46 protein-coding genes and 2 pseudogenes are annotated in these 44,316 nt (G+C 69.6%); 12 read left to right on the top strand and 36 right to left on the bottom strand.

Translation table 11 applies throughout. The features are described from left to right. Both ACFDS6_RS10070 and ACFDS6_RS10065 read left to right on the top strand, forming a co-directional pair. Positions 1-587, top strand: a pseudogene (locus ACFDS6_RS10070) (DNA-directed RNA polymerase subunit beta'); the annotation flags it as partial. Positions 588-975: 388 nt separating this feature from the next. Continuing rightward, a pseudogene (locus tag ACFDS6_RS10065) lies at positions 976-3,380 on the top strand (TonB-dependent receptor). Positions 3,381-3,384: 4 nt separating this feature from the next. On the opposite strand, the gene ACFDS6_RS10060 reads toward ACFDS6_RS10065, so the two are convergent. Genes ACFDS6_RS10060 through ACFDS6_RS10050 form a run of 3 tightly spaced genes read right to left on the bottom strand, consistent with a single transcriptional unit; the run spans position 3,385 to position 6,671 of the window. Then, positions 3,385-3,765, bottom strand: coding sequence for a hypothetical protein (locus tag ACFDS6_RS10060; protein ID WP_375272029.1), 381 nt, complete (start codon positions 3,763-3,765; stop codon positions 3,385-3,387). Continuing rightward, positions 3,762-4,538, bottom strand: a complete 777-nt coding sequence (locus ACFDS6_RS10055; protein ID WP_375272028.1) for a metallophosphoesterase family protein — start codon at positions 4,536-4,538, stop codon at positions 3,762-3,764. The genes ACFDS6_RS10060 and ACFDS6_RS10055 overlap by 4 nt, the downstream gene beginning before the upstream one ends. A 48-nt stretch (positions 4,539-4,586) precedes the next feature. After that, complete coding sequence (locus ACFDS6_RS10050; RefSeq protein WP_375272027.1) at positions 4,587-6,671, bottom strand: prolyl oligopeptidase family protein; 2,085 nt, start codon at positions 6,669-6,671, stop codon at positions 4,587-4,589. A 60-nt stretch (positions 6,672-6,731) separates the two neighbouring features. On the opposite strand from ACFDS6_RS10050, the gene ACFDS6_RS10045 reads away from it, so the two are divergent. Continuing rightward, a complete protein-coding gene (locus ACFDS6_RS10045) occupies positions 6,732-7,481 on the top strand; it encodes a polyphosphate kinase 2 family protein (RefSeq protein WP_375272026.1) in 750 nt (249 codons plus the stop codon). Between the two features lie 123 nt (positions 7,482-7,604). Here the strand turns inward: ACFDS6_RS10045 and ACFDS6_RS10040 are convergent, their stop codons facing one another. From ACFDS6_RS10040 to ACFDS6_RS09950, 19 genes are all read right to left on the bottom strand, one after another. Beyond that, on the bottom strand, positions 7,605-7,883 hold the full coding sequence (locus ACFDS6_RS10040) for an excalibur calcium-binding domain-containing protein (protein ID WP_375272025.1): 279 nt from the start codon (positions 7,881-7,883) through the stop codon (positions 7,605-7,607). A gap of 227 nt (positions 7,884-8,110) precedes the next feature. Beyond that, the gene (gene nadA / locus ACFDS6_RS10035) at positions 8,111-9,109 is read right to left on the bottom strand and encodes a quinolinate synthase NadA (protein ID WP_375272024.1); all 999 of its coding nucleotides are present in this window, start codon (positions 9,107-9,109) and stop codon (positions 8,111-8,113) included. A 45-nt stretch (positions 9,110-9,154) separates the two neighbouring features. Beyond that, entirely contained in the window at positions 9,155-9,850 is a 696-nt protein-coding gene (locus tag ACFDS6_RS10030; protein WP_375272023.1) for a DUF4230 domain-containing protein, read from the bottom strand. Beyond that, entirely contained in the window at positions 9,847-10,746 is a 900-nt protein-coding gene (locus tag ACFDS6_RS10025; protein WP_375272022.1) for an MBL fold metallo-hydrolase, read from the bottom strand. The genes ACFDS6_RS10030 and ACFDS6_RS10025 overlap by 4 nt, the downstream gene beginning before the upstream one ends. Before the next feature lie 56 nt (positions 10,747-10,802). Beyond that, positions 10,803-12,371, bottom strand: a complete 1,569-nt coding sequence (locus ACFDS6_RS10020) for a M56 family metallopeptidase (protein WP_375272021.1) — start codon at positions 12,369-12,371, stop codon at positions 10,803-10,805. Further along, positions 12,368-12,736 (bottom strand): BlaI/MecI/CopY family transcriptional regulator, encoded by a 369-nt coding sequence (locus tag ACFDS6_RS10015; RefSeq protein ID WP_375272020.1) that lies wholly within the window; start codon positions 12,734-12,736, stop codon positions 12,368-12,370. The genes ACFDS6_RS10020 and ACFDS6_RS10015 overlap by 4 nt, the downstream gene beginning before the upstream one ends. Positions 12,737-13,086: 350 nt before the next feature. Further along, the gene (gene grxD, locus ACFDS6_RS10010; RefSeq protein ID WP_375272019.1) at positions 13,087-13,413 is read right to left on the bottom strand and encodes a Grx4 family monothiol glutaredoxin; all 327 of its coding nucleotides are present in this window, start codon (positions 13,411-13,413) and stop codon (positions 13,087-13,089) included. 60 nt (positions 13,414-13,473) lie between these two features. Continuing rightward, a complete protein-coding gene (locus ACFDS6_RS10005; protein WP_026325827.1) occupies positions 13,474-13,707 on the bottom strand; it encodes a BolA/IbaG family iron-sulfur metabolism protein in 234 nt (77 codons plus the stop codon). A 5-nt stretch (positions 13,708-13,712) separates the two neighbouring features. Further along, entirely contained in the window at positions 13,713-14,036 is a 324-nt protein-coding gene (locus ACFDS6_RS10000; protein ID WP_375272018.1) for a DUF1476 domain-containing protein, read from the bottom strand. Positions 14,037-14,105: 69 nt separating this feature from the next. After that, a complete protein-coding gene (locus ACFDS6_RS09995; RefSeq protein ID WP_375272017.1) occupies positions 14,106-15,107 on the bottom strand; it encodes an NADPH:quinone oxidoreductase family protein in 1,002 nt (333 codons plus the stop codon). Then, positions 15,070-15,699: a 3-isopropylmalate dehydratase small subunit gene (gene leuD / locus ACFDS6_RS09990; RefSeq protein WP_375272016.1), complete on the bottom strand. Its 630-nt coding sequence runs from the start codon at positions 15,697-15,699 to the stop codon at positions 15,070-15,072. Before leuD ends, ACFDS6_RS09995 begins: the two co-directional genes overlap by 38 nt. A gap of 4 nt (positions 15,700-15,703) precedes the next feature. Then, positions 15,704-15,826, bottom strand: a complete 123-nt coding sequence (locus ACFDS6_RS09985; RefSeq protein WP_375272015.1) for a hypothetical protein — start codon at positions 15,824-15,826, stop codon at positions 15,704-15,706. 22 nt (positions 15,827-15,848) lie between these two features. After that, positions 15,849-17,276: a 3-isopropylmalate dehydratase large subunit gene (gene leuC, locus ACFDS6_RS09980; protein WP_375272014.1), complete on the bottom strand. Its 1,428-nt coding sequence runs from the start codon at positions 17,274-17,276 to the stop codon at positions 15,849-15,851. Positions 17,277-17,473: 197 nt separating this feature from the next. Then, positions 17,474-18,247, bottom strand: a complete 774-nt coding sequence (locus tag ACFDS6_RS09975) for an alpha/beta hydrolase (protein ID WP_375272013.1) — start codon at positions 18,245-18,247, stop codon at positions 17,474-17,476. 16 nt (positions 18,248-18,263) lie between these two features. Continuing rightward, positions 18,264-18,926, bottom strand: a complete 663-nt coding sequence (locus tag ACFDS6_RS09970) for a CoA transferase subunit B (protein WP_375272012.1) — start codon at positions 18,924-18,926, stop codon at positions 18,264-18,266. Next, complete coding sequence (locus tag ACFDS6_RS09965; protein ID WP_375272031.1) at positions 18,926-19,753, bottom strand: HAD family acid phosphatase; 828 nt, start codon at positions 19,751-19,753, stop codon at positions 18,926-18,928. Before ACFDS6_RS09965 ends, ACFDS6_RS09970 begins: the two co-directional genes overlap by 1 nt. Before the next feature lie 136 nt (positions 19,754-19,889). Next, a complete protein-coding gene (locus tag ACFDS6_RS09960) occupies positions 19,890-20,624 on the bottom strand; it encodes a CoA transferase subunit A (protein ID WP_375272011.1) in 735 nt (244 codons plus the stop codon). Positions 20,625-20,701: 77 nt separating this feature from the next. Then, on the bottom strand, positions 20,702-21,397 hold the full coding sequence (locus ACFDS6_RS09955) for an HAD-IA family hydrolase (RefSeq protein WP_375272010.1): 696 nt from the start codon (positions 21,395-21,397) through the stop codon (positions 20,702-20,704). A gap of 32 nt (positions 21,398-21,429) precedes the next feature. Next, a complete protein-coding gene (locus ACFDS6_RS09950) occupies positions 21,430-22,350 on the bottom strand; it encodes an SMP-30/gluconolactonase/LRE family protein (protein ID WP_375272009.1) in 921 nt (306 codons plus the stop codon). A 99-nt stretch (positions 22,351-22,449) separates the two neighbouring features. Between ACFDS6_RS09950 and ACFDS6_RS09945 the strand changes: the two genes are divergently transcribed. Beyond that, positions 22,450-24,111, top strand: coding sequence for a thiamine pyrophosphate-binding protein (locus ACFDS6_RS09945; protein ID WP_375272008.1), 1,662 nt, complete (start codon positions 22,450-22,452; stop codon positions 24,109-24,111). A 22-nt stretch (positions 24,112-24,133) separates the two neighbouring features. Beyond that, the gene (locus ACFDS6_RS09940; protein WP_375272007.1) at positions 24,134-24,724 is read left to right on the top strand and encodes an exopolysaccharide biosynthesis protein; all 591 of its coding nucleotides are present in this window, start codon (positions 24,134-24,136) and stop codon (positions 24,722-24,724) included. A 53-nt stretch (positions 24,725-24,777) separates the two neighbouring features. Here the strand turns inward: ACFDS6_RS09940 and ACFDS6_RS09935 are convergent, their stop codons facing one another. Further along, a complete protein-coding gene (locus tag ACFDS6_RS09935; RefSeq protein ID WP_375272006.1) occupies positions 24,778-24,960 on the bottom strand; it encodes a CsbD family protein in 183 nt (60 codons plus the stop codon). An 84-nt stretch (positions 24,961-25,044) separates the two neighbouring features. Beyond that, positions 25,045-26,052 carry a sulfur carrier protein ThiS gene (gene thiS, locus ACFDS6_RS09930; RefSeq protein ID WP_375272005.1) on the bottom strand — a complete coding sequence of 336 codons (1,008 nt, stop codon included), beginning with the start codon at positions 26,050-26,052 and terminating at the stop codon, positions 25,045-25,047. A gap of 176 nt (positions 26,053-26,228) precedes the next feature. Between thiS and aroQ the strand changes: the two genes are divergently transcribed. The 7 genes from aroQ (at position 26,229) to ACFDS6_RS09895 (ending at position 34,123) form a co-directional block, all read left to right on the top strand. Continuing rightward, on the top strand, positions 26,229-26,675 hold the full coding sequence (aroQ, locus tag ACFDS6_RS09925; protein WP_375272004.1) for a type II 3-dehydroquinate dehydratase: 447 nt from the start codon (positions 26,229-26,231) through the stop codon (positions 26,673-26,675). 43 nt (positions 26,676-26,718) lie between these two features. Next, positions 26,719-27,204 (top strand): acetyl-CoA carboxylase biotin carboxyl carrier protein, encoded by a 486-nt coding sequence (gene accB, locus ACFDS6_RS09920; protein WP_375272030.1) that lies wholly within the window; start codon positions 26,719-26,721, stop codon positions 27,202-27,204. A gap of 6 nt (positions 27,205-27,210) precedes the next feature. Then, positions 27,211-28,563: an acetyl-CoA carboxylase biotin carboxylase subunit gene (gene accC, locus ACFDS6_RS09915; protein WP_375272003.1), complete on the top strand. Its 1,353-nt coding sequence runs from the start codon at positions 27,211-27,213 to the stop codon at positions 28,561-28,563. A gap of 140 nt (positions 28,564-28,703) precedes the next feature. Beyond that, the gene (locus ACFDS6_RS09910; RefSeq protein ID WP_375272002.1) at positions 28,704-29,024 is read left to right on the top strand and encodes an ArsC/Spx/MgsR family protein; all 321 of its coding nucleotides are present in this window, start codon (positions 28,704-28,706) and stop codon (positions 29,022-29,024) included. Then, complete coding sequence (locus ACFDS6_RS09905; protein ID WP_375272001.1) at positions 29,021-30,451, top strand: phospholipase D-like domain-containing protein; 1,431 nt, start codon at positions 29,021-29,023, stop codon at positions 30,449-30,451. The genes ACFDS6_RS09910 and ACFDS6_RS09905 overlap by 4 nt, the downstream gene beginning before the upstream one ends. A 217-nt stretch (positions 30,452-30,668) precedes the next feature. Then, positions 30,669-32,885 carry a phosphoribosylformylglycinamidine synthase subunit PurL gene (gene purL / locus ACFDS6_RS09900; protein WP_375272000.1) on the top strand — a complete coding sequence of 739 codons (2,217 nt, stop codon included), beginning with the start codon at positions 30,669-30,671 and terminating at the stop codon, positions 32,883-32,885. A gap of 62 nt (positions 32,886-32,947) precedes the next feature. Next, a complete protein-coding gene (locus tag ACFDS6_RS09895; protein WP_375271999.1) occupies positions 32,948-34,123 on the top strand; it encodes a DUF418 domain-containing protein in 1,176 nt (391 codons plus the stop codon). Here the strand turns inward: ACFDS6_RS09895 and ACFDS6_RS09890 are convergent. The 12 genes from ACFDS6_RS09890 to ACFDS6_RS09835 form a co-directional block, all read right to left on the bottom strand. Next, on the bottom strand, positions 34,120-34,530 hold the full coding sequence (locus ACFDS6_RS09890; protein WP_375271998.1) for an Hpt domain-containing protein: 411 nt from the start codon (positions 34,528-34,530) through the stop codon (positions 34,120-34,122). The genes ACFDS6_RS09895 and ACFDS6_RS09890 overlap by 4 nt on opposite strands. Positions 34,531-34,629: 99 nt before the next feature. Next, positions 34,630-35,997: a ribosome biogenesis GTPase Der gene (gene der / locus ACFDS6_RS09885; protein ID WP_375271997.1), complete on the bottom strand. Its 1,368-nt coding sequence runs from the start codon at positions 35,995-35,997 to the stop codon at positions 34,630-34,632. Positions 35,998-36,060: 63 nt separating this feature from the next. Beyond that, complete coding sequence (locus ACFDS6_RS09880; protein ID WP_375271996.1) at positions 36,061-37,383, bottom strand: PQQ-binding-like beta-propeller repeat protein; 1,323 nt, start codon at positions 37,381-37,383, stop codon at positions 36,061-36,063. After that, entirely contained in the window at positions 37,380-38,090 is a 711-nt protein-coding gene (locus ACFDS6_RS09875) for a tetratricopeptide repeat protein (RefSeq protein WP_375271995.1), read from the bottom strand. Before ACFDS6_RS09875 ends, ACFDS6_RS09880 begins: the two co-directional genes overlap by 4 nt. A 70-nt stretch (positions 38,091-38,160) precedes the next feature. Continuing rightward, a complete protein-coding gene (panB, locus tag ACFDS6_RS09870) occupies positions 38,161-39,039 on the bottom strand; it encodes a 3-methyl-2-oxobutanoate hydroxymethyltransferase (RefSeq protein WP_375271994.1) in 879 nt (292 codons plus the stop codon). A gap of 22 nt (positions 39,040-39,061) precedes the next feature. Beyond that, on the bottom strand, positions 39,062-39,496 hold the full coding sequence (locus tag ACFDS6_RS09865; protein WP_375271993.1) for a hypothetical protein: 435 nt from the start codon (positions 39,494-39,496) through the stop codon (positions 39,062-39,064). Positions 39,497-39,516: 20 nt separating this feature from the next. Next, positions 39,517-39,900: an ArsC family reductase gene (locus tag ACFDS6_RS09860; RefSeq protein WP_375271992.1), complete on the bottom strand. Its 384-nt coding sequence runs from the start codon at positions 39,898-39,900 to the stop codon at positions 39,517-39,519. After that, complete coding sequence (gene bla, locus ACFDS6_RS09855) at positions 39,897-40,775, bottom strand: subclass B3 metallo-beta-lactamase (RefSeq protein WP_375271991.1); 879 nt, start codon at positions 40,773-40,775, stop codon at positions 39,897-39,899. Before bla ends, ACFDS6_RS09860 begins: the two co-directional genes overlap by 4 nt. 80 nt (positions 40,776-40,855) lie before the next feature. Further along, on the bottom strand, positions 40,856-42,412 hold the full coding sequence (guaA, locus tag ACFDS6_RS09850) for a glutamine-hydrolyzing GMP synthase (RefSeq protein WP_375271990.1): 1,557 nt from the start codon (positions 42,410-42,412) through the stop codon (positions 40,856-40,858). A gap of 67 nt (positions 42,413-42,479) precedes the next feature. After that, positions 42,480-43,109, bottom strand: coding sequence for a LysE family translocator (locus ACFDS6_RS09845; protein WP_375271988.1), 630 nt, complete (start codon positions 43,107-43,109; stop codon positions 42,480-42,482). Positions 43,110-43,265: 156 nt separating this feature from the next. After that, positions 43,266-43,688, bottom strand: a complete 423-nt coding sequence (gene rplQ / locus ACFDS6_RS09840) for a 50S ribosomal protein L17 (RefSeq protein ID WP_375271987.1) — start codon at positions 43,686-43,688, stop codon at positions 43,266-43,268. A 215-nt stretch (positions 43,689-43,903) separates the two neighbouring features. Further along, positions 43,904-44,316 (bottom strand): DNA-directed RNA polymerase subunit alpha C-terminal domain-containing protein (locus ACFDS6_RS09835; protein WP_375271986.1); only part of this gene is annotated, 413 nt, incomplete at its 5' end.

The following is a 44,316-nucleotide window of genomic DNA, read 5'->3' as shown; positions in this document are numbered from 1 at the left end:
AGGGCGTGAAGATCAACGACAAGCACATCGAGACGATCGTTCGTCAGATGCTGCAGAAGGTCGAGATCACCGACGGCGGCGACACCACGCTGCTGGCGGGCGAGCAGGTCGATCGCGACGAGATGGACGAGGTGAACAGCAAGCTCGAGAAGGGCCAGAACCCGGCGCAGGGCAAGCCGGTCCTGCTCGGCATCACCAAGGCCAGCCTGCAGACGCGTTCGTTCATCTCGGCCGCGTCGTTCCAGGAGACCACCCGCGTCCTCACCGAGGCGGCGGTCCAGGGCAAGCAGGACACGCTCATGGGCTTGAAGGAGAACGTGATCGTCGGTCGCCTGATCCCGGCGGGCACGGGTGCGGGCATGAACCGCCTGCGCGTCGCCGCCTCGTCGCGCGACGCGGCGCTGCGGGTCCAGCAGCGCAAGTTGCAGGAGGCGATGATCGCCGCCGGCACCGCCGCGCAGGTCAAGGCCGCCGAGGACGCGCGCTCCGCCCGCGACGACACCGGCACCGGCAGCGATCCGCTCGCCGAGGTCGTGCCCTCGGGCACCGGCACCGACGCCGATGCGGGCGAGTACCTCAACGACTGATCGTTCGGGTAATCGCCGAGAACAAGGAACCGCCGTCCGGGCAACCGGGCGGCGGTTTCCGTTCGTGGGTGACGGAGACGGTGCTCGCTGGGGAATGGACCCACATGCGGCTGGGCTCCAGAACGTGAGAAGCGCGCCCTCCCTCTCTCGTCATCCCGGCCCCGCGCCGGGATCCCGCTTCTTCTTCCTTCGGAAAGCGAGACCTCGGAATCGAGTTCGGAACTAGGAGAGACACGCAGCTCGTCCCGCGCCGCAACTGCACGGCATCGGCTCCCCTCACTCCGCCATATCCCCTCAAATATCGCTGTTGTATTCACCCGAACATAGCGTCATGAGCACCCCGCCAGGAAGCGCAAAACCATCGCCGGCACGCCAGAGGGTCCACATCATGCCGATCGCCACCCTGCTGCCCCCGGTCGCGCTCGCCACGCTCGCCCTTCCAGCACAGGCGCAGACCGCCGGCCCGCCCCCCTCGCCGAGCAGCGCATCCGACGAGCAGACGGCGGACAGCTTCGACGGCCTCCCTACCGTCATCGTCACCGCGCGCCGCCGCGCCGAGGATGCGCAGCGTATCCCCACCTCGCTGTCGGTCGTCGGCGGCACCCTGCTCGACCAGGCGTACGCGGTGAACACGCAGGCGCTGACCACGCTGATCCCCAGCCTCAACTATGCCTCGGCCAACCCGCGCAACACCGCCTTCACGATCCGCGGGCTGGGCTCCAGCGTCGTCGCGGTCAGCCAGGCGAACGACGGGCTGGAATCGGGCGTCGGCTTCTACGTCGACCAGGTCTACCACGCGCGCCCCGCCACCGCCGCGTTCGACTTCGCCGACGTGGCGCAGGTCGAGGAGTTGCGCGGGCCGCAGGGCACGCTGTTCGGCAAGAACACCACCGCGGGCGCGATCAACATCACCACGCGCGCGCCCAGCTTCACGCCGGAAGCGTTCGCCGAACTGTCCTACGGCAGCTTCGACTTCGTCCAGGCGAAAGGCTGGGTGTCGGGCCCGATCAGCGACACGCTCGCCTATCGCCTGTCGGGCGTGTCGACGCGCCGCGACGGCGTGATCGCCAACGTGCGCACCGGCCGGGACGCCAACACGCTCGGCACGCAGGCGGTGCGCGGGCAATTGCTGTTCCGCCCCGACGACCGCGTCCAGCTGCGCCTCTCGGCCGACTTCACCAACTTCCAGGCCTATTGCTGCACCCAGGTGCCCTACGCGGTCGGCACCAGCCTGCGCGCCGCCAACCGCCAGTTCCCCGCGCTCGCACGCCAGTTCGGCTACGCGCTACCCGCGCTCGACTACCGCGACCGCGTCACCGACATCGACGGTCCGCTCGGCACCGACACCAACGAGGGCGGCGTGGCGGCGATCACCGACTGGAACGTCGGCGCGGCGACGCTCACCTCGGTTACCGCCTGGCGATTCTGGAATTGGGACGCGGAGAACGACCGCGATTACATCGGCCTGCCGATCCAGCTCAGCCAGCACATCCCCTCGCGCCAGGACCAGTGGAGCCAGGAACTGCGCCTCGCCTCCAACGGCGAGCATCGCCTCGGCTACGTCGTCGGCCTCTACGCCTTCTTGCAGACGATCACCGGTCGGCCGATCAGCATCTACGGCCCCGCGGGCGCGGGCTGGCTGATCGGGCAGAGCGTGCCGACCAGCACCACCGACGCGACGCCGGTCGCGGTGCCCGCCAACCTCCTCGACGGCTACGGGCAGGACGGTCGCACCGATTTTCGCAGCGCCAGCTACGCCGCCTTCGGCGAGGCGAACTGGCGCGTGGTCGACCGCATCACGCTGACCGCCGGCCTGCGCTACACGCACGAGAACAAGCGCGGTTCGTACGACACGACCGTCTCGGGCGGCCCCGCGACTACGGTCCCGGCGCTCGCCAATGCGCGGTTGAACATCCTGCGCCCGCAATCCTACGCCGCGCGCGACCGCGACGGCAGCCTGTCGGGTCGCGCCAACGTCGCGGTCGACCTCGCGCCCGGTGTGCTCGGCTACGCCAGCTACGCGCGCGGGTTCAAGTCGGGCGGGATCAACATGTCGGGGCTGCCGCTCGACGCCAACAATCGCCCGGTGCTCGCCACTGCCGTCGTCCGACCCGAGCGCAACGAGACTTACGAGGTCGGCCTCAAGACGCAGGCGTTCGACCGTCGCCTCGTCTTCAACGTCGATGGCTTCTACACGCAGGTGCGCGACTTCCAGGCGACCGTGGTGAGAACTCCCGCACGCAGACCGCGCAGCTGCGCGGCTATCTGTCCAACATACCGGAGGTCACCGTGAAGGGCGTCGAGGCGGACGCGACCGCGCTCGTCCTGCCGGGCGTGTCGCTGCGCGCCGGCCTCGCCTACGCCGACGGCGCGTACAGCGACTATCCCGCCGGCCCCTGCCCGCTCGAGCTACAGACCGCCGCGACGACGCGGTGCAGCCTGACCGGCCACCGCCTCGCCTCCCTGCCGCGCGTCACGCTGACCGCTGGCGCCGACGTCGAGCAGCCGCTCGGCAGCGGATCGGTCTTCCTCCACCTCGATAGCGCGTCGCGCAGCGGCTACAGCGGCGACCCCAGCCTGTCGCGCTTCACCTATATCCGCCACCACAATTTGACCAACGCCAACCTCGGCTACCGCTTCGCCGACGGGGTGGAGCTGGCGCTGTTCGCGCGCAACCTGTTCGACGAAGATTACGTGCAGAACGTGACCGTTCAGGCGGGCAATTCCGGGCTGATCCTGGCGACGCCCAGCGACCCGCGCACGATCGGCGCGACGCTGCGCCTGCGTCGTTGATTACTCAGCGCCGCGGCTTCTCGCGCGGCTCGATCGTGAAGTCGACGCCGCCGCGCCGCCCCGGCCACATCGCCACCGCGAAGCTGCGCCGCCGCCCGCACACGTTCGCGGACCACAGCTCCCAGTGCCCGCCGCGACGGTACACCGGCGACCCGCGGCGGAAGCGCGCCGGCAGCGACGCCGCCTGCACCGCGCGCAGCCGCGGACAGCGATACGCCGCCGCGACGTAGCGCTGCATCCCGCGCAGCACGTCGGCCTTCAGCCGCTTGTCCGCGCGCGACGGCCCCGCCTTGTCCGCGCGGTACGGCCTGGCCTGCTCAGCCGGCTCCGCGGCGATCAGCAGCAGCGGCACCAGCATCGCCGGGGCGAGCGAAAGCCGCGTCACACCGGCGCCTGCACCGGCGCGCCCACCGGCATCTCTCGGTCGCCCTCCATCGTGCGCACGATCGTGCGGATCGCGCCGTCCTCGACGCGCAGCTCGTTGAACGCGGGCGGCGACTGGCGCACCCGCTTCGACAGCGTGCCTGCGCCGATCAGCCGCACCGTCCGCCCGTCGTGAACGAACGGCACGTCGAACGGATCGTGGACGTGCCCCGAAAGCACCGCATTCGCGCCCGCCAGCGCCAGCGCGACCAGCGCCTCGTCGCCGTACTTCGTCTTGGCAGTCCCCTTGGTCGGCCCCTCGATCAGCGGGTGGTGCCCCGCGACGATGATCAGGTGATCCCGCGGCACCCCCGCGATCAGCGACAGCGCGCGGCGCAGCGACCCCGGACTGACCCGCCCCTTTGACCAGTTCCAGCGCCACTGCGCGCGCGCGGTGGTCTTGAGCGGGATCACCGCGATCCCCTGGATGTCGAGCGGCCGCTCGATCATCTTCTCGACCGCGGCGTAGCGCGAATAGGGCGAGAACAGCCGTCGGATCGGGTCCCAGTAATAAGGGATGTCGTGGTTCCCGACCTCCAGCGTCACCGGCACGCCGAGCGAGCGGAGCCAGTCGCCGCCCGCCTGGAACTCCTTGGGCTTGGCGCGCATCGTCAGGTCGCCGGTCATGATGACCGCGTCGGGCCTCTCCGCCGAAACGCGCTCGCCGAACCAGGCGATCGCCCGCGGGTCCTCGGCGCCGAAATGCACGTCGCTGACGTGGAACAGCTTGGTCATCTTGCCTCCCTCTGGCCGCTCACAACGCGCGAGCGGCGACCCGGCTGCCTATTTTCCCATCAGCTCGCGGCGCAGGAACGCGTCGAGCAGCGCCGCGCGCCGCGCGTCCTCGGCGTGATCGGCACCGACCGCGTGGCCGCCCTCCAGATATTCGTGGAAGTAGACGGTGTTGCCGTTCGCCTTCAGCAACGCGGCGAGCTTGCGCGCGTGGCCCGGATGGACACGGTCGTCCTTGGTCGATCCGTAGAACAGCACCGGCGGGTAGCGCACGCCGCTGCGCACGTTCTGGTACGGCGAGTAGCGGCTGATGAACGCCCAGTCCGCCGGCTTGTCGGGGTCGCCGTACTCGTCGATCCACGACGCGCCCGCCGACAGGTGCGAGTAGCGCCGCATGTCCTCCAGCGGCGACCCCGCGATCACCGCGCCGTACAGGTCGGGTCGCTGCTGCATCGCCACGCCGACCAGCAGACCGCCGTTCGACCGACCCGAGATCGCGATCTTCTTAGGGACGCTCACCCCCGTCTTGACCAGGTCCTCCGCGACCGCGTGCAGGTCGTCGAACACATTCTGCCGCTTCTCGCGCAACCCCGCCTGGTGCCAGCTCGGCCCGTACTCGCCGCCGCCGCGCAGATTGGCGAGCACGAATGCGTTGCCCTGCTCGACCCAGAACAGCCCCAGCGGCCCGGCACGATACGGCTGGTCGGTCAGGTAGGTCGGCGTCTGCGCGTTGCGGAAACCGCCGTAAGCGTGGATCAGCGCGGGCGCAGGGCTGGCCGCGCCCTTCTTGGTAACGAGGAAGTACGGCACGCGCGTGCCGTCCTTCGACGTCGCGAAATGCTGCGCGACCGCATATTGCCGCGCGTCGAACTTGGGCGGCAGCGACTGCACCGCGGCGACCTTGGCATCGCCGCCGACGGCGTAGAGCGTCGGCGGGGTCAGCATCCCCTCCACGGTCGCGAACGCCAGGTCGCGCGCGCCCGAGCTGCCGACGATGTGGATCGTGCTGTTGACGGCGAGCGGCATCGCCGTCTGCGCCCAGCGGCCGTCACCGCCGCGCCTTAGCGCCAGTAGCTTGCCCGACACATCGTCCAGCACCTTGACCCACAAGACGTGGTCGGTCGCGCTCACCTCCTCGACCGCCTGCGTCGCGCTCGGCGCCATCACCAGCTCGGGCGTGGTCGCGCGCCCCGTCGCCGCGTCGGCCAGCGAATAGGCGACCAGCACGCCGGCCGCGAAGCCGTTAGCGGGCTTGCTGTACGACACGATCGCGCGCCCATCGATCACGTCGCGCACGTCCGCGCCCTGCGGCAGGCGCAGCGGCACGAAGCGCCCGTCGGGCATGCGCACGATATAGTCGCTCTGGAAGAAGGTCGTGTTGACCGCGACGATCGGCCAGCGCTGCCGGTCGTCGACCGGCCCGCGCACTTCCAGCCCGACGATCGACTTCGGCGCCTCGTGCACCGTCTTCGCCGCGGTGATCGGCGTGCCGCGCGTCCACACCTTGGCGATCCGCGGATAACCCGACACGGTCAGCGACCCCGCACCCCAGTCGCTCGCCACCAGCAGGTGATCGCGGTCGACCCAGGTGTAGCGGCTCTTCGCCTCGGGCAGCACGAAGCCGCCGGGTACGAACTGGCCAGTCGCCAGGTCGAACTCGCGCACCACCTGCGCGTCGGTGCCGCCGGGGCTCAGCGCCACCATGCAGCGGGTATAATCGGGCTCCAGGCACTGCGCGCCGTGCCACACCCAGCTCTTGCCCTCGGCCTTGCCCAGCGCGTCGACGTCGATCAACGTGCGCCACTCCGGCTTGCCCGCGGTGTAGCTGGCGAGCGTCGCGACGCGCCACAGCCCGCGCGGATGCGCCGCGTCGCGCCACAGGTTCGTCACGCGGTCGCCCAGAATGCCCTCGGGCTCGGCGATCTGCGCCTCGTCGTCCAGGATCGCCTTGGCACGCGCGCGGTCCTGTTCGTAGCGCGGGTCGCGCGTCAGCACCCGCTCGGTCTCGGCATTCCACGCCTTCACCTGGTCCAGCGCGCGCTTGCCCTCGATGTCCTCCAGCCAGGCATAAGGATCGGGCGCGACCGGCGCGGCGGCGACAGCGAGGAGCGAGACGAGCGGAAGGAGCGATTTCATCCGCGAAGCGTAGCCTTCCCGACGCACCCGCTCAACCGGCGGCGGCAACAAGGAGGCGACGTGGGCAAGTCCAAGCACGATCATGAACTGCAACTCGGCCTCGTCCACATGCAGGCCGCGATGGCCGAGAGCGGGTCGCGCGCGGTCGTCGTGCTCGAAGGGCGCGACACCGCCGGCAAGGACGGCACGATCAAGGCGATCACCAAGCATCTGTCGGTCCGCAACACCCGCGTGGTCGCACTGCCCAAGCCGAACAACCGCGAACAGTCGCAATGGTACCTGCAGCGCTACGTCGCGCATCTGCCCGCCGCGGGCGAGCTCGTGATCTTCAACCGCAGTTGGTACAATCGCGCCGGGGTGGAGGTGGTGAACAACTTCTCCACCCACGCCGAGCAGGCGCAGTTTCTGCGCGACGTGCCCGACTTCGAGCGTATGCTGGTCGAGAACGGGATCAAGCTGGTCAAGCTGTGGCTCGACATCGACAAGGACGAGCAGGCGCACCGGCTCGAGAAGCGCCGCACCAATCCGCTCAAGGCATTGAAGGTATCCGCGCTCGACGCGGTCGCGCAGGACAAATGGTCCGACTATTCCGCTGCGCGCGACAATATGCTGGAACGCACGCACAGCGTGTGGGCGCCGTGGATCTGCGTCCGCGCCAACAGCAAGCCCAAGGCGCACAAGGCGGTCATCCGCCACCTGCTCCACGAAATCGCCGACGACGAGATCGCGCACGACATCAAGCAGCCCGACCCCGACATCCTGTTCCCATTCGCGCTAGACGCGCTGGAGGACGGACGCCTCGCCAAATAGCGTTTATCGGCCGCGCTGTCCTACAGCCCGCCGGCTGCGCTATCGCCCCGCGCGACGCTCCTTCTCATCCCCGAACCCGACTCGCGCCCGCCATCGCATCGCAGGTGGAACGGTCGCGCGCCGTCAGCGGATCGGCTCGCACGCGACGCCGTCACCGTCGCCGTCCATGTCCTCGCGGTAACCCGGTTCCCCGGCGTAGATCGGCGCGGTGCCCGCCGCGCGCGCGGCATGGCACCCGCCCCAATAGTCACCCGGCTGCGGAGCGCGGCGCCGCTGCACGCCGGTCGCCACCGCGGCATCTCGCGCGAGCGCTACTGCTGCGCCGCGCCCCTGCGACGTCGTCATCGTCGACCCGACCCCCACGAACGCCCCGACGACGCCCGCGCCGATCAGAACGGCCAACGCGCTAGTTCGATGATCGTACCCCATAGTCGCCGGCGTACCCCCGGCGCGTAAACGGCAGGTAAGCGGGCGCCACTACGCCCCACGCCGGCCGCGCGGCGACGGCACGCATTGGCCTCACCTTAGCCTCACCTTTCGCTGCCGAACGCCGGCTCGGTTCATCGCCGCCGCGCGCGCATCGGCACGCGTTGGCCTCACCTTCGCCTCACCTTCCGACCGCGGCCGCCTCAGTCGCCGGTGACCCGCACCGGGCCCAGGTCGCCCTGCCCGACCGACCCGCTCGCCATCGCCAACATCGCGTCGAGGCTCTTCTTCGCGCGCAGCCGCAGCCCTTCCTCGATCTCGATCCGGGGGCTGAGGTCGCGCAGCGCGACGTACAGCTTCTCCATCGTGTTGAGCGCCATGTACGGGCAGATGTTGCAGTTGCAGTTGCCGTCGGCGCCGGGCGCACCGATGAAGGTCTTGTCCGGCAGCGCCTTCTCCATCTGGTGGATGATGTGCGGCTCGGTCGCGACGATCAGCGTGTCGCCCGCCATCGCCATCGCGTAATCCAGGATGCCGCGCGTCGACCCGACGTAATCGGCGTGGTCCAGGATCACCGCCGGGCATTCGGGATGCGCCGCGACCGGCGCGCCGGGGTGCTGCGCCTTCAGCTTCAGCAGCTCGGTCTCGCTGAACGCCTCGTGGACGATGCACACGCCCGGCCACAGGATCAGCTCGCGCCCGGTCTTGCGCGCGAGGTATCCGCCCAGGTTGCGGTCTGGGCCGAAGATGATCGGCTGCGACGCCGGAATCTGGCTCAGGATCTTCTCGGCCGAACTGCTCGTCACGATGACGTCGGACAGGCCCTTCACCTCGGCCGAGCAGTTGATGTAGGTCAGCGCGATCGCGTCCGGATGCTGCCTGCGGAACGCCGCGAACTGATCGGGCGGGCAGCTGTCCTCCAGGCTGCACCCCGCGTCCATGTCGGGCAGCACCACCGTCTTCTGGGGGCTCAGGATCTTCGCGGTCTCGGCCATGAAGCGCACGCCGCAGAACGCGATCACGTCCGCGTCGGTGTCCGCCGCCTTGCGGCTGAGGTCCAGGCTGTCGCCGACGAAGTCCGCCAGATCCTGTATTTCTGGCTTCTGATAATAATGCGCCAGGATCACCGCGTTGCGCTCTTGGCGGAGGCGGTCGATCTCGGCGCGCAGGTCGAGGCCGGAGAGGTTGGTGGGCTGTTCCATGCGCGCGATGTGGCCCACCGCGCGCGCCCGATCAAGTTAAGCCCGTCACCCGGCGTTGCCGAGCACTTCCTCCAGGCTGCGCGTCAGGTCCCACCGGGTCGTGTCGCTGCCGCGCGCCTCGCCCGCGAAGCGCACCTCGACCGTGACCGGCAGCCCCGCCGCCGCCAGCGTCCCCGCGAACAGCCGCTCCAGCGCGACCCGCCCGTTCTCGCGCGCCTTCAGGATATTCTGCGGCTCGCGCGCCTTCGCCTCGACGACGCGCGTCGCGGTCCCGGAGGCGCGGCGCTGCAGCTCCGCCATCGCGTCGCGCGACACGAACACGCCGCTGGTCTGGTCGACCGTCACGTTACCCTCGTCGACGTTGGGTCGGCCGACCACCACGTCGGGCACCTCGACCAGCAACGTGCGCCGCTGCTCGTCGTAGCGGAAGTCGCCGGGGCCGAGCGGGCGCAGGTCGACGAAGTAGTCGACCTCGTACGGCGCCTTGACCACGCGCGAGGCGTTCAGCCAGCCCCACAGCCGGCTGGTCGCCGCGGTCGCCTGTACCGTGCCCGACAGTCGACTGACGCGCAGCTCGCTGCTGGCAAACAGCCGGCCCGCCACGACCCGTGCCACCGCCAAATCATTCTCGTCGGTCGCGACCGTATAGCTCTCGGTATAGCGGCGATAACCGATCAGCGACGCGACGACGATCGCCACCGCCAGCGCGAGCCCCAGCGCGGACTTCACGAGGTTGTTCACGCGCCCGCCCTCCACCTATCGCCGTCCGCGCGGACCTGCCCGCGCCGCTCGAGGTCGATCAGGTGCGCCAGCACCGACCGGCCCGCCGCCCCGACCAGCCTGGGGTCGAGCCCGGCGTACATGCGCGCGACCATCGCCGGGATCGTCCGCGCTTCCTCCGCAAGCAGCCGCAGGATCTGCCCTTCGCGCTGCTTGCGGTGCCCCAGCATCCCGCGCACCAACCGCTGCGGCCGCTCGATTTCCGGCCCGTGCCCGGGATAATAGACGCGGTCGTCGCGTGCGAGCAGCTTCTCCAGGCTCGCCATGTAATCGCCCATGTCGCCGTCGGGCGGCGAGACGACGCTGGTCGCCCATCCCATCACGTGGTCGCCGGAAAACAGCGCCTTCATCTCGCGCAGCGCGAAGGAAAGGTGGTTGCTGGTGTGGCCGGGCGTCGCGATCGCCTCCAGCGTCCAGCCGTCGCCGCGGACGCACTCGCCCTCCGCCAGCACGCGGTCGGGCGCGTAATCGTGATCGAAGGCGGCGTCGGCGCGCGGGCCGTCGTCGTCGGGTCCGAACGGCGCGGCGCCGACGATCGGCGCGCCGGTCTCCTGCGCCAGCCGACGCGCGCCGGGACTGTGATCGCGGTGATGGTGCGTGACGACGATCGCGCCGACCCGCCGACCCGCGACCACGCGCATCAGTGCGGCGTGGTGCTCGGCGTCCGCCGGGCCGGGATCGATGATCGCCAGGTCGGTCGTACCGACCAGATGCGTCTGCGTGCCCGTGTAGGTATAGGCCGACGCGTTGGGCGCCAGCACCCGCGTCACCAGCGGCTCCAGCACGATCGCGCGCCCGGTCGGTGGCGGGGTCGGCGACGGTGGGGGCAGCAGAGGTTGGGGCGGCACGGCGTCCATCGCCGACGCAGATGGCGGGTCGCGCGCGACGACGCAAGCGCGCTCGCCCGGACGGGTCAGTCGATCGCCGCCATCTGCGCCTTCACGTTGGCGAGCGCCGCGTCCACCTCGCGCAGCGCACCCGCGCGGTCGCTGCCCGACAGCGCGCGGTCTGCGGCCAGTTCCGCGCGCGTCGTCGCCAGGCTCGCCATCGCCGAGCGCAGCGACGCGTGCGCCTCGCGCATCGCCTCCTGTCGCGCGCGCTGCGCCTCGCGACTGGCCTCCATCGCGTCCTGCCGCCCTTCCCGCGCCGCTTCCATCGCCTCGCGCCGTGCCTCGCGCGCCGTCGCGGCCGCCTCCTGCCGCGCCTCTCGGCTCGCGGCTACAGCCTCCGCGTCACTCATGCTGAGCGACCGCGCCGGTACCGACGGAACCGCGGGCGGGATCGGCGGGGTAGGCGGGGTCGGTGGCGTGGGCGGCCAGTCGGCGCCGTCGGGTACGACCGGCATCGGCGGCACGGGCGGAGTCGGCACCGGGTGCGCCGCGATATAGGCCGCGGCGTCGCGGTCGCGCAGCACGATCGTGCGGCCGTTCTCGACGATCGTCACCTTTCGCGTCGTCCGCGTCCGCGCCGCGGGCGTCAGCCCGGCGGCGATGTCGTGGTCGAGCGTCGCCAGCCGTACGCCGGTCACCCGCTCGACGCTCGCGCGCACCCGCGCGACCGCCGGCATGCCCGATGCCGTCAGCACCAGTCCCGCGCAGGCCAGCAACGCCACCCCCGCGCCGCCCGCCGCGACGCGCTTGCCTGACACGCGTCCGCGCGCCAGCATCCGCAATCGTCCCTTCAGGTCGTTGACCGTATTCAGGTGACACGCCGGGGTCAGCGCGCGCCCGTGCGCCGCCTTGATGATCGCGCACCCGTAGGCGTGGCGCTGCCCCGCTCCGACGGCGGCTAGGACGCCGGCGTCGTTCGCCATCTCCTGATCCGCACGAAAGGCGCGAAATGCCAGCCAGGCCACCGGATTCAACCAGTGCAGCGACAGCATCGCCAGCGCCACCCAATTCGCCCACAGGTCCCCGCGGCGGTGGTGCCCGATCTCGTGCGCCAGTGCGAGTTCGCGCTCCTGCACGTCGTAGCATTCGGCGAAGTCGCGCGGGAACGCGACCACGCGGCGGATCAGCCCGAACGCGAGCGGCCCGCTCGCGCCCGCGCTCTCGACCACCGCGATCGAGCCGACCCGCGCGACCACGTCGGCCCCGCGCAGCACGCGCGCGCGAAAGCGAAGGTACTGCGCGAGCTGGACGCCCAGGATCGCCAGCGCGCCCGACGCCCAGGCCAGCGTCACCATTGTCGCGGCGTCGATCGGCACGCTCGCCGACGTTGCCGCGACCACGCCGACCGGCGCGATCGGGTCCGCCGGCGCGATCAGCGTCATCGCGCGCGCGCCCGCGCCCACCATTGGCGCCGCGCCGAACGGGCTCCACTCGCTCGGCAACGGCGGCAGCATCAGCCGCAGCACCGGCAGCGTCCAGAGCAGATAGGCGATCTCGGCCCCGAACGCGCGCCGCACCGGGCCGCGAGCGACCAGCACCAGCAGCATCAGCGCGGTCGATCCGGCCAGCGCCTCCAACAGGAGCGCGATCAATGCTTCAACGCCTTGAGCAGCGCCTCGATCTCGGCGATGTCCTGTCGCGACAATTCGTCGCGCTCGGCCAGATGAGCGACCAGCGGGGTCAGCCGGCCGCCGAACAGCCGGTCGATCAGCTTGCGCGACTCGCCCGCGACGTAATCCTCGCGCGCGACCGCGGGCGAGTAGAGGTAGCGGCGTCCGTCGACCTCGTGCCGCACCGCGCCCTTGCCGAGCAGGCGGCCGAGCAGCGTCTTGACGGTGGCGGCGCTCCACGCGCGACCGGGGTCGACGCGCTCGGTCACGTCCTGCGCGGTGAGCGGGCTTTCCTCCCACAACACCTCCATCACCGCGTGCTCGGCATCACTGATCCGCTCGGCCACCTGCACCATCCTTGTACCGCCAACAGATGTAGTCTCCCAGCGATTACAGACGTTGTCAATAGACGGTCTGAGGTGTCGGCAAGCTTTACACGCGAGCATCGCGTCAGACGCGGCTTAACCATTTCGGGTGAGTGTTTCAGCCGCTCGTGCGCTTTGGCACGACGGGTGCAGCTGTCATCAAGCTACCGAGCGCATCGACGCTTCAGCTGGACGGGCCGCCGCTTTCTCGATCTCGCGGCGCCCGTCCAACCCGGTTACCAGAAAGACAATAAAGCATCGAGGCGCCCGTTGTCCGAGCGCCCGACCGATTGTCCGCGAGCGCCGCAGCGGCGACGCCCGCCGACCTTGGTTTACTGCGCCGCGGTCTTGCCCGCGAACAACTCGGCCAGTTCGCCGCTCTCGTACATTTCCATCATGATATCGGAGCCGCCGACAAACTCACCGCCGACGTAGAGCTGCGGGATCGTCGGCCAGTCCGAGTAGGCCTTGATCCCCTGCCGGATGCCCTGGTCCTGCAGCACGTCGACGCTCTCGAACTCGACGCCCAGCCGCTCCAGGATCGCGATCGCGCGGCTGGAGAAGCCGCACTGCGGGAACAGCGGCGTGCCCTTCATGAACAGCACCACGGGGTTGTTCTTCACCACGGCATCGATGCGGGCGCTGGTGTCGTCGGTCATAGTTTCTGTGATCCTGTTCGAAGGGCGATCGGCCCGATGCCGTTTACTCTGGTACGCCGCCTACTTTGGTACGGCAGTGGTTAGCTGCAAGGCGTGGAGCACGCCGCCCATCCGCCCGCCGAGCGCGGCGTACACCGCCTGGTGCTGGCGCACGCGCGGCATGCCGGCGAACGACGCGCTGGTCACGCGCGCCGACCAATGATCCTTGTCGCCCGCCAGATCGGTCATCTCGACCTCCGCGTCGGGGATGCCGGCGCGGATCAGCGCGGCAATCTCGTCACCTTCCATCGGCATCGCGCCTACTCCGCCTTGAGGAGCTGTCGACGCGCCTCGATCATCTGCTGCACCAACGCCTGCCGCACCTGCGCCTCCTCGACTTCGGCGCCCGCCGCGGTCAGGTCGCCGAGCAGCTTGCGCACCACGTCCTCGTCGCCCGCTTCCTCGAAATCGGCCTGCACGACCGACTTGGCGTAAGCGTCGGTTTCCTCCGGCGTCAGCTTCATCAGCCCCGCCGCCCATTGCCCGACCAGCTTGTTGCGGCGCGCGGTGACACGGAACGCCATCTCCTCGTCGCGCGCAAATTTGTTCTCGAACCCGCGGTCGCGGTCGTCGAAGGCGGTCATGGCAGCTCCCGTTGCTATGCCCCCACGGATAGAACGCGCGGGACGCACAAGCAACGGGCTGCCCGGGCGCTAGTCGGCGACGCGCACCACCAGCTTACCGATCGCCGCGCGCGCCGCCATCTTGGCGATCGCCTGACCGCCCTGCTCGAACGGAAACACCTCCGTCACGCGCGGCGCGATCTTTTCCTGCTTCCACAGATCGAACAGCTGCTGGATGTTGGCGCGGTTCGCCTCCGGATCGCGCGCGGCGAACGCGCCCCAGAACACGCCGCACACGTCGCAGCTCTTCAGCAGCGTCAGGTTGAGCGGCAGCTTGGGGATACCCGCAGGAAAGCCGATCACCAGGTAGCGCCCTTCCCACCCGATCGAGCGCAGCGCGGGCTCGGCATAGTCGCCGCCGACCGCGTCGTAGATCAGCTGGTACCCGGCCTTGCCGCCCTTGTCCTTGAACTGCTCGGCCAGCGCCTTCGACTCGTCCTTCCCGAACGGCCCGCGACCGTAGATGATGACCTCGTCGGCGCCCGCGTCGCGCACCGCCTGCGCCTTCTCCTCGCTCGACACCGCACCCACGACGCGCGCGCCGAACGCCTTGCCCAGCTCCACCGCGGCGAGTCCAACCCCGCCCGCGGCGCCCAGCACCAGCAGATTGTCGCCCGGCTCGATGTGCCCACGGTCGACCAGCGCGTGGATCGTCGTGCCGTAGGTCAGCAGCAGCGCGGCCGCTTCCTCGAAACTGCGCTCCTCGGGTACCCGGTACAAGGCCGTGTCGCGGAACAGCGCCTTCTCGCTCAACCCGCCCATGCTGGTGTTGCCCATCACGCGGTCGCCGACCTTGTACCGGGTCACGCCCTCGCCAACCTGCTCGACCACGCCCGACACCTCGCCGCCCGGCGCGAACGGGCGCGGCGGGCGCATCTGATACTTGTCCTCGATGACGAGCACGTCGGGATAGTTGATCGCGCACGCCTTGATCGCGACCACGACCTCCCCTGCGCCGGGTGTGGGATCGGGCAGTTCGCCGATCTCCAAAGTTTCAGGTCCGCCCGGCGCCCTCGACAGCAATGCCCGCATTTCCGCTCCTTTGCTCGATCCAGGGGCGCTGCCGCTGCATCGCCTCCTCGAAATTCGAAATCACGGTATCCTTTGCCAGCGTCAGGCCGACCTCGTCCAGCCCTTCCATCAGGCAGCGTCGGCGAAACGGGTCGAGATCGAAGGCGAAGCGATCCTGGAACGGCGTGGTGACCGTCATCGTCTCCAGATCGACCGTGATCGGCTGATCCTCGGCGACCGCGAGCAGCCGGTCGACCGCGTCCTGCGGCAGCACCACCGTGACGATGCCGTTCTTGAACGCGTTGCCCGAGAAGATGTCGGAGAAACTCGGCGCGATCACCGCGCGCACGCCCATGTCGGCGAGCGCCCAGGCGGCGTGCTCGCGGCTCGACCCGCAGCCGAAATTGTCCCCCGCGATCAGGATCGGGCTGCCCGCGTAGCGGGGATCGTCGAAGATGTTGCCGGGCTGCTCGCGCACCGTCTCGAACGCGCCGCGCCCCAGCCCCGAGCGCTTGATCGTCTTGAGCCAGTGCGCGGGGATGATGACGTCGGTGTCGACGTTCTTCTGCCCCCAGGGGTAGGCGCCCCCCGCGACACGCGTCACCGGCTCCATCGCGTCAGCGCGCCGGCTTGGCGGGTCGCGCGGTGACGGGACCCGCCTGCGTCTTCGCCACCGCCGCATAGGCCGCGACGCCGCTCACCGCCGCACCCGCGACGAGGAATGCCAGAACCATCTTCATCACCAATCCCCGTTTATTTGTCTCAGATCAACTCGCGCACGTCGGTCAACCGACCACTGACCGCCGCCGCTGCCGCCATCGCGGGGCTTAGCAGATGCGTGCGCGCGCCGGGACCCTGCCGCCCGACGAAATTTCGGTTCGACGTGGACGCGCAGCGCTCGCCCGGCGGCACCTTGTCCGGGTTCATCGCCAGGCACATCGAGCAGCCCGGCTCGCGCCACTCGAACCCGGCCTGCGTGAAGATGCGGTCGAGCCCCTCGGCCTCGGCCTGCCGCTTGACCAGCCCCGACCCCGGCACGACCATCGCGCGCACGCCGTCCGCGACGCGGCGACCGGTCGCGACGTGCGCGGCGGCGCGCAAATCCTCGATCCGGCTGTTGGTGCAACTGCCGATGAAGACATGCTGCACCGCAACGTCCTGCATCCGCGTGCCAGGCGCGAGCCCCATATAGTCGAGCGACTTGCGCGCCGCCGCCTGCTTCGACGGATCGGCGAAGCTTTCGGGCGCGGGGACGACGCCGGTGATCGGTACCACGTCCTCCGGGCTGGTGCCCCAGGTGAGCGCGGGCGCGATGTCGCTCGCCGACAGCGTCACGACGCGGTCGTAGCGCGCGCCCGCGTCGCTCGGCAGCGTGCGCCACCACTCGACCGCGCGGTCCCACTCCGCACCCTTCGGCGCCATAGCGCGGCCCTTCAGGTAAGCAAAGGTCGTCTCGTCGGGCGCGATCATGCCCGCGCGCGCACCGCCCTCGATGCTCATGTTGGCGATCGTCAACCGCCCCTCGACCGACAGGCTGCGGATCACCTCGCCGGTGAACTCGATGACGTAGCCGGTCCCGCCCGCCGCGCCGATCCGGCCGATGATCGACAGCACCACGTCCTTGGCCGACACGCCGAAGCCGAGCGTGCCGTCGACGCGCACCTCCATCGTCTTGGACGGCGACAGGATCAGCGTCTGCGTCGCGAGCACGTGCTCGACCTCGCTGGTGCCGATCCCAAACGCGAGCGCGCCCAAAGCACCATGCGCCGAGGTGTGGCTGTCGCCGCACACCATCGTGGTGCCGGGCAAGGTGAAGCCCTGCTCCGGCCCCACGACGTGAACGATCCCCTGCTCGGCCGCGAGCGCGTCGATGTAGGGAACGGCGAACTCGGCGACGTTGGTGCGCAACGCACCCAATTGCTCAGCGCTCTCCGCGTCGGCGATCGGCAACTCGCGCCCGGACGCGTCGACGCGCGCGGTGGTCGGCAGATTGTGGTCGGGCACCGCCAGCGTCAGGTCGGGGCGGCGCACGCGGCGACCGGCGCTGCGCAGCCCCTCAAACGCCTGCGGGCTGGTGACTTCGTGGACGAGATGACGGTCAATGTAGAGGAGGCAGGAACCGTCGTCGCGACGCTCCACGACATGGGCGTCCCAGACCTTTTCGTACAAGGTGCGTGGTTGGTGTGACATCGCGGGCGCCTTTAACCGCAACGGCGCTCAAGCGAAAGGAAGCAATGCGAAAGCAGCGCTAATCGTTTCTTTATTTCGTCGGCCCCGCGGATCGGCCCAGCGCCGCGTCGATGAAGGCGACACTCTCGTCCAGCACCGGCGCCATGTCGCGGAACGGGACCGACAGCGCCATGACGACGTTCTCGTGCGTCAGCCCTTCATGCTCGACCAGCTTCGCGCGCCCACCCGCCGCCTTCACGCGCGCGAACAGGTGATGGGCATTGTACGGCCGCACCTGCGTATCGCGCGTGCTGGTGACGAGCAGCAGCGGCGGCGCGTGGGCGCGCGCGAAGGTGACCGGCTGTGTCGCCATCGGGTCGGCCACCCCCAGCATCGCCGCGCGCGACCGCGGCTTGTCGAACGGGTAGAAGTCGTACGGCCCGCTCAGGCCCACCGCTGCCTTGACGATCGCCGGGTCGCTCCGCGCGCAACCAGCGCGGGTCGAGCGCGAGCATCACCGCGTTGTACGCGCCCGCAGAATGCCCCGCGAGCGCAACGCGGGCCGGATCGCCGCCGTAGTCGGCCACGTGGTCGCGAACCCAGCGCACCGCCGCCGCGCCGTCCTGCACGAACGCGGGGAAGCGCACCTGCGGCACCTTGCGATAGTCGGGCACGACGACGACGAACCCGGCGCGCGCGAACGCCCGCGCGGCGAAGGCGTAGCTGCGCCGATCCCCGTTCGCCCAGCCGCCACCGTAGATGAACATTACCACCGGCCGCTTGCCCGCGACCGACTCCGTCGGTCGCCACACGTCGAGCGTCTGCCCGGTGCGCCCGAACGCCAGCGCGTCGCCGGCCAGCTCGACCCCGCGCCCGCCGCCCATCGCGGCGTCGAGCCAGCTCAGCACCCGCGGCGCGGGCACGAACAGGTAGATCGCCCCCGCCGCCAGCAGCAGCACGGCGAGCGCGCCCGCCAGCCAGCGCCCGATCATCGCCGCGCGCCGGGGCTCAGGCGACGTAACGCGCCGTCGTCTTCGCGGCGACCTCATCCGCGGTGATGCCCGGTGCCAGTTCCACCAGCCGGAACGGCGACTGGTGATCGGAGCGCTGGAACACCGCGAGGTCGGTCACGATCATGTCGACCACGTTCCGCCCGGTGAGCGGCAGCGAGCATTCGGGCAGGAACTTCGGGGAGCCGTCCTTGGCGGTGTGCTCCATCACCACGATGATCTTCTTGACGCCCGCGACCAGGTCCATCGCGCCGCCCATGCCCTTGATCATCTTGCCGGGGATCATCCAGTTGGCGATGTCGCCGTTCTCCGCCACCTCCATCGCGCCCAGCACGGTCAGGTCGATGTGCCCGCCGCGGATCATCGCGAAGCTCTGCTCCGACCCGAAATAGGCCGATTGCGGCAGTTCGCTGATCGTCTGTTTTCCCGCGTTGATCAGGTCTGCGTCCTCCTCGCCCTCGTACGGGAACGGACCGATGCCCAGCATCCCGTTCTCCGACTGGAGCGTCACGGTCATGCCGTCGGGAATGTTGTTCGCCACCAGCGTCGGGATGCCGATGCCCAGGTTGACGTAGAAGCCGTCCTGCAACTCCTTCGCCGCGCGCGCGGCCATGCCGTTGCGGTCCCAGCCCTTCACATCAGCCCTCTTTGGGTCAGCCATCACTTCACTCCTTCGGGCATCTGGCTCCAGCGGCGGTCCGCGGGAAAGGTGTCGTCCCAGCCCGAGCCGAGCCCGGTGCCGTAGACGGGATTGGGCAGGATGAACCACCCCGCACCCCAGCGCGCGACGACGCGGCTGGTGCTCGGCAGCAGGCGGCGGCCCGACGCGGGCGCGGGACCGGGCGGGTTGAAGAAATCGGCGAAGTCGCCGAGCTGGTCACCCATCTGCGCCAGCACGCAGTAGCGCTCGGCGATCGCCTGCCGCCGGCCGTCCTTGCCCGACTTGCCGTCGGCGTCGCCCTTCAGCCACAGCGTCTTGCCGTGCTCGAACGTGCCCAGCCCCGCGCCGGCGAGCGCGCGCGCGGTGTCGGCGGCGTTCGCGGCACTTCGGTTGGTGTTGATGATCACCGTAACGCCCGCGGCGCGCAGCTGGCGAAACGCGGCCACCGCGCCCGGCACCGCGATCACCTTGTCCACCCCGCCGCGCTCCCACGCGTCCCAGCGCTTGGCGTCATACCCCTGCCCGGTCTGCGCGTCATTATACTCGTAACCGAGGTTCAGCACCGTGGTCTCGTCCATGTCGAGCACCACCGCGGGCGGCAGCGCGCCGCACGACACCGGCTGCGGCACCGCGGCGGTCGACCCCGCCGCCAGCACCGCCGACGCGGTCGCGGGCCAGCGCGGCAGCGTACCGGCCGCGCGCTGGTGCGGCAGTCGCCCGCGCGCGTCGCGCGCCCGGTCCGTCAGCGCGCGGACGTAGCCGAGCATGCCGTTATACGCCTGCTCGCTCAGCGCGACCGCCTCGGCCGATCCGTAGAGGTACGCCATGCCAGGCGGGGGCCCGGTGTCGATGATCGGCATGTGCTCGACCGGCGCGGCGCGCGGCGCGGACGTGGTCGCCGTTGCGCACCCCGCCAGCGCGGTCGCCGCCGCGAGCATGCCGATCAGCGCTGCCCGCACCGCGTCAGACCTCGCTGCCCGCCGCTGCCGCACTCGCCTCCGGCCGCGGACGAGTGAGTCGGAACTCGATCTTCTTGTCGTACGGCGCGCCGACGATCATGCGCTTCACGTAAATGCCGGGCAGATGGATGTGATCGGGGTCGAGCGTGCCGACCGGCACCACCTCCTCGACTTCCGCCACGCACACCCGCCCCGCGGTCGCCATCGGCTGGTTGAAGTTGCGCGCGGTCTTGCGGAAGATCAGGTTGCCGCTCTCGTCCGCCTTCCACCCCTTGATGATCGAAATGTCGGCGCGAATGCCGCGCTCCAAGATGTAATCCTCTCCGTCGAACGCCTTCACCTCCTTGCCCTCGGCCACCAAAGTGCCGACGCCCGTCTTGGTGTAGAAGCCGGGGATACCCGCGCCGCCCGCGCGGCAACGCTCGGCCAGCGTCCCCTGCGGACAGAACTCAACCTCAAGCTCGCCCGACAGATACTGCCGCTCGAACTCCTTGTTCTCGCCGACGTAGCTCGAGATCATCTTGGCGACCTGCCGCGTGCGCAGCAGCTTGCCCAGCCCCTCGCCGTCGATCCCGGCATTGTTGCTCGCGATCGTCAGCCGCTGCGTGCCCGCATCGCGGATCGCGTCGATCAACCGCTCGGGCACGCCGCACAGTCCGAACCCGCCGGCGCAGATCGTCATGCCGTCGAACAGCAGCCCGTCGAGCGCCGCGGCCGCATCGGTGTAAAGCTTCTTCATCGCGACAACCTCTCTCTCACCTCGCCGCTTACCGACGCACGGGCGAGCCGGTCAATCGCACAACGTCGCGGGGCGGCTCAGAACGACCCCGGCATCACGCCCAGCGCGCGCGCCAGATCGTCGAGCGCCTGCCCCTCGCCCGCCACCTTGATCGCGGTCATGCCGAGTGCGGCGGCCGGTTTGCAGTTGATGCCAAGGTCGTCGAGGTAGATGCACTGCTCCGGCGCCTTGCCCGCCATGTCGAGCATCATGCGGTAGATCTTCGGATCGGGTTTGCGCAGCCCGACCTTGCTCGATTCGATCACGTGGTCGAACCGTTCGAGCACTTGCGCGACCAGCGCCGCCTTCTCCGCGGTGCGCGACATGCCCGCCCCTTCGCCCGCGGGCACGTTGTTGGTGATGCAGCCCACGTAATAACCGTTCTGCTTTAGCCAATCGAGCGCGTGGACCATGCGCGGGCGGATGTCGCCGGCGAGCAGCGCGAGCACGTCCTCGCCGCGCAATTCGTGCCCTAGCACGCGCGCTTCCTCGGCAAACGCGGCGTCAAAGCCTGCAGCGTCGATCTCCGCGCGCTCGAACCGCGCCCAGGCGTTGGTGTCGGGATCGGTCGCATTGATGCGCCGGATCAGGTTCTCGGGCAGCCCGCGCTCGCGCTCCATGCGCGCGAATGCCTCGAAGGGCGACGACGTGATGACGCCGCCGAAGTCGAAGATCACCGTGTCGCGCAACCGTTTTCCCCCAAACTCTGTCCGCTGCTCATCGTCGCTCGACACGCGCTTGTCCACGCGCCAACGTCTGCACGCGCTCAATAGTGCAGCGTCAAGCCGGGCCGCGCCCAGCGCGTCTTCACCAGCCGCCCCGTGCCCGACAGCGTGATGAACGCGTCCATCATGTCGGGGCCGCCGAAGGAGATGTTGGTGGTGAATATGTCGTTCGTGGCGACGAACTCGACCAGCTCGCCGGTGGGCGAGACGACGCTGATCCCGCACTCGCCGATCGTCGCGACGCAGATGTTGCCCGACGCCTCCATCCCCAGGGAGTCGAAGAACTTGTACCCCGCGGGCCTGTAGAGCGGGATGCCGGGCCCGCCCGGTCCCGCGTCCGGCGCGACCTTGCCCGGCGCGGTCACCTCGAACTTCATCAGCCGGCAGGTGTAGGTTTCCGCGGCGTAGAGCGTGCGCCCATCGGGCGACAGGCCGATGCCGTTGGGGTTCATCGACGGGAAGATTACCTCCTCGATGAAGCTGCCGTCGGCCTTCGCGTAGAAGATGCCGACCACGTCGTGGCAGCGGCGGGCGTAATCGACCTTGCCGTGGTCGGTGAACCAGAACCCACCGTGCGCGTCGAACACGAGGTCGTTGGGGCCGCGCAGCGTAACGCCATGATCGCCCGATCGGTACAGCACCTCGACGCCACCCGTCGCGGGGTCGATCCGCTCGATCCGGCCGCCCGAGTAATCCGCGGCGATGCCGTGAGGGCTGAGCATGCCGTTGTTCTCGACATAGTGGAACCCGCCGTTGTTGCAGCAATAGAGCATGCCGTCGGGCCCGAGCGCGAGACCGTTGGGGCCGCCGCCGGGCGTCGCCACCACCTCCTTTCGGCCGTCCGGCGTCACGCGAGTGACGCGGCCGGGTTCGATCTCGACCAGGATGACGCTGCCGTCGGGCATGACCACCGGCCCCTCGGGAAAGCGCAAGCCATCCGCCACCAGCTCGAACGCCGCCATGATCCGCTCCTCTCTTTTTTGTGCCGGCGAGGATCAGCCAGCCGCACCGAAAGCGCAAGCGCTTGCCGCCTCGCCGTCGCGGGCGCTAGGCTCGCGCGCATGGAGAGCATCGGAACCGAGCAGATCAGGACGGGCGGGCGCATCCTCGTCGACCAACTCGTCGCGCAGGGGTGCGAGCAAATCTTCACCGTGCCGGGCGAGAGTTTTCTCGCGGTGCTCGACGCACTCCACGACGTGCCGGCGATACAGACGGTGGTATGTCGGCAGGAGGGCGGGGTCGCGTTCATGGCCTGCGCCGACGGCGCGCTGACGCACCGCCCCGGCGTCGCCTTCGTCACGCGCGGGCCCGGCGCGACCAACGCCAGCATCGGCGTCCACGTCGCGCGGCAGGATACGCAGCCGATGATCCTGTTCGTCGGCGACGTCGACCGCGGCACCCGCGACCGCGAGGCGTTTCAGGAGATGAATTTCGAGGCGATGTTCACGCCGATCGCGAAATGGGCCGCGCGGATCGACGACGCGCGCCGCATCCCCGAATATGTCGCGCGCGCCTATTCGGTCGCGATGAACGGGCGCCCCGGCCCGGTCGTGCTCGCGCTGCCCGAGGACATGCTGCTCGACGAGGTCGTGGCGATCGACCGCCCTCGCGTCGAGCGCGTCGCGCAGGCACCCGACGTGGACGCGGTGGCGCAGCTCGCCGACCTGCTCGCCACCGCCGAGCGCCCGGTCGCAATCGTCGGCGGCGCTGGCTGGGACGAGCGCGCGGCGGAGGACATCGCCGCCTGGGCCGACCGCACCGGCGTGCCGCTGGTCGCCGCATTCCGGCGGCAGGACGCGGTGCCCAACGACTGCCCGTCCTATGCCGGCAATCTCGGCTATGGCCCAAATCCCAAGCTGGTCGCGCGCGTGAAGGCGGCCGACCTGCTGCTGGTCGTCGGGCCGAGGCTCGGCGAGGCGACCACCGACGGCTACACGCTCGTCACCCTCGACCACCCGGGCCAGCGGCTCGTCCACGTCCACCCGGACGCGAACGAGCTCGGCATGACCTACCGCACCGATCTCGCGATCTGCGCCGGCATGGCCGAGTTCGCCGAGGCGCTAATGTCGGTCGACGGCCCCGCGCACCCGACCGCCTTCGACGCGCGCGCAGACTATCAGTCGTGGAGCACCCCCGCACCGCGCGACGGCGTCGCGCTCGACCTTGGTCCCTGCGTCGCCGCGATGCGAGAGCGGCTGCCCGCGGACACGATCATCTGCAACGGTGCGGGCAATTTCTCGGGCTGGTGGCACCGCTACTGGCGCTACGCCGGGCCGGGTACGCAGCTTGCCCCGACCTGCGGCGCGATGGGCTACGGCGTGCCGGCAGCGGTCGCGGCGAGCCTGCGCCGGCCCGAACGGACGGTCGTCGCGGTCGCGGGCGACGGCGACTTCCTGATGAACGGGCAGGAACTGGCCACCGCGGTCCAGCACGATGCGTCGATGCTCGTCATCATCGTCGACAACGCCGCCTACGGGACGATCCGCATGCATCAGGAACGCGAGTTCCCGCGCCGCGTGTCGGCCACCCGGCTGCGCAACCCCGACTTCGCCGCGCTCGCGCGCGCTTTTGGCTGCTGGGCGGAAACGGTCGAGGCGACCGCCGACTTCGCGCCCGCGCTCGATCGCGCGATGGCGCAGGACGGCGTGCGGCTGCTCCACCTGAAGACCGATGTCGAGGTAATCACCGCCGCGACGACGCTGGAGGCGATCCGCAATCGCTGAGCCACGCGCAGGTTGGGTGTGTATGGCCGACGACCCGCACAGCGTTTCCGATATACTCGACCGGATCGCTGACCTTGCCGACAAGGAGGATAACGTAGCCGTCGGCGATGTGGTGAAGGCGCTCGGCAGTCGCGGATTCGGCCCGTTCCTCGTCGTCATCCCGCTGATCGACATCTCGCCGATCGGCAGCATCCCCGGCCTGCCGACCGCGATGGCGATCGTCGTCGTGCTAATCGCGTGCCAGATGGTGCTCGGGCGCGAGCATCTGTGGCTGCCGGGCGTCGTGGAACGTCGCGCGATCACTTCGGCCAAGGTGAAGAAGGCGACCGGCAAGGTCCGCGGCGTCGCGCGGGTCCTCGACCGCTGGTTCCACGGCCGGCTGCCCGCGCTGACCAAGGGTCCGTTCGTGCGCGCGGCGGCGGTCGGGTGCATCGTCATGGCGATGTGCGTGCCGCCGCTCGAACTGCTGCCGCTCGCCACCACTGCGCCGATGTTGGCGATCGCGGCATTCGGCCTGGCGCTGACCGTCAGGGACGGCGCGCTGATGATCGCGGCAAGCGTACTGGCCATCGCGGCCGTCGGAATCGGTTTCGGCGCGCTGCTCAACAAATGAGAAGGGCCACCCCGGTGTCCGGAGCGGCCCTCTCAATTAACGCAAGTGGTGGATCAGATGTCGTCGCCGAGAGCGCCCTTGACGCTGCCCTTCATCTGCTCGCCCTTGCCCTCGGCCTGCTGGGCCTGGCCTTCCGCCTTCAGGCTGGCGTCGTCGTTGTGCTCGCCGAACGCTTCCTTGGCCTTGCCGACCAGCTCGTTGACGTTGCCCTTGATCTTGTCGGTGAGCTCACCCATCGCCTTATCTCCTGCGTCTCTGGTTGGTTGAATCTAGACGAGAGAAACGACATCGCGCGACGGTTGTTCCGGGGGCGTGTTGCTTCAGATCAGTCCGGCGAGCGGGCTCGACGGGTCGGCGTAGCGCCGCTGCCCCATGCGCCCCGCACGATAGCTCATCCGTCCCGCCTCGACCGCGGCCTTCATCGCCGCCGCCATCATGATCGGGTCCTTGGCCTCCGCGATCGCGGTGTTCATCAGCACGCCGTCGCAACCGAGTTCCATCGCCACCGCCGCGTCCGACGCGCAGCCGACGCCCGCGTCGACCAGCACCGGCACCGTCGCGCCCTCTACGATCAGCCGGATCGTGACGCGGTTCTGGATGCCCAGCCCCGATCCGATCGGCGCGCCCAGCGGCATGATCGCGACCGCACCCGCTTCCTCAAGCTGCTTCGCCGCGATGGGGTCGTCGACGCAGTAGACCATCGGCTTGAAGCCCTCGCGAACCAGCACCTCGGTCGCCTTCAACGTTTCGCGCATGTCGGGATAGAGCGTGCGCGCCTCGCCCAGCACCTCCAGCTTGACGAGGTCCCAGCCGCCCGCCTCGCGCGCCAGTCGCAGCGTGCGGATCGCCTCGTCCGCGGTGAAGCAGCCCGCGGTGTTGGGCAGGTAGGTGACGCGCTTGGGATCGATGAAGTCGGTCAGCATCGGCGCCTTGGGATCGGACACGTTGACGCGCCGCACCGCGACCGTGACGATCTCCGCGCCCGAGGCTTCCAGCGCGGCGGCGTTCTGCGCGAAGTCCTTGTACTTCCCCGTGCCGACGATCAGCCGCGACCGGAACGTCTTGCCCGCGACGGTCCAGGTGTCGTCGGCGATCGGCCCGGCATGGTCACCTCCCCCAACGAAATGGACGATCTCCAGCTCGTCGCCGTCCTCGACGCAGACGTCGCCCAGCGTCGAGCGCGGCACGATCTCCAGGTTGCGCTCCACCGCCACCTTCTCGGGCACTAGCCCCAGCTGCTCGGCGAGGTCGGCGATCGTCAGCCCCGCCTTGACACGCTTGTGCTCGCCGTTGACGACAATCGAGACGGTACCGTCGGAATGGGGCATATCAGCTGCATCGAGGGCACGCGCCCCCGTCCGTTGTCGGGAGGGATGGTCGCTGGCCCCACGCCCCGCCTTCCCGGAACGAAGCGCGGCCCTTCGACAAGCGACGGGCGAGCGGGCTAGAGCGGTGATGCTCCGGCACCTAATCCTCGCCTGCCCCTTGTTCAAGAAAGCAGCTCATGCCCGCACCCGATAACGCGACCGTCTTTGTCCTGAACGGCCCCAACCTCAACCTGCTCGGCACGCGCGAGCCGGAGATCTACGGCCACGACACGCTGGACGACATCGCCGGTCGGCTGGAGGACCGCGCGCGCGCGCTGGGGCTCACGATCGACATGCGGCAGTCGAACCACGAGGGGCATCTGGTCGACTGGCTGCACGAGGCGCAGGCGTATGACGCGCGCGCGGTGATCCTGAACGCGGGCGCCTTCACCCACACGTCGATCGCGCTCCACGACGCGATCAAGGCGATCCGCACCCCGGTAATCGAGGTCCACCTGTCCAACCCGCACGCGCGCGAGGACTTCCGCCACACCTCCTTCGTCGGTCGCGCCGCGCGCGGAACGGTTGCGGGATTCGGCGCGCTGTCCTACGCCCTCGCGCTTGAAGCGGCGGCACAGTTCTGACACAGCGCGCGCCCTTGAAGGGGAATCAAGGCTGATGGCCGACATGAATGACGCAAGCGGCGGTGCGATGCAGGTCGACGTGAACCTCGTGCGCCAGCTCGCCGAGCTGCTCGACACCACGCAGCTGACCGAGATCGAGGTCGAGGACGGCGACCGCAAGATCCGCGTCGCGCGCAAGGCGGCACAGGTCGCCGCCGCGCCGCTGCACTACGCACCGCCACCCGCCGCCGCGAGTGCCGCGCCCGCCGCCGCCGCGCCGCAGGTCGACAACGCCGGTCCGTCCGCGCCCAGCGATGCCAACGCGGTCCGCTCGCCGATGGTCGGCACCGTCTACCTCGCCGCCGAGCCGGGCGCGAAGCCCTTCGCCGCGATCGGCCAGACTGTGGCGGCGGGCGACACGCTGCTGATCGTGGAAGCCATGAAGGTGATGAACCCGATCACCGCGCCGTCCGCCGGCACGGTCAAGGCGGTGCTGGTCGAGAACGGCCAGCCGGTCGAGTTCGACCAGCCGCTCGTGGTGGTCGAGTAAGGAGCCGTGCCGCAGATCAAGAAGCTGCTGATCGCCAACCGCGGCGAGATCGCACTGCGCATCCACCGCGCGTGCCACGAAATGGGGATCAAGACGGTCGCGGTGCACTCCACCGCCGACGCCGACGCGATGCACGTGCGGCTCGCCGACCAGGCGATCTGCATCGGCCCGCCGTCCGCGGCGGAGAGCTATCTCAATATCCCCAACATCATCTCGGCCGCCGAGATCTCGGGCGCCGACGCGATCCATCCCGGCTACGGTTTCCTGAGCGAGAACGCCAAGTTCGCCGAGATCGTCGAGCTGCACAATTTGATCTTCGTCGGGCCCAAGCCCGAGCACATCCGCACGATGGGCGACAAGATCGAGGCGAAGCGCACCGCGGGCGCGCTCGGCCTGCCGCTCGTCCCGGGCTCCGACGGCGCGGTCAGCGACGTGGACGAGGCGAAGGCGATCGCGCAAGCCGCGGGCTACCCCGTCATCATCAAGGCGGCGTCGGGCGGCGGCGGTCGCGGCATGAAGGTGTGCACCAGCCCCGATCAGCTCGAGACGCTGATGGCGCAGGCCGGCAGCGAGGCGAAGGCCGCGTTCGGCGACGCCACCGTCTACATTGAGAAGTATCTCGGCAATCCGCGCCACATCGAGTTCCAGATCTTCGGCGACGGCCGCGGCAACGCGATCCACCTGGGCGAGCGCGATTGCTCGCTCCAGCGCCGCCATCAGAAGGTGCTGGAGGAAGCGCCCTCGCCCGTCATCACGCCGGAGGAGCGCGCGCGCATGGGCGGCATTTGCGCGCGCGCAATGGCCGACATGGGCTATCGCGGCGCGGGGACGATCGAGTTCCTGTGGGAGAACGGCGAGTTCTACTTCATCGAGATGAACACCCGGCTGCAGGTGGAGCATCCGGTGACCGAGGCGATCACCGGGCTCGACCTGGTGCGCGAGCAGATCCGCGTCGCCGAGGGTAAGCCGCTGACGCTCAGGCAGGAAGACGTCGTCTTCCGCGGCCACGCGATCGAGTGCCGTATCAACGCCGAGGACCCGCGCACCTTCGCGCCCTCGCCTGGCCTGGTGAAACAGTATCACGCGCCAGGCGGCATGCACGTCCGCGTCGATTCGGGACTCTACGCCGGCTACAAGGTCCCGCCTTACTACGACAGCATGATCGCCAAGCTGATCGTCTACGGCACGACCCGCCAGGGTGCGCTGCGCCGCCTACGCCGCGCGCTGGAGGAGTTCGTGATCGAGGGAATGAAGACCACCATCCCGCTCCACCAGGCGCTGCTCGACGACGCCGAGTTCCAGTCGGGTGACTACACGATCAAGTGGCTGGAGGACTGGCTGGCGCGGCAGGACGCCTGATCCGCGCCGTCGTGAAAGATTACAGCCGGGGCAAGTCACTGAGCTTGCCCCGGCTTTTTCGTGGCTCCGAGGTCGCGATGGGTCGAGCACTAGACCCAGCCCCGCCGCGCGGTAGAAGACGCCATGCAGAAGACCCGGCGATGAGGGCCACCATCCTCCACAACCCGCGCTGTTCCAAGTCGCGCGAGGCGCTCGCGATCCTGCACGAAGCGGGCGCCGAGGTGACGGTGGTCGACTATCTCAAGCAGCCGCCGACGCGCGACGAACTCGCCGGCTGGTACGCGCGCGGTGGGTTGAGCCCGCGCGAGAGCTTGCGCCGGGACGCTCCCGACGTCGCCGACGACGACGCCGCGCTCGACCTGATGGCGCGTGATCCGCGCACGATCGAGCGTCCGCTGGTCGAGACCGAACGGGGCGTCCGCCTCGGCCGGCCACCGTCGGTCATCCGGGACATCCTGTGACCCTGCCCGAGAAGACGCGCTGGCGCGTCGAGCGCGCGGCCAAGGCGGCCGTAATCATCGACGCCGACGCTTACTTCCGCGTCGCGCGCGAGGCGATGCTGAATGCCAAGCAGCAGATCCTGCTGGTCGGCTGGGACTTCGACGCGCGCATCACGCTCGCCTACGGCGAGGATCACCCGGAGGCGCCCACGACGGTCGGCGACTTCATCACCTGGCTGGTGAAGCGTCGGCCCGAGTTGCAGGTCTACATCCTTCGCTGGGACAAGGGCGCGTTCAAGACGCTGTTTCGCGGCAAGACGCTGCTGACCATGCTGCGCTGGCGCTTTCGCGAGAAGCGCATCCACCTGAAGCTCGACGGGCATCACCCGACCGCCGCGTCGCAGCACCAGAAGATCGTGGTGATCGACGATTGCGTCGCGTTCTGCGGCGGCATCGACATGACCGACGAGCGCTGGGACACGCGCGAGCACGTCGACGAGGACCCGCGCCGTCGCTCGCCGCACGGCTTCTCCTACAAGCCGTGGCACGACGCGACCACCGCGCTCCAGGGGCCGGTCGCGCGCGCGCTGGGCGAATTATGCCGCACGCGCTGGAAGATCGCGGGCGGCGTGCCGATCACGCCGCCGTCCGGTGTCGGCGAGTGCTGGCCCGAGAGTATCGAGCCCGATTTCACCGACGTCGACGTCGCGATCTCGCGCTCGCAACCGCTCCACGAGGGGCAGGATGAGTTGCGCGAGATCGAGGAATTATACCTCGCGCTGATCGCGCGCGCGAAGCGCCGCATCTACGCCGAGAGCCAGTATTTCGCCTCGCGCCGCATCGCCGAGGCGATCGCCGAGCGGCTGGTCGAACCCGACCCGCCCGAGATCGTCGTCATCAATCCGACCACCGCGCAGGGGTGGCTGGAGCCGATCGCGATGGACACGGCGCGCGCGCGACTGGTCGCCGAGCTGCAGCGCCGCGACCACGCGGGGCGTTTCCGCATGTACCACCCGGTCACGACCGACGGCACCGGCATCTACTGCCATGCCAAGGTGCTGGTGGTGGACGACGACGTGATCCGCATCGGTTCGTCCAACTTCAACAATCGCTCGATGCGGCTCGACACCGAGTGCGACGTGACGATCGCCGACGAGGGACCCAAGATCGCCGCGATCCGCGATGACCTGCTCGCCGAGCATCTGGCGGTCGACGTCGCGCAGGTCAGCGAGGGCGTCGCGCGCGACGGGCTGATCGCCACGATCGAGCGGCTGCGCGGCGACGGCAAGACGCTGATCCCCTACGAGATACTCGACCTGAACGACGTGCAGGCGTGGCTCGCCGAGCACGAGGTGCTCGACCCCGAGGGCCCGGCCGAAATGTTCGAAGCGTTCGAGAAGCGCGGACTGCTGCGGCGGCTCAAGCACTATCGCCATCGCCGCCGCTGATCGCCGCGCGGCGGCTCAGTCCTCGGTCGCCGCCTCGTTCGCGGTCTGCGGGTCGACGACGCCTTCCTGCTCCTCTTTCGCGGCCACGTCCTTCAACTCCTCGGGTGTCAGTTCGGTGGGATCGGTCACGATGCGCTCTCCTTCGGCGCGGTGAACGCGCCGCGACCGCGTTCGGCTGCGCTGGCATCCGCGCGCCTGCCCCGCTATGCGCGCGCACATGACTTCGATTACCCCCGAGATCGTCGCCGAGCACGGCCTGTCGCCCGATGAGTACGACCGCGTGCTCCACGCGCTCGGCCGCGAGCCGAACCTGGTCGAACTCGGCATCTTCTCGGTCATGTGGAGCGAGCATTGCTCGTACAAGTCGAGCCGCATCCACCTAAAGAAGCTGCCGACCGAGGCGCCCTGGGTGATCTGCGGTCCGGGCGAGAACGCCGGCGTGATCGACATCGGAGACGGCCAGGCCGCGATTTTCAAGATGGAGTCGCACAACCACCCGTCCTACATCGAGCCCTACCAGGGCGCGGCAACCGGGGTCGGCGGTATCCTGCGCGACGTGTTCACGATGGGCGCGCGCCCGGTCGCGAACTTGAACGCGCTGCGCTTCGGGCGCCCCGATCATCCCAGGATGCGCCACCTGATCTCGGGCGTGGTCCACGGCATCGGCGGCTACGGCAATTGCGTCGGCGTACCGACGGTCGGCGGCGAGGTGAATTTCCACCCGGCCTATGACGGGAACATCCTGGTCAACGCGATGACCGTCGGCGTCGCCGCCACCGACAAGATCTTCTACTCGGCCGCCAGCGGCGTCGGCAATCCGATCGTCTACGTCGGCTCCAAGACCGGGCGCGACGGCATCCACGGCGCGACCATGGCCTCCGCCGACTTCGGCGAGGACGCCGATGCCAAGCGCCCGACCGTGCAGGTCGGCGATCCCTTCACCGAGAAGCTGCTGATCGAAGCGTGCCTCGAACTGATGGCTTCGGACGCGATCGTCGCGATCCAGGACATGGGTGCGGCCGGGCTCACCTCGTCGTCGGTGGAGATGGCGTCGAAGGGCGGCGTCGGCATCGAACTGGTCATGGACGACGTGCCGCAGCGCGAGACCGGCATGACGCCGTACGAGATGATGCTGTCGGAGAGCCAAGAGCGCATGCTCATGGTGCTGAAACCCGGCCGCGAGGATTTCGCGCAAGCGATCTTCGAGAAGTGGGAGCTCGACTTCGCGGTCATCGGCCACGTCACCGACACAGGGCGCATGGTGCTGAAGTGGCAGAACGAGACGGTGTGCGACATCCCGCTTGGCCCGCTCGCCGACGACGCGCCGCTCTACGACCGCCCGCACGTGCCGACCCCGCCCGCCAAGGCATTGGTCAACGTGCCCGAGTGCCGCGACCCCGCCGCCGACCTGCTCGCGCTGATGGGCTCGCCCGACATCGCCAGCCGCCGCTGGATTTGGGAACAGTACGACCACATGGTCGGCGCCGACACGGTGCAGCGCCCCGGCGGCGACGCCGCGGTGGTGCGCGTTCACGACACCGACAAGGCGCTGGCGATGACCACCGACTGCACCCCGCGCTACTGCTACGCCGACCCGGTCGAGGGCGGAAAGCAGGCGATCGCGGAAGCGTGGCGCAACCTGACCGCGGTCGGCGCGACGCCGCTGGCGGTCACCAACTGCCTCAACTTCGCCAACCCGCAGCGTCCCGAAATCATGGGGCAGATCGTCGGCTGCCTGGAGGGGATGAGCGAGGCGTGCCGCGCGCTCGATTTCCCGATCGTGTCGGGCAACGTCAGCCTCTACAACGAATCGAAGGCGACCGGCGGCGGATCGGCGATCCTCCCCACCCCCGCGATCGGCGGCGTCGGGTTGCTGCAACAATGGGACAAGAGCGCGACGATCGCGTTCAAGCAGGCGGGCGACATCATCATCGTCATCGGCCGCCGCCGCGGTGATCTCGGCCAGTCGTTGTGGCTGCGCGAGCTCCACGCGCGCGAGGAAGGCCCGCCGCCGCGCGTCGACCTGGACGCCGAGCGCCGCACCGGCGACTTCGTCCGCCGCGCGATCGATGCGGGGCAGCTCTCGGCGGTGCACGACGTCTCCGACGGCGGGCTCGCGGTGACGATCGCGGAGATGGCGCTCGCGGGCAACATCGGCGCGATGGTCGACCGCGCGCTGCCGTTCGACACCGCCCCGTCGCTGTTCGCCGAGGATCAGGGCGTCTACGTCGCGACCGTCCACGACCACGCGCTGCTCAACTTTCTGCAATCCGCGCTCGACGCCGGCATCGACGCCGAGCCGCTCGGTCGCGCGATCGGCACGCGCGTGATCTTCGAACTTCGCGACGGCGACTACGCCGTCTCGCTCGCCGACCTGCGCCGCGCGCACGAGGGGTTCTTTCCCACGCTGATGGCGACCGAGCCCGCGCTCTGATCGCCGCCGGCGAGGATAGCGACCCGGTAGCGCCGGACGCGCGTCACCGGTCGCTCGACGTGGTGCGCGGCGTCGCGGTGATGGGCATCCTGCTCGCCAACATCGTCGCGTTCGGGTTGCCGGGCGCGGCCTATTTCTCGCCGCTCGCCTGGGGCGGCGCGGGCGTGCCCGAGAAGACGGCGTGGCTGCTCAACTTCGTCTTCGTCGAAGGGCGGATGCGCGGGCTGTTCTCCGCGCTGTTCGGCGCCTCGATGCTGCTGGTGATCGAACGCGCCGACGCGCGCGGCGACAATGGCGCGGCGCTGCATCTCAGGCGCATGTTCTGGCTGTTCGTGATCGGCTGCCTGCACCTCTACCTGTTCTGGTGGGGCGACATCCTGGCGCATTACGCGCTGACAGGCGTCGTCGCGCTGTTCTTCCACCAGGCACGCGCGCGGACGCTGCTGCTGCTCGCGCTGGCAGCACTGCTGGTGTCGGTCGTGATGAACGCCGCCAGCGCCGCCGCGCTGTTCGCCGCCGCCGCTCGCGCGACACCGGCCGACGTGGCGGTGTGGAACGGTTTCGGCGCCGCCTTCGGCGTGCCGCCGCGGTCGGATATGCTGAACGAGATCGCGGCGATGCGCGGCAGCTTCGCCGAGGCGGCGGCGTGGCGGTGGCAGCGAGCGACCAATCCCCTCACCCTGCTGCCAATCATCGCACCCGACACGCTGGGCGCGATGCTGCTCGGCATGGCGGGCCTGCGCTCGGGCTTCGTGACGGGAGGGTGGTCGCGTGCCGCCTACGCCCGCGTCGCGCTCGCCTGCGTGCCCGTGTCGCTCGCCGGCTACGCCGCGATCGGCTGGCACACGATGGCGAGCGGGTTCGACCAGCGCTGGGTCTATACCGGCTCCCTAGTGCTCAGCCTGCCGCTGCGCATGATCGGCTACACCGGCTACGCCGCGCTGCTCGTGCTGCTGTCGCGGTCGAGCGGCGCGTGGAGCGCGCGCCTGGCGGCGACGGGGCGGATGGCGTTCAGCAACTATCTCGGCACCACCTTGCTGATGGACCTGCTGTTCGCCGGCTGGGGACTGGGGCTGTTCGGTGCGATCGGTCGGGCGTGGCTCTACGCGCTGGTGCCGCCGGTCTGGGCGCTGATGCTGATCTGGTCGCCCGCCTGGCTCGCGCGCTACCGCTACGGCCCGCTCGAGTGGGTGTGGCGCAGCCTGGTGCGCGGACGCACCGTCGCGTTGCGCCTCTAGCCGATCCGGCGCCCGAAGCCGCCTGGGCGACGCACGGTGACCGGCTGCGCCTCGCGTTTCAGATAGGCGAGCGTCGCGTCGAACAGCGGCCGCAGCGCCAGCACGTCGGGCACCCCCGCGGTCGGCTTCGTGTGCAGCTCCACGCACTCGCGCGCGAGCGTCTCCAGCTTCTCCGCCAGGGCGGCGAGCGGGCTGGCGCCGAACTGGCTCGCCTCGCCCTTCAGCGTGTGCGCGGGTAGCACCAGCGCGGTCGCGTCCTGCTCGCGCGAGGCTGCCTCGATCGCGTCGAGCGACTTCAGCCCGTCCTCGCGAAAATAGCCGAGGATGCGCGCGAAATCCTCGCCCAGCTCCGCGCGCGCCCGCGCCAACGCCGCGCGGTCGACCAGCACTCCTCCGTCGAACGACACCCTTGCTTCCCTCGCACGCTAGACCAGACGTCGTGGGGTTTTTAGCGAGCCGCGCGTAAACAACGTGTAAGCACCGCGCGGCAAAGAACTACAATCGGATCAATGATCGAATGGGTTCTTGGGCGCGCGCAGCATGAGGCGCACCGGCACCGCGCCGAACCCCAGCTCGCGGCGGATGCCGTTGATCAGGTAGCGCTGGTAGCTCATCGGCAGCTGGTCGACGCGCGTGCCGAACAGCACGAAGCCGGGCGGACGCGTCTTCGCCTGGGTCAGGTAGCGCAGCTTGATCCGCTTGCCGCCGGGCGCCGGCGGCGGATTGGCCTCGATCGCGCGTTCGAACCAGCGGTTGAGCTCGCCCGTTCCGACGCGCCGCGACCACGCGTCGCGCGTCTCGAACGCGGCGGCGATCAGCTGATCGATCCCCTTGCCGGTCGCCGCCGACACGGTCAGCAGCGGCACGCCCTTTACCTGCGCCAGCCCCTCATCCAGCGCCGCCTTGACGCCGTTGAAGGTCTTCGACGGCTCCTCCGACACGTCCCACTTGTTGAGCGCGATGACGAGCGCGCGGCCTTCCTCCAGCACGCGGTCGGCGATCCGCAGGTCCTGCGATTCGAGCCCCAGCGTCGCATCGAGCAGCAGCACCACCACTTCGGCGAAGTCGACCGCGTGGAGCGCGTCGGCGACCGACAGTTTCTCCAGCTTGTCCTGCACCTTGGCGCGCTTGCGCATGCCCGCCGTGTCGATCAGCCGCACCTTGCGCGGCCCCATCGGGCTGCCGAGCCACTCCCAGTCGACCGCGATCGAATCGCGCGTGATCCCGGCCTCGGGACCGGTGATCATCCGGTCCTCGCCCAGCATGCGGTTGACCAGCGTCGACTTGCCCGCATTCGGACGTCCGACGATCGCCAGCTTGAGCGGCGCGTCGGGGCCGAGGTCTTCGTCGTCGGGCTCTACCTCGTCCTCGCCGCGCTCGATGTGCGGCAGCAATGCCTCGAACAGGTCGGCGATGCCCTCGCCGTGCTCGGCCGACAATTGCACCGGATCGCCGAAGCCGAGCGCGAGCGATTCGAGCACGCCCTGCTCGCCGCTGCGACCCTCCGCCTTGTTGGCGACCAGGATGACCGGCGTGTCGGACCCGCGCAGCCAGCGCGCGATCTCCTCGTCGAGCGGGATCACCCCCGCGCGCGAATCGAACAGGAACAAGGCGACGTCGGCGCTGTCGACCGCGGCCTGCGTCTGGCGCCGCATCCGGCCGGGCAGCGTGTCGGGGTCCTCGTCCTCGTATCCCGCGGTGTCGATGATGCGGAAGTCGAGCCCGAGCAGGTGCGCCTCGCCCTCGCGCCGGTCGCGCGTGACGCCGGGGCGATCGTCGACCAGCGCGAGCTTCTTGCCGACGAGGCGGTTGAACAGCGTCGACTTGCCGACGTTGGGACGGCCGACGATCGCGACCACAGGTAGACGGGACATGATGCGCCGGTGCCTAGCGCATCATGCCGTCCCCGTCACCTGCTGCGGCGACGCCGCCTTAGCTCAGCGATAGGCGGACAGCTGGCCCTTGTCGTCCAGCACGTAGAGCGTGTTGTTGGCGACGATCGGCGGCAGCGAGAAGGCGTCGCCGGCCTCGATCGTCGCGAGCTGGCTGCCGTCCGCCGGCGACACCGCGACCAGTTCGCCGCGCGAGTTGGTCAGCCACAACCGCTCGCCCGCCAGCACCGGCCCGAACCAGGTGAAGGCGTTCTCGCGCTTCTTCTCGTTCTTGAATGCGGGCAGCTGCCCGATCCAGCGCACCTTGCCGTTGGCGCGCGACAGGCTGACGACGCGCGCGTCGTCGGTGACGACGAACAGCCACTCGCCTGCCAGCCACGGCGTCGAGATGCCCGCGAAATTCTGCTCCCACAACCGCTGCCCGGTGCCGAGGTCGAGCGACACCATGCGCCCGCCCTCGCCGATCGCGTAGACGCGCCCGTCCTCGATCACCGCGTCGGCGTTGATGTCGGCCAGGCTCGACACCGAGGTCGAGATCGCGGTGCGCGACAGCGCGTCCTGCCACAGGTTGCGGCCGTTCTCGTAGCGGTACGCGTTCAGCTCGCCCGACGAGAAGCCGGCGACCACCGTGCCCGAACTCGCCGCCGGCGCGGCGACGCCGAACAGACCCTGCGTCTCCAGGCTCGCGCTCTGCGTCCACACCACCTTGCCGTCGGCCTGGTCGAGCGCGAAGATCTGATTGTCCTGGCTCAACACGTAGACCTGACCGTTCGCGATCGTCGGCGCCCCGCGCAGCGGGCCGCCCGGCTTGGCGCGCCACACCTCCTTGCCGTCGGCCGCGTTCAGCGCGACGACGTCGCCCAGCCCGTCGGTCGCGTAGACCTTGGCGTCGTCGTAGCTGACGCCGCCGCCGAAGCGCGCCGACTGGTTGTTGTCGCCCTCGGTCACCTTCGCGGTCCACAGCTTGGCGCCCGTGTCGGCGGCGAAGGCGTGAACGGTCGCGTCGACGTCGACCACGAACAGCTTGTTCTCCGCGACGACCGGCGCCGCGCCCAGCCGCTGCCGATTGCTGCCGCCGTCGATCTGCGCGGTCCACGCGCGCGTCGGCGATGCGGCGAGCGCCAGATGGCCCATCGACTTGTCGGCGCTGCCACCCGACTGCGACCAGTCGGTGTTGGTTTCCGGGGTCGGCAGCAGCACCTGCACGCTGGCGAGCGAAGGGTCGACCTCCGCGCGGTTCTCGGACGCCAGGATCGAGACGCGGTTGCCGACGGTCGGCGTCTTCTTGGGCGACCCCTTGAAGATGCCGCACCCGCCGAGCGCCAACAGGATACCCAGCGCAGCGGGTGCTGCCTTGCCAACCTTCATTCCGTGATGCCCTTACCGGTTCCGCCGTCCTGCGGCAGTGCGTCGATCCCCAATACGCCCGCCATCTGAACCGCACGTTGACGCAGCGACGCGGGCACGTCCTTGTCGCGCGCGATCCGCGCGAAGGTCTGCCCGGCCAGGTCGCGCTTACCCTGCGCCAGATAGGCGGCACCCATCATCTCGCCCGCGCTGCCCAGATACGCGCTGCCACCGACCGCGAGCGGAGTCATCCGCTGGATCACGACCTCGGGCTTCAGCGTGTCATACTCCGCCGCGGTCTGACGGATCAGCGCCAGGTCGCGGAACGGCTTGGCGATACTGGCATCGTTCGCGACGCTGGCGAACTTGGCCGCCGCGCCCTTCAGGTCGTTCTTGGCGAGCAGCACGTCGGCCTGCGAGAACAGCGCCAGCGTGCGGTACCCGTCACGCTTCGACTGCGCGAGCTCGGCCAGCGGCTTGGCCGCGCCGTTGAAGTCGTTGGCCCCCAGATAATCGTAGGCGGTCTGAAGCGTCTCGCCCTCCTTCTCCGCCGCGACGCGCTCGCGATGCTGCCAGAACAGATAGGCGCCGAACGCGACCAGGATCGCGACCACGGCGATCACGATCCATCGGCCGTAACGCTGCCACACGCCGATCATCTGGTCGCGGCGGTACTCCTCGTCCACCTCGCGCAGGAACGCCTCGTTATTCTGCGGCGTCAGGGCCACGTCTTGCTCCACTTGGTCGGAAAGTCGCCGCGGCTTAGCCGCTCGCCCGCTGAAACGAAAGGGGCGCGCCTCACGCCTTGGGCGCGTAGGTCTGCTCGGCCGTGGGGAAGGCACGCGCGCGCACCTCGGCGGCGTAGGTCTCGACCCGCTCCGACACGTACCCCGCCATGTCACCGTATCGCTTCACGAAGCGCGGCGTGCGCTCGAACAGGCCCAGCATGTCCTCGGCGACCAGCACCTGCCCGTCGCAGTCCGCCGACGCACCGATGCCGATCGTCGGTACCGCGATCTTCCGCGTGATCGCCTGCGCGATCGGCTCCACCACGCCCTCGATCACCACCGCGAACGCGCCCGCCTGCGCGACACTCTGCGCGTCGGACACGATTTTCTGCGCCTCCGCCTCCGACCGCCCGCGCGCGCCGTAGCCGCCCAGCGCGTTGACCGCCTGCGGGGTCAGCCCGACGTGCCCGACGACGGGGATGCCGCGCTCGGACAGGAAAGCGACGGTCGGCGCCATCGGCGCGCCGCCCTCCAGCTTGACCGCCGCCGCGCCCGTTTCCTTCATCAGATAGGCCGCGCTCTCGAACGCCTGCTGCGGCGACGCCTCGTAGCTGCCGAACGGCATGTCGATCACCACCACCGCGTGATAGCTGCCGCGCACCACCGCCGCGCCGTGCGCCGCCATCATCGCGAGCGTCACCGGCACGGTCGACGGCAGGCCGTAGATCACCTGCCCCAGGCTGTCGCCGACCAGCAGCATGTCGCAGTGCGGATCAAGCAACTGCGCCATGCGCACGGTATATGCGGTCAGCATGACCAGCGGCTCGCCCTTGCCGTCCGCGATCGCCGCCTTGCGGGCGCGCAGGGCCGGCACGGTCAGCCGCTTCATCGGCGCGGACACCGGCGTCGCGCGGCTGGTCGAGGTGTCGATGGTGAAGGTAGTGGACATGGCTCTCCTTACCCGCGCCGCGTCAACCGATCCAGCCGCGCGCGCGGGCGCGCCGCGCGAGCAGCACCGACAGCAAAGCGACGGCGGCGATCACCAGCGGAAAGACCGCGGTCCACCAGTCCTTGACCTGGGCGATGTCGGTGGCGGCGAACAGCCAGCCGAACTGGACCGCGACGCCGATCAGCGACAGGGTTATCAGCGGCACCGCCAGCACCGAGCGCGCGAGCAGCGCGACCGCGCCGAGCAACCCGCACCCGACCGCCACCGCGTAGACCGCATTGTACCAGATCGGCAGCGACGCGTAGAGCGCGCGGTCGTAGTCGCTCGCCGGCTCCATCGCCTCCGCGCCGAGCCGGAACTGCTGTATACAGGCGTAGCAGCCCGCGATCGCCCAGAGCAGCAGCACCACGGCGACGATGCGGAACCACGTCGGCGCGCGCGTCGGTCGATGCGTCATGTCGCCTCCCTTCACCGCTTTCACCATGCAGCGAGCGAGCGACCGGCGCAATCAGCCGAGCAGCGCGGCGTAGCGGTCGGCTTGAACCCTACCTCGGTCGCATCGCCGGTGACCAGGACGGGCCGCTTGATCATGCCGGGCTGCGCCAGCATCAGCGCGGCCGCGCGCTCACGATCTAGGTCGGCACGCTCGGCGTCGGGCAGCTTGCGGAACGTCGTCCCCGCGCGGTTGAGCAGCACCTCCCAGCCGATGCGGTCGATCAGCATGTCGAGCAGCGCGCGGTCGAGCCCGTCCTTGCGGTAATCGTGAAAGCCGAACGCGACCCCGCGATCGGACAACCACGCGCGCGCCTTCTTGATCGTGTCGCAGTTCGGGAAGCCGTACATCGTCACGCGCTGGGTCACTGCGCCTCCCTCGTCTGCCGCGTCAACTCGCGCTCGAAATCCGCGCTCGCCGCTCGCATCAGCGTCGCGAGCAAGGTCGGCGCGACCAGCCGACCCCCGGCCGCGCGGGCGCGGACGTCGGCCTGTTCGGGATGGAACGGCAGCACCACGTCGGCGGGCTCTTGCATCAGCCGCGCGATGCTGGCGCGCAGGTCGGCGACGATCCCGGGATAGCGGCGATTGCCGATCAGGCGGTTGCCCGCTACCGACACGCTGCACGGGAAGATCACGGTAAGCGGACGGCCGCGCTCGACCACGCGCGTGGTCCAGCTCGTGCAGCCGGGCGTATGTCCGGGCGTCGCCACCGCGCGCAGCGTTACGCCGCCGAGCGTCACCTGATCGCCGTCACGCACCGCCCGCGACACCTTGACCGCGGGGAAGCGGATCACGCCGTAGCTCGTCTCGCCGGGCGGGACGCCGCTCTCCAGCGCGGCGACGTCGCCCTCGCCCGCCACGACGCGCGCGCCGGTGTCGCGTACCAGCCGCGCGTCGCCCGCCGCGTGGTCGAAATGCGCGTGGCTGACCAGCAGCAGCCTGACCCGGTCGAGCGGCACGCCGACCGCGCGGATGTTGCGCTCGATCGCGGGCACGTTCTTCGCCATGGTCGCGTCGAGCAGGATCGCGCCGTCGCGCGTCCTGACCAGGTAGCTGGCGAGCCCTTCCGTCCCGACGTACCAGATCGGACCGACGAGGTGGAACGGCAGGATGGCAGGCGTCCAGGCGGGCGGGTCCGGCGTCGCCGCGCCGGCGGAGATCGGCAGCAAGAGCGCGGCGAGCGCGGTTGCGACGGAGCCGATCTTACCGGTTCGGCGGATCGTGCCCGCTTCCTTTGGCATCGTTGCGTCCAGGCGCTCACGGCCGCTCGCGCGACCGAGTAAATCGGGCGAGCAGCCCCCGGCTGCTCGCTTCATCCGGTTTACTCCCACTCGATCGTGCCCGGCGGCTTGGAGGTGTAATCGTATGTCACGCGGTTGACCCCGCGCACCTCGTTGACGATCCGCGTCGATACCCGCGCCAGGAACCCACCCGGAAACTCGAACGCCTGCGCGGTCATCCCGTCGGTCGAGGTGACCGCGCGCAGCGCCAGCACCGAATCGTAGGTCCGCCCGTCGCCCATCACCCCGACAGAGCGCACCGGCAGCAGCACCGCGAATGCCTGCCAGATCGCGTCGTACAGCCCGGCGTTGCGGATTTCCTCCAGGTAGATCGCGTCCGCGCGGCGCAGGATGTCGCAGCGCTCCTTGGTGACCTCGCCGGGAATGCGGATCGCCAGGCCGGGTCCGGGGAACGGGTGGCGCCCGACGAAATGCTCGGGTAGGCCGAGCTCGCGTCCCAATTCGCGCACCTCGTCCTTGAACAGTTCGCGCAGCGGCTCGACCAGCTTCATGTTCATGCGTTCGGGCAAGCCGCCGACATTGTGGTGGCTCTTGATCGTCACCGACGGCCCGCCGGTGAAGCTGACACTCTCGATCACGTCGGGGTAGAGCGTGCCCTGCGCTAGGAAGTCCGCGCCGCCGATCTTCTTCGCCTCGTCCTCGAACACCTCGATGAAGGTGCGGCCGATGAACTTCCGCTTCGCCTCCGGGTCGGTCACCCCGGCGAGCCCGCCCATGAACAGCGGCTCAGCGTTCACGTGGACCAGCGGAATGTTGTACGCGCCGCGGAACAGCGACACGACCTGCTCCGCCTCCCCCGACCGCATCAGCCCATGGTCGACGAACACGCAGGTCAGCTGGTCGCCGATCGCCTCGTGGATCAACACCGCCGCCACAGCCGAATCGACCCCGCCCGACAGCCCGCAGATGACGCGGCCCGAGCCGACCTGCTCGCGAATCTCGGCGATCTTGGTCTCGCGGAACTCCGCCATCGTCCAGTCGCCGGCGAGGCCGCAGACGTGGCGTGCGAAATTGGCGATCAACTTGGCGCCGTCGGGCGTGTGGACCACCTCCGGGTGGAATTGGACGCCGTAGAAGCGGCGCTCCTCGTCGGCGACCATCGCGAACGGCGCGCCTTCCGACGTGGCGACCGGCACGAAACCGGGCGGCAGCGCGTCGACCTTGTCGCCGTGGCTCATCCACACCTGGTGGCGCGAGCCGACCTCCCACAGACCGTCGAACAGCGCGCACTCGGCCTTCACGTCGAGCATCGCGTGCCCGAACTCGCCGCCGTCGCCCGAGATCACGACGTTGCCGCCCAGCTGCGTGCTCATCAACTGCTGGCCGTAGCAGATGCCCAGGATCGGCACCCCCGCCTCGAACAGATGCTGCGGCGCGCGCGGGCTGTGCTCCAGCGTGACGGAAGACGGCCCGCCCGACAGGATGATGCCCTTCGGCTGCAACCGCTCGAACGCCTCGGCGGCCGCGTTGAACGGCGCGACCTCGCTGTAGACGCCCGCCTCGCGCACGCGGCGCGCGATCAACTGGGTTACCTGGCTGCCGAAATCGACGATGAGGATATTGTCGGGATGCTCCATGCGCGCGCGTGTAGCGGGTGCGTCGCTCGCGTGGAAGGTCGCAAAGGTCCGACGTGTCGGTCGGTCGCTACGCCAGCCGAGCGGTGAACAGCGCCGCGCCGAATGCGACGAAGATCGCTCCCGTCACACGGTCGAACACGCGTCGCACTCGCGGACGCGCCATATAGCGCGACAGCGATCGCCCGCCGAGCGCGTAGATCGCGTACCACAGCAGCTCCATTGCAACGAAGGTGACGACGAGGACCGCGAATTGCGGCGCCTGCGGCGCGGCGCGCGTGACGAACTGCGGCAAGAACGCCGCGGCGAACAGGATCAGCTTGGGATTGCTGATGCCGATCGCGAACCCGCCGCGGAACAGCGCGCGCTTCGACACCGTGCGCGGCAACGTGCCGGCGCCGACGTCGACGGGCGCCTCGTCGCTGCGCCACGCCTTGATGCCGAGCCAGATCAGGTACGCGACCCCGACGTAGCGCAGCACGTCGAACGCGCCGGGGATCGCGCGCAGCAGCGTCGTCAGCCCCGTCGCGGCGGCGGCGAGCACGATCAGCATCGCCGTCAGGCATCCCGCCATCGCGAACACCGTCCGCCGCACCCCGACCTCGACGCTGCGCGACAGGATGTGGAGCATGTTGGGGCCGGGCGTGCCGCACAGCAGGAACACCGCGACGACGAACAGCCACCAGGTGTGAAGCGTCATCTGCGATCCCCCGTCCCCGTACGAGAAGGGCCGCCCCATCGCTGGAGCGGCCCTTCGTATCAGTCCCGCCGCGGCGAATCCGCGTCGTCAGTCGGCGCGGTGCGCCGCTGGCCGGCCTTGAGCGTCTCGTGAATAGCGAACGCTATTCACGTGCGCTCATGCGGCGTCGTCATAGTCCTCGTCGGTCATCACCGGACCCGAGTCCTGGCCCTTCGCCGCGACGTCGCGGTCGACGAACTCGATGATCGCCATCGGTGACGCGTCCGACGCGCGGATGCCTGCCTTGATGATGCGGGTGTAGCCGCCGTTGCGCGACGCGTAGCGGGTCGCGAGCGTGTCAAACAGCTTCACCAGCTGCGCGTCGTCGAGCAGCCGCGCGTGCGCCAGACGACGGTTCGACAGACCGCCCTTCTTGCCCAGCGTGACCAGCTTCTCGATGTATGGGCGAAGCTCCTTCGCCTTGGCGACGGTGGTGGTGATCTGCTCGTGCTTGATCAGCGCGGCCGACATGTTGCGGAACAGCGCCTGGCGGTGCGCCGAGGTACGCTGGAGTTTACGACCGCCTACACGGTGACGCATGGTGTCTTCCTTCTCGTTCGTCAGGGGGCCGTTTCACGGAACCCCGGGACAGGTAGGACGGTGGGCCACCCGGTTTGCCGTCGCTCCTGATGTGGAGCCCTTTAAGTGCGGCCGGGACGCGGGAGCGAGTCCCGCGTCGTCGGTCGGATCGGCCGGGCCGATCCGCCGGCCGGGCTGGCGCCGTCTTCGGGTTAGCGACGCTAACCCGATGCGGCTCAGCCCATGATCTCCTGCTCGAGCTTCTTGGCCATTTCCTCGATGTTCTCGGGCGGCCAGCCGGGGATCTCCATGCCGAGGCGGAGCCCCATGCTGGAGAGCACCTCCTTGATCTCGTTGAGCGACTTGCGGCCGAAGTTCGGCGTGCGCAGCATCTCGGCCTCGGTCTTGCCGACCAGATCGCCAATATAGATGATGTTGTCGTTCTTGAGGCAGTTGGCCGAACGCACCGACAGTTCGAGCTCGTCGACCTTCTTGAGCAGGTAACGGTTGATCTGCGCAGTGTCGCCCGCGACCTCCGTCGTGCCCGACACCGGCGCCGCGACGCCGACCGGGACCGAGCGCGTGACCGACGAATCGTCGAAGTGGACGAACAGCGCGAGCTGGTCCTGCAGGATGCGACCGGCGTAGC

Source organism: Sphingomonas sp., assembly GCF_042095875.1.
Lineage (GTDB): Bacteria > Pseudomonadota > Alphaproteobacteria > Sphingomonadales > Sphingomonadaceae > Sphingomonas.
The sequence above is the reverse complement of the archived record's forward strand: the minus strand, read 5'-3'. Positions and strand labels throughout refer to the sequence as shown.

Bases quoted from the DNA above. Each gene is read 5' to 3' on its own strand.
- purL (WP_375272000.1), top strand. From the start codon at position 30,669: ATGACTTCGATTACCCCCGAGATCGTCGCCGAGCACGGCCTGTCGCCC.
- der (WP_375271997.1), bottom strand. From the start codon at position 35,997: ATGTCCCGTCTACCTGTGGTCGCGATCGTCGGCCGTCCCAACGTCGGC.
- thiS (WP_375272005.1), bottom strand. From the start codon at position 26,052: ATGCCCCATTCCGACGGTACCGTCTCGATTGTCGTCAACGGCGAGCAC.
- ACFDS6_RS09960 (WP_375272011.1), bottom strand. From the start codon at position 20,624: ATGAAGAAGCTTTACACCGATGCGGCCGCGGCGCTCGACGGGCTGCTG.
- bla (WP_375271991.1), bottom strand. From the start codon at position 40,775: ATGCCAAAGGAAGCGGGCACGATCCGCCGAACCGGTAAGATCGGCTCC.
- ACFDS6_RS09945 (WP_375272008.1), top strand. From the start codon at position 22,450: ATGGAGAGCATCGGAACCGAGCAGATCAGGACGGGCGGGCGCATCCTC.
- ACFDS6_RS09865 (WP_375271993.1), bottom strand. From the start codon at position 39,496: ATGACGCATCGACCGACGCGCGCGCCGACGTGGTTCCGCATCGTCGCC.
- ACFDS6_RS09910 (WP_375272002.1), top strand. From the start codon at position 28,704: ATGAGGGCCACCATCCTCCACAACCCGCGCTGTTCCAAGTCGCGCGAG.
- panB (WP_375271994.1), bottom strand. From the start codon at position 39,039: ATGTCCACTACCTTCACCATCGACACCTCGACCAGCCGCGCGACGCCG.
- nadA (WP_375272024.1), bottom strand. From the start codon at position 9,109: ATGGAACAGCCCACCAACCTCTCCGGCCTCGACCTGCGCGCCGAGATC.
- ACFDS6_RS09965 (WP_375272031.1), bottom strand. From the start codon at position 19,753: ATGGCGTACCTCTACGGATCGGCCGAGGCGGTCGCGCTGAGCGAGCAG.
- ACFDS6_RS10000 (WP_375272018.1), bottom strand. From the start codon at position 14,036: ATGACCGCCTTCGACGACCGCGACCGCGGGTTCGAGAACAAATTTGCG.
- guaA (WP_375271990.1), bottom strand. From the start codon at position 42,412: ATGGAGCATCCCGACAATATCCTCATCGTCGATTTCGGCAGCCAGGTA.
- ACFDS6_RS10055 (WP_375272028.1), bottom strand. From the start codon at position 4,538: ATGACCAAGCTGTTCCACGTCAGCGACGTGCATTTCGGCGCCGAGGAC.
- ACFDS6_RS09935 (WP_375272006.1), bottom strand. From the start codon at position 24,960: ATGGGTGAGCTCACCGACAAGATCAAGGGCAACGTCAACGAGCTGGTC.
- grxD (WP_375272019.1), bottom strand. From the start codon at position 13,413: ATGACCGACGACACCAGCGCCCGCATCGATGCCGTGGTGAAGAACAAC.
- ACFDS6_RS09970 (WP_375272012.1), bottom strand. From the start codon at position 18,926: ATGGCTGACCCAAAGAGGGCTGATGTGAAGGGCTGGGACCGCAACGGC.
- ACFDS6_RS09985 (WP_375272015.1), bottom strand. From the start codon at position 15,826: ATGAAGATGGTTCTGGCATTCCTCGTCGCGGGTGCGGCGGTGAGCGGC.
- ACFDS6_RS09940 (WP_375272007.1), top strand. From the start codon at position 24,134: ATGGCCGACGACCCGCACAGCGTTTCCGATATACTCGACCGGATCGCT.
- leuD (WP_375272016.1), bottom strand. From the start codon at position 15,699: ATGGAGCCGGTGACGCGTGTCGCGGGGGGCGCCTACCCCTGGGGGCAG.
- ACFDS6_RS10005 (WP_026325827.1), bottom strand. From the start codon at position 13,707: ATGCCGATGGAAGGTGACGAGATTGCCGCGCTGATCCGCGCCGGCATC.
- aroQ (WP_375272004.1), top strand. From the start codon at position 26,229: ATGCCCGCACCCGATAACGCGACCGTCTTTGTCCTGAACGGCCCCAAC.
- ACFDS6_RS09845 (WP_375271988.1), bottom strand. From the start codon at position 43,109: ATGACGCTTCACACCTGGTGGCTGTTCGTCGTCGCGGTGTTCCTGCTG.
- ACFDS6_RS09975 (WP_375272013.1), bottom strand. From the start codon at position 18,247: ATGATCGGGCGCTGGCTGGCGGGCGCGCTCGCCGTGCTGCTGCTGGCG.
- ACFDS6_RS10025 (WP_375272022.1), bottom strand. From the start codon at position 10,746: ATGGACGCCGTGCCGCCCCAACCTCTGCTGCCCCCACCGTCGCCGACC.
- ACFDS6_RS09880 (WP_375271996.1), bottom strand. From the start codon at position 37,383: ATGAAGGTTGGCAAGGCAGCACCCGCTGCGCTGGGTATCCTGTTGGCG.
- accB (WP_375272030.1), top strand. From the start codon at position 26,719: ATGAATGACGCAAGCGGCGGTGCGATGCAGGTCGACGTGAACCTCGTG.
- rplQ (WP_375271987.1), bottom strand. From the start codon at position 43,688: ATGCGTCACCGTGTAGGCGGTCGTAAACTCCAGCGTACCTCGGCGCAC.
- ACFDS6_RS09995 (WP_375272017.1), bottom strand. From the start codon at position 15,107: ATGCGGGCATTGCTGTCGAGGGCGCCGGGCGGACCTGAAACTTTGGAG.
- ACFDS6_RS10050 (WP_375272027.1), bottom strand. From the start codon at position 6,671: ATGAAATCGCTCCTTCCGCTCGTCTCGCTCCTCGCTGTCGCCGCCGCG.
- leuC (WP_375272014.1), bottom strand. From the start codon at position 17,276: ATGTCACACCAACCACGCACCTTGTACGAAAAGGTCTGGGACGCCCAT.
- ACFDS6_RS09950 (WP_375272009.1), bottom strand. From the start codon at position 22,350: ATGGCGGCGTTCGAGCTGGTGGCGGATGGCTTGCGCTTTCCCGAGGGG.